Genomic DNA, 57671 nt, shown 5'->3' on the forward strand with positions numbered 1-57671 from the left:
AGTGGTAATTAGGGTTAGAACCCTAATTACCACTCACGACGGCGGGGAGACGGCGTCAGTGCACGGGGTTCCACCCGTCGCCGCCCGCGAGGTACTTCTGCGCGGTGTAGTTCCCGGCCTGCGCGGCCGGCAGCTGCGGCCGGTCGGCGCCGGTTCCCGCGCCTGGGCCGGTGTTGCGGTACTCGGTGAACCGCGCGTCCTTCCACGAGAAGCCGGACATGTCGGTCCACGGCGCCGGCTTGATCGCCGCCGGCAGGGCCGTCTCGCGGATCAGGACCTGGGCGATGGCGTCGACGTCCCCGCCCGGGTGCCACGGACGGCCCAGGTGAAAGCTCGCGGTGGCCGCCGAGCTGAGGACGCGGCTGCCGACGATGAGGAAGCCGTACGGGTTCGAGCGCCGGGTGCTGGCCGCGGTCAGGTAGCCGTTGTTGCTGCTGGAACCGCGGTCGAGCAGCGTGATCGTCACCCGGTCGAACACCGCGGTCGCGCGGCCGAAGAGGAAGTCGACGTCGCCGCTGATCGCACAGTTGCGGTAGTACTGCCGACCGACCGTGCCGACCGCCGCGGTGTCGGCGTAGAGGGTGTCCTGGTGGCCGAGGAAGGCGACGTTGTCGAAGACCATCCGGTCGCCGGTCGTCTTGACCGCCACCGCCTGGGTGTCCTTGATCTCCGGGTGGGCGTTGCGGTCGAAGGAGTTGCGGAAGGTCAGCGCGGACGCGGTGAAGCCGTTCGCGGCGATCGTCGCGGTCGCGCTGCCCGAGGTGCCGTACGTCGAGCCGTCGGGTTTCTTGGTGCCGCTGGCGTTGTCGTAGTCGACGACGACGTCGGCGGCCTTCCCGGTGGTGCCGCGCAGGGTGATCCCGGTCTTGCCCGACGGCACCGACACGACTTCGCGGTAGGTCCCGGGTTTGACCGAGATCGTGCCGCCCGCCGAAACCGCGTTGATCCCGGCCTGCACGGTGGTGTAGTTGCCGGAGCCGTCCTTGGCCACGACGACGTTCGCCGCCGCCGCACCGGCCGGCGGGGCGGCCAGCGACGCCCCGGCGAGCACCGACGCGACGAGCAGGGTCTTGAACATGCTGTGCCGATAGTTACCAATCCGACCACAGCCACGGCCGAATGACTTGGTAGCAACGGTTACGTGCCGAGGCAGGGGTCGGCCTACTTTTGGCCACATTGGTAACACCTCCACGGTGGAACGCGCCGGGGGAACCGGACGGCGGCCGCCACCCCCGGCGCGGGTCGGTTACTTGTAGGTGATGTTCGCCGCGGTGTAGAGGCAGTTCGTCGAGTCCGGGCCGCTGCCGGTCTTCGTCGGCTCGCCGCTGGTGACGCCCTTGTACTTCGTACAGGGCTCCAGCTTGCGGCTCGTGTCTCCGACGATGGTGATCCTCGTCAGCTTGGCGGTGTCACCGTAGTTGGTGTTGATCCCGACAAGTGCCTTGCCGGGCACGGTGGCGGTGACGTTGTCGATGACGACGTTGCGCTTGTACTGCGTCTTGCAGTTGCCGCAGGAGCGGTACAGCTTGCCGAAGTCGTTGACCTGGAAGTTGCGGATGTACATCGTGCCGGGGCCGTTGTGCTGGAACACTTTGTCCGACGCCTTGCGCGCGCCGCCGCCGTCGATGGTCATCGTCTGCGAGGCGGAGGTGCCCTTGAAGGTCGCGGCGTCTTCGCCGACGTCCTCCCACCAGACGTTGAGCAGCGTGCAGGTGCCGAGGCAGTGCACGCCGTCGGCGGCGGGGTTGCCCAGGACGACGTTCTTCAGGGTGGTGCCATTGGCCAGCTGGAAGATCGGGCTCTGGCCCTCGTCCTGGCCGCCGCTGCCGAGGTCGCCGGTGCCGTAGAACCGCTTGAGCCCGCCGTCGTAGGTGCCGCTGGTGACCTTGATCGTCGCGCCCACCGGCACACTGGTGCTCGGGCTCGGCCACGAGGCGGCCGACGCGGTGGCGCCGGTGCCGACCGCCGCCGAAACGGCGAGCGCGGCGACCGCCACCACCCGGATGATCCGGGACATTGCTGGAGGAATCATTCGTCACTCCCTGGTCTTGGGCTTCAATCGGCGCTGATGGAAAACGTCCGACCGGGTTGTGAAAGCGCTTTCTCGTCCCCGAGTTTCGGGTTGCGGCCAGGCCGTGTCAATGTCGTTCGCCGCAGCGGCACGCATGTCGCCCGGATGGTCGCCACCGGCCGCGGTTTTCAGAAAACGCCGAAACTGTCGAAGGCGGCAGGCCCCTCACAGGCGCCCCGGGCCGGCGCCGGTGAGCACCAGCGCGGGGACCGCCCACGCCGGGTCGAGGTGGTCGACCAGGGTCGGCGTCCAGCCGACGTCCGCACCGAGATCCGGGTCGTTGGCCGCGTTGTACTCGGCCAGCAGGTCGACCGCCCGCGGCCACTGGTTGCCTTGGGCCACCAGCGTGCCGGTCGCGTGCAGCACGGTGCCCTTCCAGTAGTGCACCAGCTGTCCCAGCGGCAGCCCGGCCGGGATCCGGAAGAAGTTGTTCTCCGCGTAGATGCGGGACTGCACGCCGACGCCCAGCGAATACGTGTAGGCGGCCGGATCCTCGACCAGGTAGAGGTTGTCGTAGACGTGCACCTGGCCGTACCGCACCCGCGGCGCGCGCTGCCCGATCTCCGAGAACAGGTTGTGGTGCAGCGTGACCCGCAGCTTGCCGACGTCGTAGGTGGGCTTGTCGGTGTTGCCGATCAGCATCGTCTTGTCGTGGTCGTGCAGCCGGTTGTAGGACACCGTGACCAGGTCCGAGCCGTTCACGATGTCGAGCAGCCCGTCGTGAACTTCGTACTTGCGGCCGAAGTACGTCGGCTGCCGGTCGTTGCCCCCGTCGCTGAACTCGTTGTGGTCCACCCAGACGTGCGTCGCGCCGACCAGGTCGAGGTTGTCGTACTCGGAGTTCCAGTTTCCGTCGGCGGTGTCGAGGGGATCCCACTGCGGGAAGCAGTCGTGGGCGTCGGAAAAGTGCAGGTTCCGCAGGATCACGTTGTCGCCGGTGACGCGCAGGGTCAGCCCGTGCAGCGTGGCGTGGGCGCCGAGCCCGACGATCGTCGTGTTCGGGCCGACGTCGAGGGACACCTGCTTGGCCTGGTTGGCCTGCGACCGCTCCCGGGCTTCTTCCAGCGGCCCCGACGGCGGCACTCTCCCCCAGGTCGCCGGGTCGTACGCCGCCAGGTACGCCGGGAGGCTGTAGGCGGGATCGGCGAAACTTTCACAGCCCACGGGCCGGTCGGCGGCGTCCACGTTGCCTTCGATGGTGCCGCGGACGTAGATGATCTTCGGGGCGCCCGGGTTCGCCGCCAGTGCGGCCGCGAGCTCGGATCGCTTGGTCACCGTGCGGATGTTGCCGGGGATGGCAGCCGAGCCGCCGGTGGTCCCGGTGGTCGCGGCGGCCCAGCCGTCGTGCGCGCCGAGCACGACGCGGCCGGGGTCGTGGCCATGCGCTTCGGCGGGTGCCGCGGCGAGCGTCAGTCCGAGCAGGGCGAAGGTCCCCGCGAAAGCCTTCCAGCGCATGTCGGCTCCTCTAGTCGGTGTCCGGTCTCCTGAGCACCCGGGCCGCGTGCCGGGCGAGCCCGGCGGCGTCCGGGGCGCCGTCGATGACGACGACGTGGTGGGTCAGGGTCAGCTCCTCGCCCGGTTCGAGCAGCCACGGCCGGTGGTAGGTGGCGGCGAAGCTGACCACGGGGAACGGCTCGGCGCGGACGTACCAGGCCGTCGGGTGGGCCGCGTTGTCCGGGCTGTCGGCGAACAGCAGCGTCGAGGTCCGCAGGCTTTCGTCGTGCTGCCCGGTGAAGGCGAGCCACGGCGCCCGGTGGCCCATCGCGTCGGCCGCGGCCTTCCCGTCCGACGTCCGGACCGTGCCGCCGACGAACGAGCGCGGCCCGCGCCAGAACAGCCCGCCGTAGCCGGCGGTGTCCCGCCCTTCGGTGACCGGGCTTCCCCAGCGCAGCTCGTGGCCGCTGGTGTTGCGCAGCCGGCTGGACCAGGTGAGCGTCCAGTGCCCGCCGCGCAGTGAGACGTCGCCGAAGCGCAGCGTGCGGTGTTCGGTGAGCCAGCGCCGGCCGGCCGCGGTGCGCCAGGCCAGCTCGTGGCGCAGTTCGCAGTGCCCGCCGGCGTGGTCGATGTTTTCCCAGCGGACGTGGCCGATGGTGCCGTTGTTGTCGAGCGGGGTGTAGCCGCGGCCGCGGACGTAGGTGCGGCCGCCCCAGAAGTTCTCGCCCGAGAGGTGGGCCATGGTGAACTGCAGGCCGTTGTGCCAGGTGTGATCGTGCGGCCGGACCGCGGTCACGGTCTCCCCCGCGGTGGTGCGCAGCGGGTGCAGGTACGGCTTCGGCGAGTCCCCGGCCGGGGTCGGCGGCTCGACGACGTACTCGGCCAGCACCACGTCGCCGAGGCGCACGCACACCCGGCCGTCGGCCTCCTCGATCACCTCCGGCGTGCCGTCCCCCACCGCGGCCCGGCTCACGCCGGTTCTCCGATCTCCCCCAGCAGTTCCTCGACGGACACGGACCGGCCGGTGACCAGTGACCGGTTCGCGGCCAGCCCGGTGAGCAGGGCCTGCAGGCCGGCGTCGTGGCCGGCCGCGCAGCCGAGCGCGTCCGGTTCGGCGTCGCCGAGCAGTTCGGCGAGCATCCGTTCGTCGCCGCCGCCGTGCCCGGCCCCGAGCTCCTGGTCGAGCACGACCTCGGGGGGCGCCCACAGGCGCTGGAGCGTCAGCCGGGCACGCCCCCGCTTCGGCACCGGCTCGGCGCCGGACGCGTACTCGTTCTCCCGGACGTCCAGCTCGAGGCGCCCTTCGCTGCCGGAGAACGCGACGCGGTAGCCCTCGCGCGGCGAATACGCGTGCAGGTGGTAGTTCAGCACCGCGCCGCTGCGGTGGCGCACCAGCACCGACAGGTCGTCCTCGATGGTGACGCCCGGGGCGAACACGTCCTGGTTCCGGACATAGCCGTCTTCCCGCGCGGCGTCGCGGTAAAGCGCACGCAGCTTGGGAGAGGCGTCGAGGTCCAGCGCGAACCGGTCGCCGGCCGTGCGGTGGCGGCGGGCGTTCCCGTCGCCGTAGAAGAAGAGCCGGCCCAGCGCGAACACCGTCTCGGGGCCGCTGCCGAGCCACCAGTTGACGAGGTCGAAGTGGTGGCCGGACTTGTGCACGAGCAACCCGCCCGAGTTGGCCTTGTCCCGGTGCCAGCGGCGGAAGTAGTCGGCGCCGTGCGCGGTGTCGAGCAGCCAGCTGAACTCGACCGAGCCGATCTCCCCGATCGCGCCGCCGGCGAGCAGTTCCCGCACCCGGCGGTGCACCGGGTTGTACCGGTAGTTGAAGGCGACCCGCACCGAGCGGCCGGTCTCACGCCGGGCTACGAGGATCGCCCGCGCGCCCTCGACGTCGGTCGTCATCGGTTTCTCCGTGACGACGTCGCAGCCGGCCTCCAGCGCGGCGACCACGTACTCGGCGTGCGTGTGGTCCGGGGTGCACACGACGACGACGTCGATGCGTTCCTTCGCCAGCATGGCGGCGAAGTCCGCCGGCCGGTAGCCGGGGACCTCCGTGCCCAGCCAGTCGTTGTGGACCCGCATGCGGGTCTCGTTGTGGTCGCAGAAGGCCGCGAGCTCGGCCCGCGGCGACGCGGCCAGTGCCCGGGCGAACAGCTGCGCGCGGGAGCCCAGGCCGACGATCGCGTGGCGACGCACCGCCATCACCTCTCTCGTTCCGGTAAAGCGGCGCCGGTCCACGGCAGGGCGAGTTCGGAGAAGAGCGCGAGCCGCTCGGCCGCGGTGTCGACGTCGCGGTCGACGCCAGGCACGACGAAGTGCCGTTCGGGCCCGGCGTCCACGACCTGGACCCATTCCGTGGGCAGCGGCAGTGGTTCCGGGGCGTCGCGCACCGCCTCCACCAGCGCGGTGAACGCGCGGGTGGCGGCCAGCGGGGCCAGCAGGGGCTCGCCGTCACGCAGGTGGGCGACGAGGTTGGCCAGCAGGTCCCGGGGCGGGCCGACCGAGACCACTCGGTCGTGGACGGTGACCAGGTCGGTCTTGTAGTGCCAGCGGATCCGGCCCGCCGTGCCGTGGACGAGCACGTACGGCTCGTGGTCGGTCTCGGCGTCGAGCGTGGCCGCGACGACGACGTCCGGCGCCCCGGCGAAGCTCAGCCGCGCGCAGGCGGTGTCGTCGGACTCGATGTCCCGCGCCCGGTACAGCTCGACGGCGGTCCGCTCCGGCAGGGCCTCGGCGGTGCCGTTGACCAGCAGGGCGGTCGCCACGGCGTGGGCGAACGGGTTGGTCAGCGCCCCGTCCACCACCGGCTGCCCGCCGACCCGGCGGCGGCCCGCCCACTCGGCGCGGGCGAAGTACCGGTCGCGCCGGATCCACGCCCCGGCGGCGGCGATCCCGGTGACCGTGCCGATCTCGCCGGCTTCGATCGCCGCCCGGACGACCGGGACGGCGGCCGAGCCGAAGCTCTGGAACCCGGTCTGGCAGGCCCGGCCGCGGGCCAGCTCCGCCAGTTCGTCGAAGGCCGCGAGGTCGAGCACCGGCGGTTTCTCGACGAGCAGGTGACAGCCGGCGGCGAGGGCGAGTTTCGCCAGGGGCAGGTGCGTGTGCGGCGGGGTCGCCACCACGGCGATGTCCGGGATCGTGCGGGCGAGCAGTTCGGCCGCGTCCCGGGTGATCACCGCACCTTCGGGCAGGAGCGCGCGGGCTTCTTCGGAGGGTTCGCGGATGTCGCAGGCACCGGCCAGAACCAGGTCGCCGCGGTCGTGCCGGGCGCGGGCCCGGCGCAGGTGCTGGCCCGCGTAGCCGGCCGTGCCGAAGACGACCACCTTCGGCGTCATCGGCGGCCGCCGGTCGCGACCGCGGCCAGGGCGAGGGGGCCGGCCACTACGAGCGCCAGGATCGGCAGCATCCAGACGAGCAGGCCGGCGAGGCCGATGGCGGCCGCGAGGAGCAGTGCGTTCTTCGGCGCAGCGGCGGTTTCCCGTGCCGCGGTCACGAACGCCCGGCGCCAGGGCTCCGAGCCGGTGGCCACCACCTCACACGTCCGCACGGCGACCACCACCGCCGCCACCGCCAGCAGCCACAACGCCGCCCGCAGCGCGCCGGCGCCCGGCATCGAAGCCACCACCGCCAGATCCACCGCGAACAGCACCACCGCGGCGACGCACGCCAGTCCGAAGGGCACCCCGCCCCGGGCCGCCTCGCGGAAGTCCGCCCAGAATGTCGTCCACAAGGGACGGCCGAGGTCGTGCCGGACCCGGTCGAGGACCCGGCAGCCCGCCGTGAACGCCGGGACCGCGGTCACCACCGGGACCGACGCGAGCGCGACGAGCAGCCCGGCCAGCAGGCAGTCCGAGAACTCGCCCAGCCCGGCGCGCCAGGTCGTCCGCACAGGTGCGGTGGGCATCAGTTCACCCCTTCAGGCCGCTGGTGCTGACGCCTTCCACCAGCAGGCGCTGGAAGGCGAGGAAGAACAGCACGATCGGGACCAGCGCGAGCGCGGACATCGCGAACATGGCGCCGAAGTTCGACTCGCTGCTGGTGTCGACGAACAACCGCAAGCCCAGCGGCACGGTGAACTTCTCCGTGTCGTTCAGGTACACCATCTGCGTGAAGAAGTCGTTCCACGTCCAGATGAACGTGAAGATCGACGTCGTGACCAGCGCCGGTTTCGACAGCGGCAGCACCACGTGCCAGAACGTGCGGTAGACCGAACAGCCGTCGATGATCGCCGCTTCGTCGAGCTCGCGCGGGATGCCGCGCATGAACTGGACGATGAGGAACACGAAGAACGCCTCGGTGGCCAGCAGCTTCGGCAGGATCAGCGGGACGAACGTGTTGACCAGGCCGGCCTGCTGGAAGATCACGTACTGCGGGATCAGCGTGACGTGGTAGGGCAGCATCAGGGTCGTGATCATGAACGCGAACAGCGCGCCCCGGAACCGGAACTTCAGCCGGGCGAAGGCGAACGCGGCCAGCGAGCACGACAGCACGTTCGCCGCCACCGACAGGCCGGCCACCAGGAACGAGTTGAGGAAGAAGCGGCCGAACCCGACGTCCGCCGCGCCTTCCCAGCCCTTCGTGTAGCCGTCGAAGACGAACCGGGTCGGCAGCAACGCCAGCCGCGACAGGATCTCGTCCGGTGGTTTTACCGACGCGAACGCCAGCCACACCAGCGGGTAGAGCACCACGGCGACGATGACCAGGCACAGGACGTGCCAGCCGAACGAGCGCGCACTGCGCGGCAGCACGGTCATTTCTTGTCCTCTGCATCGTCGTAGAACACCCACAGCTTCGCGGTCCGGAACACGATGGCCGTCACGATCGCGATGACCACCAGCAGCACCCACGCCATCGCCGACGCGTAGCCCATCCGGAAGTCCTGGAAGCCGACCTCGAACAGGTAGAGCGTGTAGAACAGGTCCGCGTCGGCCGGGCCGCCGCGGCCGCCGCCGATGACGAACGCCGGGGTGAACGCCTGGAAGGCGTGGATCGCCTCCATCACCAGGTTGAAGAAGATCACCGGCGACAGCATGGGCAGCGTGATGTGCCGGAACCGGCGGAACGCACCCGCGCCGTCGATCGCGGCCGCCTCGTGCAGCTCCGCCGGGATCTGCTTGAGCCCGGCCAGGAAGATCACCATCGGCGCGCCGAACTGCCAGACGCCCAGCAGCACGATCGAGGCGAGGCTGAACTGCGGGTCGTCGACCCAGCTCGGGGTGTGCCAGCCGAAGAACGCGAGGACCTCGTTCACCGGGCCGCCGCCCATGAACAGCGCCCGCCACACCAGCGCCGCCGCGACGCTCGCGCCGAGCAGCGACGGCGCGTAGAACGCGGCCCGGTAGAAGCCGTTGGCGCCGCGGCGGGTGTTGAGCAGCATCGCCACCAGCAGCGACACCGTCAGCTTCAACGGCACCGAGACCAGCACGTAGATCAGCGTGACCTTCACCGACTGCAGGTAGCGGTCGTCGCCGGCGAACATGTGCGCGAAGTTGCCGAACCCGACCCAGTTCGGCGCGGTGAACATGTCGTAGTCGGTGAACGACAGGTACAGCGAGACCACCATCGGGCCGACGGTGAGTGCCACCGCGCCGAGCAGCCACGGCGTGAGGAAGGCGAACGCCTCCGGCTGGCTCTTGCGGCGGCGCCCGGCCGGCCGGTCCCGGCGCCGGCCGCGCACGGCCGGCTCCGGGGGCGCGACCGGCGGGTCCGGCGTGCGCAGGGTCGTCATCGGCTAGGACAGTCCCTTCTGGGCTTCGGTCATGAACCGGTTGACCGCGTCGTCGATGCTCATCCGGCCGAACGCGACCTCCTCGTATGTGCGCTGGAGGAGCTTCTGGATCGCGCCGGCGCCCTTCGGCGGCACCGGCGGTGCGGCCCCGAGCTTCGGTTCGAGCGCGGCTTCGTAGTCGTAGAGGGTCTTGTCGTTGCCCTTCGCGCCGGCCGCGAGCTGCGCGCGGACCTTGAGGTTCGGCGCGAGGCCGCGGTCGGTGCCGACGATCTTGCCGACCTCGGGGTCGTTGACCAGGAAGTCGACGAGCTTCGCCGCGGCCTCCTGCTGCTGGCTGCGTGCGGAAACCGCCAGGAACATCGACGGCCGCCGGTACTGCCCGGTGTCGCCGTTCGCGCCGCTCGGGTACGGCGCCACGTTCAGCGGCTTGCCGTTCGCCTTCTGGTACGCCGGGAGCAGGTTGTCGTAGGCGAACTCCGAGCTGGTCAGCTTCTTGCCCAGCGGGGCCTGCTCGGGCGAGGTGTTGTAGGACGCCGTGACGTCGGCCGGCGAGGCGGCCTTGGTGTCGCGGAACTTGCTCGCCAGCTGCCAGTAGCCGCGCAGGTCGTCGGCGGTGAAGCCGAGCTTGCCCTCGGGGGTGTAGAACTGCTTGCCCTGCTGGCGCAGCCAGATCTCCAGCGTCGTGTCGAGGATGCCGAAGTCGGTCACCCCGCGCGCCGAGCCGGCCGTGCCGACCTTCTGGGCCACCTCGGCGAACCGGTCCCAGGTCATCCCCTTCGCCGGGTCGCCACCGGCCGCGGTGAACGCCGCCGCATCGTAGATCATCGCCGGGGTGTTCTGCGCCCACGGCACGGCGTAGCGCTTGCCCTGGTAGACGCCGGTGGCCGCCAGTTCCGGGTTGACGTCGGCGAGCGAGATCGCCTTGCCGGCGCCGGAGTTCAGGTCGGCCAGGACGTTGCGGCCGCCGTACTCGGCCAGGTAGCGGCTGTCGACGTTGAGCACGTCCGGCGGCTTGCCCCCGGCCGTCTGCGTCGCCAGCTTCTCCCAGTAGGCCGCGTACGCCGAGAACGACGTCTGCACCTTGATGTTCGGGTTCTTCTGCTGGAAGAGCTCGACGGCCTTCTTCGTCAGGTTCGCCCGCCCTTCGCTGCCCCACCACACGAAGTTGATGGTCACGTCGCCGCCGCCACCGGAGTCGGAGCCGCAGGCGGCCACCCCCGTCAGCAGCAACGGGACCACCACGGCCAGCGCGGCGACACCCCGGCCCTTGGTCCTACGCTCAGTTGTCCGCCCCATCGAACTCTCCGTCCTCAGCCGGTCAGCATTCTTTCTGAAAAACTGCCTGAAAACGCTGTCAGCGCGCTCACGGTAGGCAGTGCGCCACACCGGTGTCAACGGCAAATTCGGAACTATAGCCCTTGTGCAGCAACGGTTTTGGCGTTCAGCGGGCTGAACGAGGGCAGCCTGAGAAAGCGCTTACCGGAACCGGGTCGATGGCCGGGCCGTCAGCGCGATGAGCACCGGTGCGTCGCTAGCCGGTGCGTTCGGCGGCCGCGCCGCCGGTTCGGCGTCGCGCGGCACTCGCCCACGGGACACCGATTTCGGAGAACAACGCCAGCCGGTCCGCGGCGACGGCGACCTCTTCGCCGATCCCGCGCACGACCGGGTGCCGGCTCGCCCCCTCGCCGACGGTGCGGATCCAGCCCGCCGGGATCCGCGACGGCGACGGCGCGTCCCGCACCGCTTCGACCACCGAGGCGAACGCGCGGGTCCCGGACAGCGGCGCGAGCAGTGGCACGCCGTCCGGGTCGAGGCGGTGGGCGATCAGGTTGCGCAGCAGGTCGGCCGGTTCGCCGAGGTGGAACCGCTCGTCGTCGATCTCGAGCCGGTGGCTCTTGTACCAGAACTTCGCGCGCCCGCGTTCGCCGTGCACCACGACGTAGGGCTCGTGGTCCTGTTCGGCGCACAGCGATGCGGCGACGACGATCTCGGGCCCGTCGCCGAACCGGATCCGCAGGCACGCGGTGTCGTCGGCCTCGATGTCGCGGGTGCCGTAGAGCTCGAGGGCGATCTCCGCCGGGTCGCGCCCGGCGACCCCGCCGACCAGCAGCGCGGTGGCCACCGCGTGGGAGAACGGGTTGGTCAGGGCGCCGTCGACGACGGCCTCGCCGTCGAGCCAGCGGCGGCCGGCCCAGGGGTTGCGGCGGTAGTAGGCGTCGGTGCGGATCCACGCCCCGGCCGCGCCGACGCCGATCAGGTCACCGAGTTTCCCGGCGGCGATCGCCGCCCGCAGGACCGGCAGCACCGGGGAGCCGAAGCTCTGGAACCCGGTCTGGCAGGCCGCTCCGGTCTCCGCGGCCAGCCGCGACAGCGTGGTGAAGCCGTCGAGGTCGAGCACCGGCGGGGTTTCCAGCAGCAGGTCGCTGCCCGCGCGCAGGACCGCGGCGCCGGCCTGGACGTGCGCGTGCGGCGGCGTCGCGACCACGGTGATCTCGGGGCGGCAGCGGCGGAGCAGGTCGTCGACCCCGGCGTGCGCGGTGCCACCGGGCGGCAGCAGGGCGCCGGCGGCGGCGGACGGGGGGCGGATGTCGGCCATGCCGACGAACCGGACCAGTCCTTCGTCGTGCAGGATCCGCGCGCGGTGCAGGTAACTGAAGGCGTAGCCGGACGTGCCGACGACCGCCAGCCTCGGCGGGTCCGCCACGGTGCGGCTCCGGCTCCCCGACATGGATCTCCGATCGGCGGGACCCGGTAGGGGCGCCCGCGCGGAACTGACGAATGGGTCAGGCTTTGGGAGAAACTTCCGGTCGCCACCGTAGGGTGTGCGCGACAAACGTGTCAATCATCAGGACAGTGACGTCGAAATCGTCGAAGGACCGATACGCCGAATGGCCGACCCCGTTTCGAGATAGCGCTTACTGGAATAGACCAGCTCCGACTGCAAGTCGTGAACGCCGGTTTGCAGGATTTGTTGACAACGCACTCAGCCGTTTCCATGATGTTGCTCAGTGCCTGCCGAGGAGTTGCCGTGACCGTGACCATTCACGACGTCGCCCGCCGGGCCAACGTGTCGATCTCGACCGTCTCGCGCGCGTTCACGTCCCCGGACCTGGTCCGGCAGCAGACCCGCACCCGGGTGCTGGCCGCGGCGCACGAGCTGGGCTATCACGCGGCCGGCGCGCCGCAGCCGGGGCCCGCGGTCCGCACCGGGCACATCGGGATCGTGGTCTCCGACCTGGGCAACCCGTTCTTCACCGGCGTCCTCAACGGCGTCCAGGCCCGCGCGCGGCAGGACGACATCGCGGTGCTGTTCGCCAACAGCGACGAGGACCCGGCGACCGAGCAGAACCTCGTCCGCCGGATGGCCAAGCAGGTCGACGGTGTCGTGCTGTGCAGCCCGAGCATGACCGACGACCAGCTGCGCGCGCTCGCCGGGCAGACGACCCTGGTGCTGCTCAACCGGGAGGTGGCCGGGATCCCGTCGATCGTGATGGACGCCGCGGACGGGATGCGCCAGGCGATCGAGCACCTGGCCGCGCTGGGCCACCGCCGGTGCGCCTACCTGGGCGGGCCGCGGGCGTCGTGGGCGAACCGGGCCCGCAGGCAGGGCCTGGCGGAGACGGCGCAGAAGCACGGCACGGACGTCGTCGAGTTCGGCCCGTTCCCGCCGGTGTTCGAGGGTGGCCTGCAGGGCGCGGACCTGGCGCTGGCGGCGGACGTGACGGCGATCGTGGCCTACAACGACCTGGTCGCCTTCGGCGCGCTGGCGCGGCTGAACGCCCGCGGGGTGCCGGTGCCGGACGAGGTCAGCCTGGTGGGCTTCGACGACCTGGTCTTCGCGGCGATTTCCGCGCCCCCGCTGACGACCATCGCGATGCCGACGGAGGCGGCGGGCCGCGCGGCGGTGACGATCCTGCTCGGCCTGCTCGACGGCGAGGCCGACGAGCACACGACCCAGGTGCTGGACACCCACCTGATCGTCCGCGCCACCACGGCCCCGCCCGCGGGCTGAGCGGTCACTCCCGGCTCCGGCTGACCGTCATGAATGACTCATTCATGACGTTGGGTTGTCAGGTGCCGAAGACGTTCCGGTCCAGGAAGGGGTTGCGGAACTTGCCTTCCGGGTCGAGGGTGTCCGCCAGCGCCCGGAAGTCGGCCAGCCGCGGGTAGTTCCCCGGGACGCCGTGGAAGAGCTTGCCCCAGTGCGGGCGGGCACCGAAGGGCGCCAGGCGCTCCTCGAGCACCGGCAGCACCGCCTCGACGTCGGCCTGCCGCGGCTGCCAGGTGAAGTGCAGGGCCACCCGGTCGCCACCGTGGCAGGGGCTCAGCCACCGGTCGTCGCCCGCGATGGCGCGGATCTCCGAGACCAGCAGCAGCGGGGCGACGAGGTCGCCGATCTCGCGGACCGCCCGGATCGCGGCGGCGGCAGCGCTGTAGGGCACGAAGTACTCCGACTGCAGCTCGTCCCCCACGCTCGGGGTGAACGCGAGCGCGAAGTGCGGGAGCCGCTCGTGCCACGGGCCCGGAATCCCTTGCTGGGGCGTGCAGTTGCCCGCCGGGATGCCGGCGGCGTGCGCCGGGTGGCGGGGCCCGTCCGCGGGTGCCGCGCCGAAGAGTTCCGGGCGCTCGGTGAAATCGTCGACGCGGCTCTTGACCCACACCTGGTCGATCGCGTGGTTCGCCCAGTTCGTGAACATGCTGACGCTGTAGCCGGCGTCTTCGATTTCGTCGAAGTTTTCGTACGCGGCCTCCCACGGCAGCTCGTCGAAGACGTCTTGGCGGACGTCGAAGGCGGGAACCACGTCGAGGGTCAGCCGGGTGACGACGCCGAACGCGCCGAGCCCGACGACCAGGCCCGGGAACTCGGCGTCGGCGCGGGTGAAGGTCCGCAGCTCACCGTCGGCGGTGACCAGCTCGATCCCGGAGACGGCCGCGGCGAGGCCCGGCAGCCGCCGTCCGGAGCCGTGGGTGCCGGTCGCGACGCTGCCCGCCACCGTGATGTGCGGCAGCGACGCGAGGTTCGGCAGGGCGAAGCCTGCTTCGTGCAGTTGCCGCGCGAAGTCGCCGTAGCGGGCCGATCCGCCGACCGTCACGGTGCCGTCGCCGATTTCGACTCCGGCGTCGAGGGCGCGCAGGTCCAGCAGGAGCCCGCCCGGGGAGTCCGCGATGGCGTTGAAGCAGTGCCGGCTTCCGAGGGCCTTGACGTGCGTCGCGGCCGCGACGGCCGACCGCACTTCGTCGACGGTTCGCGGGGTCGTCACCGCGTCCGCGCCGTAAGTGAGGTTCCCGGCCCAGTTCGACTCGCCCACCCGCCATGTCCTTCCGCCGTAAGTAGATCCGCCTTCGACCCTACGTCAGCCGCGGCGGCGCTCGGCGGGCCGGGATGATCATCCGCCCGCGCGAGAGCGCCGGTGTAGCGGCGGCGCGCAGGGTTCTGCCCGTCGTAGGCCGGGCCCCCTGCCCCGGCCTACTGAGGGAGACACCCATGCGAATGATCTGCCAGGCGGCCGCGCTCTCGGCGGCCCCCAATCACACGTGTCGACCCTTCAATCACGCGTGTCGACCTTCCAATCACGCGTGATGCCCCTCTGATCACGCGTGATGCCCCGCCAAGCACGCGAAATGCCCCTCGGGGCACGATCCGGCCAACTCAGGTGCACGCCGCCGAGGGGGATCTGCGACGCTGGGCCTGCTCCAGCAACTCCAGCCCCGTCGTCTCGCCCTGGTGGTTGCCCCTCTCGCGGAGCACCCGCAACGCCCGGTCGCACACGCCGCGCGCCTGGACCGGCTCGCCCGCCTCCAGCTGCGTCTGCCCGATGCCCAGCAACGCGTACGCGCTGCACCTCTCGTCGTCGAGGTCCTCCAGGATGCTCAACGCCAACCTCAAGCACGTCAACGACTCCGGGAGCCGTCCCGTGTCCCGGTGCAGCTCCCGTCGCCGCAGCCGCCCCCAGGCGGAACCTCGCAGCCGGACTGTAACCGGACGGCAGCGCCACTCGTGGGGAATTCGCACACATCCGAGACACCGGGACGGCGAACGTCACTCGTTTGCCGGGAGGCGGCGGGTCACTCCCCAGGACGGCGCGCCGCGCTCGAAGCCGTCCGGAGGTCGCCGAGCAGCTCGACCTGGCCGCTGAGCACCTCGGTCAGGATCTTCCGGGCCACCGCGAGCAGCTCGGCGACGTCCGCGCTGGTCAGCGAGTAGTGGACGGCGGAGCCCTCCTTGCGGGTGCTCACCAGCCCGGCCCGGCGCAGCACGGCGAGGTGCTGCGACATGTTCGCCGGCTCGATGCCGATCTCCGGCAGCAGTTCCGACACGGCGTGCTCGCGCTCGCTGAGCAACTCGAGGATGCGGATCCGCGCCGGGTGCCCGAGCGTCTTGAAGAACTCGGCCTTGACCTGGTACAGCGGCCTGCTCACGAGCCGCCCTGCCGTCCGGTCGCGGTCCCGCCGATGGTGCGCATGGCGTCGATCCTGCCGTGCCGCCACCCCGGCCGCGCGGCGCACTCCCCCGGACCGGTCAGGACAGCTCCCGCCTCGGGTCCGGGATCTCGGGCTCCACCGGCGACGCGACGTCGATGCCGTGCCGGCGCGCAAGATCGAACAGCTCTTCCAGCCGGGCGGCGTGCAGCTCGGAGGTGTAGTCCTCGCCGCCCGCCCGCGCCGCCGCGAGCTCCCGGTAGACGACACCCACGCGGCGCCGGAGGTTCCGCTCGAACTCGTTCACGACCAGCCGCCTCCTGTCACACCTACGGAGTTGCTAACATTCGCAATTGCTCAACAGGTTACACCCGCGACACACCGGAAAAGGAAGCTGCGTGCGCGAGTCCGTCCTCACGGTGGCCGGCGACCAGGCCGCCCGGGTGACCGAGGCCGCCCGGACGCGTTCCGGCGCGCCCGACGACGAGGTGCAGCGGTTCATCGCCTACGGCCAGCTCTGCCACCTGGTCGCCACCCTCGACCCGGACACCGGCGACTGGGCCGCCGCGCTGTCCCCCACCCTGAGCCCCTTTGCACCACAAAGGGGCACTTTCACGTGAAAGTGCCCCTTTTCGACGCCCCCGGACTCCCCTGACCGAAGCCGCGAAAGCCTTGGCGCCGGCCGGATCCGGCACGGTGACCGGCAAGGTCGTGCTCGTTCCCTGAACGCACCGAAGGCCACCACGGCGAGCGTGGTGGCCTTCGGGTCTTGCGGATCAGTCCGTGCCGAACTCCATCGCGGCGTTGTCGAGCAGCTCGACGTCGTCGGTCTTGCCGCGCGAGGCGATCACCTCGGCGCCGCCCTCGGCCATCGCGCCGATCAGGCCGGTCGACGCGGCCTGGGCGGCGCCGATCAGCTTCGGGTTCGAGCCGCCGACCATGCCGAGGCTCGCGTACTGCTCCAGCTTCGCCCGCGAGTCGGCGATGTCGAGGTTGCGCATGGTCAGCTGGCCGATCCGGTCCACCGGGCCGAACGCCGAGTCCTCGGTGCGCTCCATCGACAGCTTGTCCGGGTGGTAGCTGAACGCCGGGCCGGTCGTGTCGAGGATCGAGTAGTCCTCGCCGCGCCGCAGCCGCAGCGTCACCTCGCCGGTGATCGCGGTGCCGACCCAGCGCTGCAGCGACTCGCGCAGCATCATCGCCTGCGGGTCCAGCCAGCGGCCCTCGTACATCAGGCGGCCCAGCTGCCGGCCGTGGTTGTGGTAGCTGGCGAGCGTGTCCTCGTTGTGGATGGCGTTGACGAGCCGCTCGTAGGCGGCGTGCAGCAGCGCCATGCCGGGCGCCTCGTAGATGCCGCGGCTCTTGGCCTCGATGATCCGGTTCTCGATCTGGTCGGACATGCCGAGGCCGTGCCGGCCACCGACGGTGTTGGCCTCGAGGACCAGGTCCACGGCGGTGGCGAACTCCTTGCCGTTGATCGTCACCGGCCGGCCCTGCTCGAAGCCGATCGTGACATCCTCGGGAGCGATCTCGACCTCGGGATCCCAGAACGCCACGCCCATGATCGGCTTGACGATCTCGAGCCCGGTGTCGAGGTGCTCGAGGGACTTGGCCTCGTGCGTGGCACCCCAGATGTTGGCGTCGGTCGAGTAGGCCTTCTCGGTGCTGTCGCGGTAGGGCAGGTCGTGCGCGAGCAGCCACTCGGACATCTCCTTGCGGCCGCCGAGCTCGGTGACGAAGTCCGCGTCGAGCCACGGCTTGTAGACCCGCAGGGAGGGGTTGGCCAGCAGGCCGTAGCGGTAGAACCGCTCGATGTCGTTGCCCTTGTAGGTGGAGCCGTCGCCCCAGATCTGGACGTCGTCCTCGAGCATGGCGCGCACCAGCAGCGTGCCGGTGACCGCGCGGCCGAGCGGGGTGGTGTTGAAGTAGCTGCGGCCGCCGGTGCGGATGTGGAACGCACCGCAGGTCAGTGCCGCGAGTCCCTCTTCGACGAGGGCTTCCTTGCAGTCGACGAGCCGGGCGATCTCGGCGCCGTACTGACCGGCCCGCCCGGGCACCGAATCGATGTCGGGCTCGTCGTACTGGCCGATGTCGGCGGTGTAGGTGCAGGGGACCGCGCCTTTGTCGCGCATCCACGCGACCGCTACGGAAGTGTCGAGGCCACCGGAGAAGGCGATACCGACACGCTCGCCGACGGGCAGGGAAGTGAGCACCTTGGACATGCGAATGATTATGCACGGCTATGCATCGTCGTGCAATCCGGGGTGCCCTGGCTCACGGAAACCCCGTTGACGTGCGTGGTTCGGTGATCACATGGGCCGGATGCATGCCGACGAGCACGCCATCGACACCACGCTGGTCCGGCGGCTGGTGCGCGGGCAGTTCCCCCGATGGGCGAACCTGCCGGTCACTCCCCTGGCTTCGGGCGGCACGGTGAACGCCGTGTACCGCCTCGGTGACGACCTGACCGTCCGGCTTCCGCTCACCGAAGGCGGCGCCGACGACATCGCGAAGGAACGCCGGGTCCTCGGCGCCCTCGGCGAACTGCCGGTGGCGGTCCCGGCCGTCGTCGCGGTCGGCGAGCCGGCCGAGGAGTACCCGTGGCCGTGGGCGGTGCACGGCTGGCTCGACGGCGCACCGGCGCTCCAAGGCGGCCCGGCCCGCGGCCTCGCGGAGTTCGTCCTCGCGCTCCGGGCGAACCAGGCGGCCGGTCCCCCGGCGCACCGCGGGAAGCCGCTGTCCACAGTAGACACGGCTGCCCGCTCGGCGATCGCCGAGCTGGCCCGCACCGACGAGCCGTTCGACCCGGACGCGGCCCTCACGGTCTGGGCGGAGGCCCTCGACGCTCCACAGTGGACCGGGTCGCCGCGCTGGGTGCACGGCGACCTGATGCCCAGCAACCTCCTGCTGCGCGACGGCCGGCTGACCGGGGTCCTCGACTGGGCGACCGCGGGCCTCGGTGACCCGGCGGCCGACCTGATTCCCGCGTGGAACCTGCTGACCGGGGACACCCGCCGTACCTTCCGTGACGCCGTGGCCCCCGACGACGCCACCTGGGCCCGCGGCCGTGGCCGGGCGCTGGCGATGGCCGTGATCCAGCTGCCGTACTACCGGCAGACGAACCCGGTCATCTCGGCCAACGCCCGGTACGTGCTCGCCGAACTGGACGTGCTCACCAGTTCCCGATGACCGGCAGGTCCCACCGCACGGCGTGCAAGTTGCGGCCCGGGACCGAGCAGGCGCCCGTGACCGCGCCACGGTCGTTGAGGTCCTGGGCGCTGCAGTAGCCGTCCGGCGCCTGCAGCGGCAGCGGGGTCATGCGGCCGCCGGGACCCCAGACAACGGACCGATCGGACCCGGTTTGCACGAGCGCGCTGCCCGTGTCGTTCGCGGTGACCAACCGGCTCCACCCGCCGTCCGGGACCGGGAACACGGTGAGCTGCCCGAGCGGGTCCCAGCGGGCCGGGCGGGCCTCGCCGTTCCCCGCGTCCACTTCCCCGTAGATCGTCCCGTCCGCGCCGATCTTCTTCGCAGAGCTGAACTTCCCCGTGGTGTCGAGCACCGTGAGGTGCCCTGACGCATCCCACTTCGCGGCGTGGGAGCCGCTCGAGCCGACAACCGTACCCGCGTTGTCGAGGTCGGCGGCGGTGCCGCCGCCTTCCAGCTCGACGAGGTTGCCCGCCGGGTCCCAGTACTTCGACACCCCCTGGTACGAGCCGATCACCGCGCCCGCGTCGTTGATCGCGAAGCCGCGGCCGTAACCGACGGCCGTGACCGTGCCCCGGGCCGTGTCCCACTTGGTGGCCGTCTCCGGGCCCGGACCGCCGTAGGAGTACCCGACGGCGATGCCGTGGGCGTTGACCGCGGTCACACTCGACATCGAGTTGCCCGGGAAGCTGGACACCGGCGGCAGGTCCACGGGTGTCCCGGACGCGTCCCAAAGGGTGGCCCGTCCGAGCCATCCGTTGGTATTCGTCGAGTCCCCGATCGCCACCCCGTCTTCTGTGATGGCAACGGGCTTGACCACCTGGTAGCCCGGCTGCGGCAGCAGCTCGGTGATCCGGCCGGCCGCGTCCCACCGGGCTCCGCGCTTGACGGATTCCTTGTCCCACGCCGTCCCGAACACCGATCCGGCATTCGACACCCGATCTCCCCAGCTGGTCAGGCCCCCGGGCAGCGTGCCCAGGTCGATCGGGCCGCCCGGCTCGTCCGCACTCGCCGGTACCGCGGTGAGCACCATCGCCACCGCCGCCGTCGCGAGAACACCTCTGAACATCCCTGTTCCTCCCCTTCAGGTCGGTTCCGGGGTGTCCACGCGCGGCGGCGGTGACCGGTTTAGCTCGGCAGCAGCGCCGGGGCCACGAGGCGGGTGGCGTTCGCCGCCGCGTCGTCCGGGGCTTCCTGGGCCGAGCGCTCCGCCTCCACCCGGGCCAGGTAGTTCGCCACCTCGCGGTCGGTCCGGTGCGCATCCCAGCCCAGCAGCGGAGCCATCAGACCGGCCACGACGGGCGCCGCCGCGACACCGCGGTCGCGTTCCTCGATCGAGATGCGCGTCCGCCGCGTGAGGACGTCCTCCAGGTGCAGCGCACCCTCGTGAGAGACCGCGTAGACCGCCTCCACGCGGAGGTACTCCGAGGTCTCCGTGATCGGCGAAGCCAGCGAAGGATCCTCCTCCATCAGCGAAACGAGGTTCCAGATCCGCGTGCCGTACCGCTGCAGCAGGTGCTCGACGCGGGTCAGCGACAGGCCGGTCCGCGAAGCCACGGAATACCGGTCCTCCCACAGCTCGTGGTAGCCCTCGGCGCCCACGATCGGGAGCCGGTCGGTCCACGACGGCGGGGCCGGGCGGCCGAGCTCCTCGACCGCGACGTCGACCGCGTCCGCGGCCATCACCCGGTACGTCGTGTACTTGCCGCCGGCCACGATGACCAGGCCCGGCACCGGGTGCGCCACCGCGTGCTCCCGCGACAGCTTCGTCGTCGCGGCCTTCTTCGCCGCCAGCAGCGGGCGCAGCCCGGCGTACACGCCCTCGATGTCGTCGTGCGTCACGGGGGTGCGCAGGACGGCGTTGAGGTGCTCGAGCACGTAGTCGACGTCCGCGCGGCTCGCCGCCGGGTGCTCGCGGTCGAGGTCCCACTCGGTGTCGGTGGTGCCGACGATCCAGTGGCGGCCCCACGGGATGACGAACAGCACGCTCTTCTCGGTGCGCAGGATCAGCCCGGTGTCCAGGTCGATCTTCTCCCGCGGCACCACCAGGTGGATGCCCTTCGACGCGCGGACGGTGAACGGCGCGGGAATCCCGGCCGCCTCCGCCATGTCGTCGCTCCAGACACCGGTGGCCGCCACGACCGTGCGGGCGCGGATCTCGAACTCGATCCCGCTCTCGCGGTCGACCACCTTCGCGCCGACCACCCGCTCACCCTCGCGCAGCAGCGAAGTGACGCGAGTCCGGGTGAGCACCGAAGCGCCCTGCTCGGCGGCCGTCCGCGCGATCGTCATCGTGTGGCGGGCGTCGTCGACCTGGGCGTCGTAGTACTGGATCGCCCCGATCAGCGCGTCGTCCGCGAGCGCCGGGGCCGCCTTGAAGGCGCCCCGCTTCGACAGGTGCCGGTGCCGCGGCAGCGCGCGGGCGCCGCCGAGGGTGTCGTACAGCGTGACACCGGCGCCGATGTAGCCGCGTTCCCACACCCGGTGCTGCAGCGGGACCAGGAACTTCACCGGCCGCACCAGGTGCGGGGCCAGCGTCTGCAGCAGCAGGCCACGCTCCTTGAGCGCCTCGCGCACCAGCTTGAAGTCCAGCTGTTCCAGGTAGCGCAGGCCGCCGTGGATCAGCTTGGACGACCGGCTGGACGTGCCGGCGGCGAAGTCGCGGGCCTCGACCAGCGCGGTCGACAGCCCCCGGGACGCGGCGTCGAGCGCGACGCCGGCCCCGGTCACGCCCCCGCCGACGACGAGCACGTCGACCTCTTCATCGACCAGTTTCCGCAGGCTTTCCGCCCGGTACTGCGGGGAAAGCGGGGTCATGGTGTTCCTCCTCCTGCTCACTGCACGTCGACCCAGTCGAGCGTGCGGCCGACGGCCTTCTGCCAGCCCGCGTAGCCCTCGGCGCGCTGCTCGTCGCTCCACGTCGGCGTCCAGCGCTTGTCCTCGTTCCAGTTCTGCTCGAGCTCGTCGGTCGAGGACCAGAAGCCGACCGCCAGCCCGGCCGCGTACGCGGCGCCGAGCGCGGTGGTCTCGGCGACGACCGGCTTCGACACCGGGACGCCGAGGATGTCCGCCTGCAGCTGCATGCACAGCTCGTTGGCGGTGACGCCACCGTCCACCCGCAACACGTCGAGCGTGACGCCGGAGTCGTTCTGCATCGCCTCGACGACGTCGCGGGTCTGGTAGCAGATCGCTTCCAGGGTGGCCCGCGCGATGTGGGCGTTCGTCGTGGCGCGGGTGAGCCCGACGATCGCGCCGCGGGCGTCGGAGCGCCAGTACGGGGCGAACAAGCCGGAGAAGGCCGGGACGAAGTAGACCCCGCCGTTGTCCTCGACCTGGCGGGCCAGGCTCTCGCTCTGGGCCGCGCCGCTGATGATGCCCAGCTGGTCGCGCAGCCACTGGACGGCCGAGCCGGTGACGGCGATCGAGCCTTCCAGCGCGTAGACCGGCTTCTCGTCGCCGAACTGGTAGCACAGCGTCGTCAGCAGGCCGTGCTGGGAGCGGACCAGTTCCTGCCCGGTGTTGAGCAGCAGGAAGTTGCCGGTGCCGTAGGTGTTCTTGGCCTCGCCGGGCCGGAAGCAGACCTGCCCGACGGTCGCCGCCTGCTGGTCGCCGAGGACGCCGGTGATGGCGACCTCGCCGCCGAGCGGGCCGTCCGCGCGGGTGGTGCCGAAGCCGGGGTTCGACGACGGCCGGATCGTCGGCAGCATCTGCCGCGGGACGTTGAAGAACGACAGCAGCTCGTCGTCCCAGTCCAGGGTCTCGAGGTCCATCAGCATCGTGCGGGAGGCGTTGGTCGGGTCGGTGACGTGCACGCCGCCGTCCGGGCCGCCGGTGAGGTTCCAGATGAGCCACGAGTCGGTGGTGCCGAAGAGGGCGTCACCCTTCTCGGCGTCCTCACGCACGCCCTCGATGTTCTCGAGGATCCACTGCAGCTTGCCGCCGGAGAAGTAGGTGGCGGGCGGCAGGCCGGCCTTGCGGCGGATGATGTCACCCTTGCCCTCGCGCTCGAGCGCGGAGGCGATCCGGTCGGTGCGGGTGTCCTGCCAGACGATCGCGTGGCCGTACGGGCGGCCGGTGCGGCGGTTCCAGACGACGGTGGTCTCGCGCTGGTTGGTGATGCCCAGCGCGGCCAGGTCGTTGACGGTCAGGTTGGCCTTGTTGAGCGCGGTCGCGATGACCGAGCGGGTGCGTTCCCAGATCTCGGTGGCGTCGTGCTCGACCCAGCCCGGCCTGGGCAGGATCTGCTCGTGCTCGAGCTGGTGGCGGGCGATCTCGTTGCCGCCGTGGTCGAAGATCATGAATCGGGTGCTGGTCGTGCCCTGGTCCACGGCACCGACGAAGTCCGGCATGGTCGTGCTCCTACTCAGTTGGCGGGCTCGAGGTCCTTGGCGGGCATGCTGTCCAGCGGGGCGTCGGCGGGCAGGTGCCGCTCGATCAGGTACTTGTAGATCGCGCCGCCGATGACCGCGCCGATGACCGGCGCCACGATCGGGATCCACCAGTAAGGGAAGCCGTATTGGTCGGTGAACGCCGTGTCGTAGCCGGTCAGCCAGGACGCCAGGCGCGGGCCGAAGTCGCGGGCGGGGTTGATCGCGTAGCCGGCGTTGGTGCCCCAGGCCATGCCGATGGCGACGACCAGGAAGCCGACGACGACCGGGGCGAGGTTCGCGGCCGGGGCGGTGTTGCGCAGGTCGGTGATCGCGAAGATGACCAGGACGAGGATCGCGGTGCCGATGATCTGGTCGCGGAAGGCGCCCCAGTCACCCACCGGAAGGGTGCCGTTACCGGGCAGCGTGGAGAACACGCCCTGCGTCTTGATGGTGAGGCCGGGGTCCTTGACGTTGAGGACCTCGGTGTAGTTCCAGCGCACCAGCATCGCGGCGAGGAACGCGCCGGCGGTCTGGGCCAGGGCGTACGGGGCGACCTTGCGCCACTCGAAGCCCTTGAACACCGCGAGCGCGATGGTCACGGCCGGGTTCAGGTGGGCGCCGCTGATCCGCGAAGCGACGTAAACACCCAGGGTGACGCCGAGGCCCCAGGCCCAGGCGATGCTGTCGTGGTCCCCGATGCCCGCGGCGACGACCTGCGCCACCACCCCGCACCCGAACAGGATGAGGATCATCGTCCCCACGAACTCGGCGGCCATCTCGCCGGCGAGTCCACGGGCCTTGAGGCTTCGCGTCATTGCTTTCCTCCACAAAGGACCTTGTCCCCCTACTGGTGGATGAAAGTTAAGTTCGCGTGTCAGACCGGTCAACGGACGCCGGTCGGCATTGTCGAACGGCCGGAGTCGATGTTCGACATTGTCGAATCAGGGCCGGTCGGGTTAGGGTCGCGGCGTGCCCGGTCCGATCCAGTCCATCGAGCGCGCCGCCGCGATCCTGCGGTTGCTGGCGCGCGGCTCGGGGCGCCTGGGCGTCGGCGAGATCGCCGACGCCCTCGAACTGGCGAAGGGCACCGCGCACGGGATCCTGCGCACGCTGCAGGGCGTCGGGTTCGTCGAGCAGGACCGCGACACGGGCAAGTACCAGCTCGGCGCGGCGCTGCTGCACCTGGGCACGAGCTACCTCGACGTCAACGAACTGCGCTCGCGGGCGATCAACTGGGCCGACGCACTGGCCTCCCGCAGCGGCGAGGCGGTCCGGATCGGCGCGCCCCTGGAGGGCCGGGTGCTGGTCGTGCACCACGTGTTCCGCCCGGACGACAGCCTGCAGACCCTCGACGTCGGCACGCTGCTGCCCCTGCACGCGACGGCGCTGGGCAAGGTCCTGCTGGCCTACGACACGACGCTCGTGGCATCGTTGCGCACCGGCGAGCCGGAGGCCTACACCCGCCGGACGCTGGTCACCCAGACCGCGATCAAGCGCGCGTGCGCGAAGGTCCGCGAGGCGGGCTGGGCGGCGGAGAACGGCGAAATGATCTCCGGCGAGGCCGGGATCGCGGCACCGATCCGCGGCCACGGCGGCATCGTGGTCGGTGCGCTCGGGGTGTCCGGCGCGGTGGAGCGGATCTGCGAGCCGGACGGCAGCCCGAGCGCCCGCCTGCTGGGCCACGTCCGGGACGCGGCGCGGGCGGTCTCGCGCGACCTGGGTGCGTCGCGATGGTGAAGGGAGGGGCATGGTCCAGCGGTACGTGATGTCCATCGACCAGGGCACCACCTCCACCCGGTGCATCCTGTTCGACGCCCGCGGCCGGCTCGTCTCCGTCGTGCAGCGGGAGCACCAGCAGCACTTCCCGCGGCCCGGCTGGGTCGAACACGACGCGACCGAGATCTGGCGGAACGTCTCCCGGATCGTGCCGCAGGCGCTGGCCGACGCCGGCGCGACCGCCGACCAGGTCGTCGGGCTCGGGATCGCCAACCAGCGCGAGACCACCGTCCTCTGGGACCGGCGCACCGGCAACCCGGTGGGGCGGGCCATCGTCTGGCAGGACACCCGGACCGACGCCATGCTCGAGCAGCTCGCCCGCGAACCCGGCGCCGACCGCGTCCGGCAGCTGTGCGGGCTGCCGCTGGCCACGTACTTCTCCGCGCCGCGCATCCGCTGGCTGCTCGAACGCACGCCCGGGCTGCGCGAGCGCGCCGAACGCGGGGACGTCCTCTTCGGCACCATCGAGAGCTGGCTGATCTGGAACCTCACCGGCGGCGCCGAGGGCGGCGTGCACGTCACCGACGTCACCAACGCCTCCCGCACCATGCTGATGAACCTGCGCACGCTGAACTGGGACGACGAGCTGCTGGAGTTCTTCGACGTCCCGCGCGCGATGCTGCCGGAAGTCCGCTCGTCGACGGAGGTCTACGGCACCACCTCGCGGGTGGTCCCCGGCATCCGGATCGCGGCCGCGCTCGGCGACCAGCAGGCCGCGCTGTTCGGCCAGACCTGCTTCGCGCCCGGCGAGGCGAAGTGCACCTACGGCACCGGCAGCTTCCTGCTGCTCAACACCGGCCCGACGCCGGTGCTGTCCACCCACGGCATGCTCACCACGGTCGGGTTCAAGATCGGCGACGAGCCCGCGGTGTACGCGCTCGAAGGATCGATCGCCGTCACCGGGTCGCTGGTGCAGTGGTTCCGGGACGGCCTGGAGCTGATCGGCAGCGCACCCGAGATCGAGACCCTTGCCCGGACGGTCGAGGACAACGGCGGCTGCTACATCGTGCCCGCGTTCTCGGGCCTGTTCGCGCCGCACTGGCACAGCGAGGCGCGCGGCGTGATCGCCGGGCTGACGTCGTACATCACGAAGGGCCACCTGGCGCGGGCGGTGCTGGAGGCGACCGGCTGGCAGACCCGCGAGGTCGTCGACGCGATGAACGCCGACTCCGGGCTGGCGCTCTCGACGTTGAAGGTCGACGGCGGGATGACCGCGGACAACCTGCTGATGCAGTTCGTCGCCGACGTCCTCGACGTGCCGGTGGTACGCCCGATGGTGGCCGAGACGGTGTCGCTCGGCGCGGCCTACGCGGCCGGGCTGTCCGTCGGGTACTGGCCGGACCTGGAGGGCCTGCGGCGCAACTGGCACCGGGCGGGCCAGTGGCTGCCGGCGATGGACCCGGCCCGCCGCGACTCCGAGTACGCGCACTGGCGCCAGGCGGTGGAGCTGACGTTCGGCTGGATGCGCCCGGCCCCGGCCGCCGCGGCGCCCGGTTCGGACCTGGTCGAGGTGCTGCTGGCCGACCACCGCCGGTTCGAGCAGCTGCTGCGCGACCTGCGCAACAGCGAAGCCGACCGGCCCGCGCTCGTGGCGGAACTGGCGGCCCTGCTGGTCGCCCACGCGACGGCGACCGAGCGCATCGTCCGCCCGGACGCGCCGGGTTCTCCCTTCGCCGAGGACCTGCTGGCGGTCCTGGAGGGCGACGACTTCGAGAAGGCGTTGCTGCGGCTGGAAAACGTCGTCGACGCTCATGTGCGCGGCGAGGAACGCGGGCTGCTGAACGAGCTGCGCCGGAGTATGTCCACTTCGGACCGGACGGGTCTGGGCCGGGCGTTCGTCGCGGAACGCCGCCGCCAGCTGGACCTCGACTGCGGCGGGGTGGGCCACATCCGCGGCCTCGGCGACCGCCTGACGCTCTGAACCGGTCGGCGTAAAACCCCTTGCCCGACCGGCGTTCCGTCTGTCAGGGTGTCGCCAGTCGTCCGGACCCGCCTTGGCCGGGCCGTGTCCCTCCGCCCTCTCCGGCGGCGACGAGGACTCCCCCATGTCATCCGGATACCGTTCGGTGCTGCGCGTTCCCGGCGCCGCCGCCTTCTTCTTCACCGCCGCCGCGGGACGTGCGGGCATCGCCATGACCGGCCTCGGCCTGCTCTGGCTGCTCCACGCCCGCACCGGCTCCTACGGCACGGCCGGTGTCGCCACGGCGGGGTTCGCTCTCGCCGAAGCCGCGTCCGGCCCGCGGCTCGCCCGCCTGGTCGACCGGTTCGGCCAGACCCGCGTCCTGCCGTTCTCGGTGGCCGCCCACGGCATCGCCATCGCCGGCGTCCTCACCGCCCCGGCCCCGGCGGCGATCGCTTTCGCGGCCTGCGCCGGGGCGGCCGTCCCTCAGCTCGGCGCGCTTTCCGCGGCCCGCTGGGCGCACCTCTTGCGAGCCGCGGACCTGACCACCGCCTTTTCGCTGGAGTCGGTGGCCAACGCCACCGCGTTCCTCCTCGGGCCGGTAGTGGTCACCGCGCTCGGAGCGGCCGGGTACGCACCCCTGGCCAGTGCCCTCGCCGCGGCCCTGATCGTCGGTGGCGGCGCAGCCCTGGCTGTCCAGCACCGGACCGCGCCGCCGCCCGCACGCCCCGCCCCGTTACGGCCGGGCTTCGTGCGCTTCGCGCTGCTGAACTCGGCCGTCGGGCTGTACTTCGGCACCATGGGTGTCTCGGTGAGCGCGTTCGCCACGGAACACGGCGTGCCCGGTGCGGCCGCGCCGATCGTCGCCGCCGGGAGCATCGCCGGGCTGGTTTCCGGCTGGTGCTACGGACTGCGGCGCTGTCATGCCCCGGCGCGTCTCCAGCTCATCGCCGCCGCCGCGTACCTGACGGCCACGGCACTGCTGCTTCCCCTGGCGCCGTCCGCGCTCTGGCTCGGCGCCGCGGTGGTCGTCACCGAGGCGGCGATCCCGCCCACGCTGGTCCTGCTGAACGTCCTCACCGAGCGGGCCGTCGACCCGGCGGTCCGCACCCGGGCGTTCACCTGGAACAACTCCACCAGTGCGGCCGGTTCCGCCCTGGCGGCGTTCCTCGCCGGGCACACCGCCGACGTGCTGGGCGCCTCCGCCGCCTTCGCCTTCGCCCCGGCGGCCGCGCTCGCGCTGTTCGCGTTGGCCGCCACTCTGCCATCGGGGTGACGCCGGGTCCGGACCCCTGCCGCGGCGCGGGCGCCGGGGAGAAGACTGCGAGCACCGTTTCACCACCGGAGGGAGCACTCGTGTCCGCAGCCGCCGACCAAGCCTTGCTGTCCCTGTCCACCCCGGCCGGGCTCGCCGACCCGTACCCCGTCTACGCCAAGCTCCGCGAAGAGACCCCGATCTTCCGCAGCGAAGTCTTCGGCGGCTGGGTCCTCAGCCGGTTCGCGGACTGCCAGCAGGTGCTCGCCGACGGCGAGACCTTCCGGGTGCTGGACGCCCCATGGCGTGACCGGCACATGCCGGGCTGGCGCGACAACGCCGCGATGGCGTTGTTCGCCGACCTGCTGCCGTGGAAGAACCCGCCGGACCACACGCGTGAACGCCGCCTGCTCGTCCGCGACTTCACCGTCCGGCGCGTCCAGGCGCTGGAGCCCGCCGTCCGCCGGGCCACCGACCGGGTGCTGGACCGCTTCGCCGACGCCACGGCGGACGGGACCGCGGCGGAGTTCGTCGGCACGGTCCTGTACCCGCTCGGGATGGCCGTGATCGGCGACCTGGTCGGCGTACCCGAAGCCGACCACGACCGGCTTCGCCGCGTCACCGACCTGATCGGCAAGCAGGTCAACCCCGCGATGTCGCCCGACCTGCGCGCCCAGGTCGACGCGGCCGCCCTCGAATACCGGGCCTACTTCACGGAGCTGATCGCGCTGCGGCGCGCGGAACCCGGTGCCGACCTGACCTCCGCGCTGCTGGCCAGGCCCGCCGCAGGCGCGGAGCTGATGTCCGAGGACGAGGTGCTCAACGCACTGCTGGTGTTGTTCGGCGGCGGCTACGAGACGACCGCGGGTGCGCTGGGCAACGGTGTCCACGCGCTGCTGACCCACCCGGACCAGTTCGCCCTGCTCGCCGGCGATCCGGGGCTGGCGGCGGGCGCGGCCGAGGAGATGTTGCGGTGGGACGGGGCCGCCCAGATGAGCCAGCGCGCGGCCGCCGGTCCGGCGGTGCTCGACGGGCGGGAGATCGCGGCGGACGACGTCGTGGTGATCCTGGCCGGAGCGGCGAACCGGGACCCCGCGCGCTTCGCGGACCCGGACCGCTTCGACATCACCCGCGACGGCGGCCGCGGGCTGTTCTTCGGGCACGGCCTGCACCTGTGCCTCGGCGCGGCCTTGGCGCGGCTCGAGATGACCGTGCTGCTGGAACAGCTGGGGAAGCGGTTTCCGGCACTGCGGATCGGCGGGGAGGTGGAGCGCCGGCCCAACCCGGCGCTGCGCGGGATGGCGGCCCTGCCGCTGATCCGGTGAGCCGCGAGCCGGCAACGCGCCACGGCCTGCCCGGGATCACCCGAGCGTGATCGGCCCGGACAGTTCCGGCGGCACGCCACCCGGGAACTGGTCGGCGGTGACGCGAGGCGCGTGCGCGAAGCGGGCGCCGCGGAATTCGGCGTTCTTGCGGAACTTCGCGTCGCGCAGACCGATGGCGCCGTCGAACGCCACGCCGAGGAAGGTCGCGTCGCGGGCGAAGACGGCTTCCCGGAAGCTGACGTCGCGCCGGAACGCGGCGCCGGGGAAGTTGGCGTTGCCGCCGAAGGTCGTGCCGACGAACCTCGCGTTGCCTTCGAAAGCCGCACCGCGGAATTCGGAGTCGCCGGCGAAGCGAGCCGAACCGAACTCGGCGCCGCGGGCGAAGACGGTTTTGGCGAACCAGGCGCGGCGGGCGAACTTCGCCCCGGCGAAACCGGCGTCGGCGGTGAAGGAAGTGCCTTCGAACCGGGCGCCTCGCAGGAACTTCGTCTCGGCGAAGTCGGCACTCCCGGCGAAGGTCATGCCGCGGAAGTGCGCACGGCCGGCGAAAGTGGCGTGGCCGAACTGCGCGTCGTCGGTGAAGGTGGCGTGTTCGAAGGCCACGTCCCCGGCGAAGGTCGTCCCGGTGAAGCCGGCAGTACCGAGGAAGGTGACGTCGTTCAGCCGGAGAGCGTGCAGGTGGCAGCCGCTGAAGTCGGCTTCGCACAGGACCGCGCCGGTCAGGTCGAGGTCCAGGCCGGGCCAGAACGTCGCCACCGGCTCCCCGGGTTCGGGCCCCGGGCGCAGGTGGCCGGCCAGGATGCGTTGCGCGGTGAGACGGACTTCGCGTTCCCGCTGCCGCTGCCGTCGTGCGTCCGGGTCGTGGTCCGGCTCCGGCGGCGGGTCGACCGGCATCCGCAGGTAGGCGCACACCACGTTCACGATGGTCTGGCGCTGCCCGGAGTTGTCCTGGGCCAGTCGTTCCAGCGCGTACAGCCCACCCAGGCGAACCGGGGCCTCGGCGGCCCCGAGGTGCTCGACGGCCTTGGTGAACAGCTCGGTGATCCGGCGGGCCGTCGCGTCGGTTTCGGTGGCGAGGGCGACCCGCTCCTGGTGCGCCCGGTTCTCCGCCGCAACGCGTTCTTGGAGGGCGTGCGCACGGGCGACGTCGGCCTGGTCGCGCTCCTTCTGGAGCAGGGCGAGGTCCGTGGACCGCTGCCGTCGCCAGGCCAGGTACAGGGCGAACAGCCCGCCGCCGCCCAGGCCGAGACTCAACCCGATCCGGAGCACTTCCAGCCGCGCGTTCACCCGGCTCGGGTCGGCGCCGTCGGTGGTGAGGCCGATCCACAAGGCGGTCACCGTCGCGGCCACGACGAGCGCGGTTCCCAAGGCCATGGCCAGCACCGCCCGGCCCGACAGCGGGGTCACGATCTGTTTCGGCTGGTCGACGGGGCGCGGAACGGGCGGAAGACCCGAGGCGGTATCGGTCACCGCGCCATCATGACGTGCGTCTCGGGGTCCCGGCGATCTTCGCGCCGAACGACGGCGTGTCCACCGCGGCGCCTTGCCGGACGTGCCTCAGACGCCCTTGAGGCAGCGGCTGCTCTCCCGCACCACCAGCTCGGCCTCGACCGTGCCCCACGCCGGGACCGCCACGCCGTCGATGCGCGCCGTCATCGTGGCCAGTGTGCGGTGGCCCGCCGCCAGGTAGTCCTGGCGGACCGTGGTCAACGGGGGTGCGAAGTACGCCGCCTCGGGGACGTCGTCGAAGCCGACCACGTGGGCGTCCCGGGGGACGCGCATGCCCGCCTCCGCGAACGCCGCCACGAGGCCCAGTGCCATGTGGTCGTTCGCCGAAAACACCGCGCCCACGCCGGATTCGACCGCCAGGGACTGGCCCGCGCGGAAGCCGGATCGGGCGGACCAGTCGCCGCGGACCACCGGGGGGACCTCCGCTCCGTGCCGCTCGAGCGTCTCGCGCCAGCCGCGCTCGCGGGCGCGGGCCACCGGGCCTTCCTCCGGGCCGCCGAGGTGCCAGACCGTCGGGTGGCCGAGTTGCAGGAGGTGCTCCGTCGCCTGGCGCGCGCCCGCGTACTGGTCGGTCGACGCCGCGGGGACCAGCGGGATGCCGGCGACCGGGGCCAGCTCGGCCAGGAGGTGCCCGTCGAGCACCACGATGCCGGCAACCCCCTGCAGCTGCAGGCCGGCCACCGCGGCCAGCACCGCCGCGCCGCTGGTGTTCGACACGCTGAAGACGCTCAGCACGTATTCCTGCTTGTGGGCGGCCTCGCGAAGGCCGTGCAACACCGGCCCGGACGCCGACGATCCGGTCGCGATCACCCCGAGCGTGCCCCGCCGCTGGAGGGGCCGCGCACGGAGCGGGCCATCGGGACCTGCGTCGTCCACGGGCATGCGTCGATGTTAGCGATCACTCCGAGAGACGTGAACTTTGTTCGCCTTCCATAAATAACGAAAAGGTAACGGGCTGAACCGGCCCCGGCCGGCAGCCGTTCCCCCCAATGCCGGAACCAGTGACACCGGGCGGGTTCCCCCGATACCGCGCCCGGGTGCCACCCCCGGGTTTCGCGCGTCTCCAGCCCGGGCACGCAGGCTCTCTTCGGCGTGCCCGGAAAATCGAACGAGGTGAACATGGCCCGGAATACCACCCGCACCCCCGCCACGGGCAGACATCGGATCAGCCGCCGCACGAAGATCGCGACCGGTGGCCTGGCGCTCGCAGTGGCCGTCGGCGGCATCGTCGTCGCGACCACCACCGGCCACACCGGTGAAGCCAGCGCCGACCCGGCCGACGCGTCGTTCTTCCTCGACATCGCGAAGGTCCCTTCAGGCAACAACGTGAACAAGGCGCTGCAGCAGAAGGGTGCCCGCGGCACGTTCACCGTGGACTGCGGCCGCAACGAGAACCAGCACTTCAACCCGGACAACTTCATCGCCCAGCCGGGGATCAAGAACGGTGCCCAGCACCTGCACGACTACGTCGGCAACCTCTCCACCAACTCCGACTCGAACAACAAGAGCCTCGTCAAGGCCGGCACCACCTGTAAGAACGGCGACAAGTCCGCCTACTTCTGGCCCGTCGTGCGCATCGACACCGGCGACGCCGAAAAGAACCCGCCCGCCACCCAGCCCGACCGGGCCGGCAGCGCCAAGGACAAGGCGAGCGCCCAGGTCGAGTGCCCCGACGTCGCGAGCAAGCTCCCCGACGTCCCGGACCAGGCGATGGACGAGGTCAACCGCAACCTCGACCTGCTCGACAAGCAGATCGACGAAGCCAACAAGCGGATCGCGAACGGCGACCTCAAGACGCCGCAGGACATCCAGAACGCCGTCGTCGGCCCGCTCAAGGACAAGCGCGCCTCGACCATCGACCGGATCGCCATCGCCATCGGCCGCCGCGCCGCGAAGCCGACCAACCTCGGCGGGCTCGCGCAGTGCGCGCTCAAGCAGAACGGCAAGGGCGGCATCGACAACGGCGGCCAGAACTCGGGCGGCCAGCCGGCGGAACTGCCCGGCGTCAACGACAAGAACGAGGTCGGCGACAACGACGGCGAGATCCAGCGCGTCCAGTCGGCGACGATCACGTTCACCAGCGGCGGCGCGAGCAAGGTCGTCGCGATGCCGCAGTTCCTCCGCATCCTCTACGGCGACGCCAAGCAGAGCACCAACGGCCCGGCCAACGCCCGGCCGAGCTGGACCTGCACCGGCTTCGAGGACCGGCTCACCGACCACTACCCGATCTGCCCGCAGAACAGCAAGGTGGAGCGCATCCACGCCTTCCCGAACTGCTGGGACGGCAAGAACATCGACAGTGCCAACCACCGCACGCACATCGTGTTCGCCGACCAGCAGGGCAAGTGCCCGAAGGGCTTCCAGAACGTGCCGCAGCTGGTGATCAAGCTGGTCTACAACATCCCGCACGACATCCAGGTCAAGGGCCAGTACAAAGTGGACGCCTTCGAGCAGGAGGCGCACAACCCGCGCTCGGACCACGACGACTTCGCCAACGTCATGGGCCAGCGCCTGATGAACCAGGTCGTCAACTGCATCAACACCGGCAAGCGCTGCAACCAGTAGGAAACTTCGTGAAGGCCACCTTGAGGAACTTGAAGTTCCTCAAGGTGGCCTTCACGAAGTCGGCGTCAGGAAGTCGGTGCCAGGGTCCAGGTGACCGTGTCCGTCCGGCCGTCCTGGCGGGACGTTGCCTGCACGACGTTGGGGCCGGGCTGCAGGGTCACGCCGGACCAGACGGCGATGTGGTCGGCCGGGACGCGGGTGCCGAGCGGGACGCCGTTGACCGACAGGCTCACCGGCCCGGTGCCGGCGTAGACCTTGACGTCGGTCGTGGCGGTGGTCCGGACGGTGTCGCGGGCCGAGGTGATGTGCAGGACCGGCCGCGACGACCAGTTCGCCTGGTACCAGTAGAAGGCGTCCTTCTTGGTCACCCGGTCGTCGGTGACCAGGCCCTTGTCGTTGATGCCCGGGCGGTCGCCCTCGTTGCGGCCGTCCGAGGCGAAGTCGAACATCACCCACACGAAGCTGCCCCAGAGGTACGGCCGGGCCTCGATCGCCCGCCACGACGCCTCGGCGACCTCCGCCTGGTACTCCTCGGGGTGCCAGTGCCCGCCGGGCACCGGCGGGACGGGGTGCTGCTCGTGCTGCCGGACGCTCGCGCCGGCACCGTACTCCGAGACGGAGATCCGGCGGCCGGGATCGGCCCGGTGCAGGTCGTCCGCCCACTTCCCCAGGTTCGCCGCACCGGGCAGGTACCAGCCGTAGTAGCGGTTGTAGCCGGTGAGGTCCGCGTGCCCGGCGAGGGCGTCGGTGTCGGACAGGCAGCAGTGCGCGTACGTCGTGAGCCGGTCCGGATCGTCCGCGCGGAAGACGGCCTGAACGGCGGCGAGCACGGCGTTGGCGGCCGGGCTGGAGACGTACTGCTCGTTGCCCAGGCCCCACAGCGCCACCGACGGGTGGTTGAAGTTCTGCCGGACCAGCTCGTGCGCCTGCGCCGAAGCGTTCGCCGTGAACGCCGGGGAATCGGTGACGAAGCCGACCAGCGGCACCTCCGTCCAGACCACCAGGCCCAGCCGGTCGGCGAGCTCGTATTCGTGCGGCGAATGCTGGTAGTGGGCCATCCGGACGGCGTTCGCGCCCAGCTCCGCGATCAGCCGGTAGTCGGTGTCGATATCGGCGTCGGAGACCGCCGCACCCCGGTCCGGGCGGCTGGGGAGCTGGGTGTTCACCCCGTGCAGCGGGTACGGGACGCCGTTGAGGAAGAAGCCACGCTCCGGATCGACGGCGAAGGTGCGCAGTCCCAGCGGTACAGTCACCTCGTCGCCGCCCACTTCGGCGGTGACCGAGTACAGGTAGGGATCGCGCACCCCGTTCCACCGGTGCGGCCGGAGCACCCGCACCGGGGAAACCACCGGGACCGTGCTGCCCGCCCCCACGGTGACCGCGCCGGCCGAGACCGCCACGACCCGGCGCGAAGCGTCCCGGACCACCGTCCGGACCGGAATCCGCCGCGTCACCGCGGTGTCGTTGGTGACGCGGGTGGTGACGTCGAGGTCGGCCGCCGCCGCGGTGAGCGCCTTCTGCCGCACGAAGACCCCGGGCCCGCCGTAGTCGAGCGCGTCCACGTGCATGGGATCGGTGACGACCAGCCGGACGTCGCGGTAGAGGCCGCCGAACAGGGTGAAGTCGCCGTCGAGCGGGGCCACGTCCGCGGTCTTCCGGTTGTCGACCGCCACCGCGACCGACACCGGCCGCCCGGCGGGCGCGAGGCCGGTGATGTCGAACCGGAAGCCCGAGTAGCCACCTTCGTGCCGCCCCGCGCGGCGGCCGCCGACGTAGACGTCGGTGACCAGGTTCGCGCCGTCGAACTGCAGGAACACCCGCCGGTTCCCCGCCGGGACGGTCAGCCGGGTCCGGTACCACCCGACGTCGCGCCGGTAGTTGCCGCCACCATCGGCGCCGTCGGCCGCGTTCCAGGTGTGGGGCAGGGTGACGGGCGTCCAGGCGAAGTCGTCGAAATCGGGGGCCGCGGCCCCCGCGACGTCGCCGAGGTGGAATTTCCAGCCGGTGGCCAGCACGGTTTCGGTGCGGGCGTGCCCCGGTGCCGCCACCGCGGCCGGGACGCAGAAACCACACAGCAGCAGGGTGATCAGGGCGATGACGACGCGGCGCATGCACGGACTATGACCATGCCGTCACCGGGCGGTCAAGAAACTCCGCGTAATTCGAGAACTTCGAAAGAGACAATTCGTCGAATGGGTAAGGGGCCTCCCCCGCGAACGGGAAAGGCCCCTTACCGAACCACCCGGCTCAGGAAGCCGCGCGGCGCTTCGTCCAGATGTCGTAGGCCACCGCGGCCAGCAGCACGACACCCTTGACCAGCATCACCCGCTCGCTCGGCGCGCCGATCAGGGACATGCCGTTGTTGATCACCGCCATGATCAGGCCACCGGTGATCGCGCCGACCACCTTGCCGACGCCGCCCTGCACCGCCGCGCCGCCGATGAACGCCGCCGCGATCGCGTCGAGCTCGAAGTTGACGCCCGCCGTCGGGCCCGCCTGGTTGAGCCGGCCGGCGAAGATGATGCCCGCCAGCGCGGCCAGCACGCCCATGTTGACGAAGATCCAGAACGTCACCTGCTTGACCTTGACGCCCGAGAGCGTCGCGGCCTGCAGGTTGCCGCCCACGGCGTAGATGTGCCGGCCGAACACCGACTTCCCGGCCACCAGCGAGTAGCCGAGCACCAACACCGCCAGCAGGATGAGCACCCACGGCAGGTTCTTGAACCGCGCCAGCTGCACGACCAGCGCGAGCACCAGCACCGCGATCCCGGCGATCTTGAGCACGAACACCGGGAAGGGGTCGACGTCCTGGCCGTAGCCCATCCGTCCCGCCCGCTTGCGCCACTGGGTGAACACGATCCCGGCCACCGCGGCGACGCCGGCGAGCAGCGACACCAGGTCGGCGCCGCCGAGCGGGCCGAGGCCGATGTTGCCCAGGTAGCCGTCGGTGAAGCCGTTGGACAGCGTGCGGATCGCGTCCGGGAACGGGCCGATGCCCTGGTTGCCCAGCACCGTCAGGGTCAACGCCCGGAACGCCAGCATGCCGGCCAGCGTCACGATGAACGCCGGGATGCCGAAGTAGGCGACCCAGTAGCCCTGCCACGCGCCGATCGCCGCGCCCACGACGAGGGTGATCAGCACCGCCAGGAACCACGGCACGTGCGAGTTCACCATCAGCACCGCCGACACCGCGCCGGTCATCGCGACGACCGACCCGGCGGACAGGTCGATGTGCCCGGAGATGATCACCAGGATCATCCCGATCGCGAGGATCAGCACGTAGCTGTTCTGCACGATGATGTTGGAGATGTTCTGCGGTTCCAGCAGCGCGCCACCGGTGAGCACCTCGAACAGCACCACGATCAGCGCGAACGCGACGTAGATGCCGCTCTGGCGCGGGTTGATCGAGATCCTCCGCTTGGAGCGCTCAACCGGGGGCACGGTGGGCCGCGCGTCGGTCGTGGTCATTCCCGTTCCTTAGTCATGTACTGCATCAGCAGTTCCTGAGTGGCTTCTTCGCGCTTGGCTTCGCCGGTGATCCGCCCCGCCGACAGCGCGTAGATCCGGTCGCAGAGCCCGAGCAGCTCCGGCAGCTCGGAGGAGATGACCAGGACGGCCTTCCCCTGGGCGGCCAGCTCGTTGATGATCGTGTAGATCTCGAACTTCGCGCCCACGTCGATGCCACGGGTCGGTTCGTCCAGGATCAGCACGTCCGGATCGGTGAAGATCCACTTGGCCAGCACGACCTTCTGCTGGTTGCCACCGGAGAGCTTCCCGGTCACGCTCTGCACGCTCGGCGCCTTGATCCGCAGATCCCGGCGGTAGGAGTTGGCGGTGTCGTGCTCGGCGTGCTCGTTGACCCAGCCACGCTTGGCCAGCTTGCCCAGCCCGGCCGCGGACACGTTGCGCTGGATGTCCTCGATCAGGTTGAGCCCGTAGCGCTTCCGGTCCTCGGTGGCGTAGGCGATGCCGTGGCGGACGGCCTCCTGCACCGACCGGACCTGGATCTCCTTGCCGTGCTTGAGGATCCGGCCGGAGATGTCCTTGCCCCACGACCGGCCGAACACGCTCATCGCGAGCTCGGTGCGGCCCGCGCCCATCAGCCCGGCGAGGCCGACGATCTCCCCGCGCCGGAGCGTTAGCGACGCGTTGTCGACGACGACCCGCCCGGCCTGGGTCGGGCTGTGCACGGTCCAGTCCTCGATCCGCAGCACCTCTTCGCCGATTTCCGGTTCCCGCGGCGGGAACCGGTGCTCGAGGTCGCGGCCGACCATGCCGGTGATGATGCGCTCTTCGGTCAGCCCCGCCGCGTCGAGCGTTTCGATCGTCTTGCCGTCACGCAGGATCGTGACGGTGTCGGCGATCGCCGTCACCTCGCCGAGCTTGTGCGAGATGATCACGCACGTGACACCCTGGTCCCGCAGCCCGCGCAGCAGCTCGAGCAGGTGGGCCGAGTCGTCGTCGTTGAGCGCCGCGGTGGGCTCGTCGAGGATCAGCAGCTTGACCTCTTTGGACAGTGCCTTGGCGATCTCGACGAGCTGCTGCTTGCCGACACCGAGTTCCTGCACCGCCCGCGTGGCGTTTTCGGCGAGGCCGACGCGCTTGAGCAGCGCGCCGGCCTCGTGATTGGTGCGGTTCCAGTCGACCCAGCCGCGCTTGGCCTGTTCGTTGCCGAGGAAGATGTTCTCCGCGACCGACAACTGTCCGCACAGCGCGAGTTCCTGGTGGATGATCACGATCCCGCGCCGTTCGCTGTCGCGCACCGACCCGAACTCGCACCGCTGCCCGTCGAAGGTGATCTCGCCGTCGTACGTCCCGTGGGGGTAGACGCCCGAGAGCACCTTCATCAGGGTGGACTTCCCGGCGCCGTTCTCCCCGCAGATCGCGTGGATCTCCCCTTGGCGCACGGAAAGCGTGACGTCGGACAGCGCCTTGACCCCGGGGAAGGTCTTGGTGATCCCGCGCATGCCGAGTAGTTCGGTCATTTCAGCTGACCTGCCGTGTAGTAGCCGGAGTCGACGAGCTCCTTCTGGTAGTTGGTCTTGTCCACGGTGACCGGCTGCAGCAGGTAGGACGGGACGACCTTCTTGCCGTTGTCGTAGTCCTTGGTGTTGTTGACCTCGGGCTTGCCGCCCTTCAGCACCGCGTCGGCCATCTTCACCGTCACGTCGGCGAGCAGGCGGGTGTCCTTGAAGATCGTCGAGTACTGCTCACCGTTGATGATGGACTTGACCGAGGCGACCTCGGCGTCCTGCCCGGTGACGATCGGGTACGGCTGACCGGCGGTGCCGTAGCCGTTGCTCTTCAGCGCCGAGATGATGCCGATCGACAGGCCGTCGTACGGCGAGAGCACGCCGGAAACCTTGGCGCCACCGGTGTAGGTCTTGGTGAGCAGGTCTTCCATGCGCCGCTGCGCGGTGGCCGGGTCCCAGCGCAGGATGGCCGCGCGGGCGAAGTCGGTCTGGCCGCTCTTGACGACCAGCTTGCCGCTGTCGATCAGGGGCTTGAGGACCGACATCGCGCCGTTGAAGAAGAAGGTCGCGTTGTTGTCGTCCGGCGAACCGGCGAACAGCTCGATGTTGAACGGACCGGCACCGTCACCCAGGCCCTTGACCAGCGAGTTCGCCTGCTCGACGCCGACCTTGAAGTTGTCGAAGGTGGCGTAGTAGTCGACGTTCGGAGAGTTGCGGATCAGCCGGTCGTAGGCGATGACCGGGATCTTCTTGTCGGCCGCTTCCTGCAGCTGGGTGGTGATCGCGGTGCCGTCGATCGAGGCGATGACCAGGACCTTGGCGCCCTTGGTGATCTGGTTCTCGATCTGGTTCACCTGGGTGGGGATGTCGTTCTCGGCGTACTGGAGGTCGACCTTGTAGCCGAGCTTCTCCAGGGCGGCCTTGATGTTGTCGCCGTCGTGGATCCAGCGCTCCGACGACTTGGTCGGCATGGTGACGCCGACCAGGCTGCCCGCGGCACTGGCACCCGAAGACGGCGCCGCCTGGTCCGCGGTCTTCTGGCTCGAGCCGCACGCCGACAGCGTGAGCACGAGCCCCGCGGCGGCGACCGCCGCGATTCCTCTGGTGAACTTCATCGTTCTTTCTTCCTTTCTCAGAAGCCTGCTCAGAAACCCTGGGCGAGCCGGTGGTACGCCTGGTTCCAGCGGATGCGGTCGGCGAAGTCGTACGGGGTCGTGTCCTTGTCGATGACCAGCAGTTCTACACCGAGCAGGTTCGCGAAGTCGCGCAGGGTTTCGGTACCCACCGCCTGGGTCAGCACGGTGTGGTGCGGGCCGCCCGCGGTGATCCACGACTCCGCGGACGTCGACAGCGACGGCGCCGGCTCCCAGACCGCCCGGGCGACCGGCAGGTTCGGCAGCGGCTCGTCCGGCGCGACGACGTCGATCTCGTTGGCCACCAGCCGGAACCGGTCGCCGAGGTCGACCAGGCCGAGGACGACGCCGGGGCCGGGCGCGGCGTCGAACACCAGCCGGACCGGGTCCTCGCGGCCGCCGATGCCCAGCGCGTGGATCTCGCAGGACGGCTTGGCGGCGGCGATGCTCGGGCAGACCTCCAGCATGTGCGCGCCGAGGATCTTCGGCTTGCCCGGCCCGAAGTGGTAGGTGTAGTCCTCCATGAACGACGTGCCGGCGGCCTTGCCGACGCCCATCGCCTTGACCGCGGCGAGCAGCGCCGAGGTCTTCCAGTCACCCTCGCCGCCGAAGCCGTAGCCGTCGGCCATCAGGCGCTGCACGGCGAGGCCGGGCAGCTGGCGGAGCCCGCCGAGGTCCTCGAAGTTCGTGGTGAACGCGCCGAAGCCGCCGTCGGTGAGGAACTTCCGCATCCCGGCTTCGATCCGGGCCGCGTAGCGCAGCGACTCGTGCCGCGCTCCCCCGGCCGCCAGATCCGGCACCACGTCGTAGTCCGCGGCGTAGGCCGCCACCAGATCGTCCACATCCGACACCTGGTCGACCAGCTCGACCAAGTCGTTGACGCCGTAGGTGTTGACCGAGACGCCGAACCGCAGTTCGGCTTCGACCTTGTCGCCTTCGGTCACGGCGACGTCGCGCATGTTGTCGCCGAACCGGGCCAGCCGCAGGTTGCGCAGGTGGTCGGCGCCGATCGCCGCGCGCGCCCACGCGTCGATCCGGGCGACGACGGCCGGGTCGGACACGTGACCGGCCACGGTCTTGCGCGGCACGCCGAGGCGGGTCTGGATGAACCCGAACTCGCGGTCGCCGTGCGCGGCCTGGTTGAGGTTCATGAAGTCCATGTCGATGGTCGACCACGGCAGGGCTTCGTTGAGCTGGGTGTGCAGGTGCAGCAGCGGCTTGCGCAGGGCGTCCAGGCCGGTGATCCACATCTTGGCCGGTGAGAAGGTGTGCATCCACGCGATCACGCCGACGCAGTCGGCGTCGGCGTTCGCTTCCTGCAGCACCCGGCGGATGGCGGTGCCCTCGGTCAGCACCGGCTTGCCGACGATCTCGGCGGGCAGCCCGCCGGAGGCGGCCAGCAGCTGCTGGATGTGCAGGGACTGGCCGGCCACCTGCTCCAGCGTCTCCTCGCCGTAGAGGCCCTGACTGCCGGTGAGGAACCAGACCTGGGGTTTCGACGCGCGCGTCATCGTTCTCCTTGGGAAGATCAGTGCTGGCCGTAGACGTTCTGGTACCGGGCGTAGAGCCGGTCGACGTCCTCGGGCCGCAGGGGTTCGGGCGTACCGAGCTCGAAAGCCTTGTGCACGGTGCGGGCCACCTCTTCGACCAGCACCGCGGCCTTGACCGCGGCGCGGGCGGTGCGGCCGACGGTGAACGGGCCGTGGTTGCGCATCAGCACCGCCGGCGACCGGCTCGAGCGAAGCGTTTCGACGATGCCGCGGCCGATGGAGTCGTCGCCGATCAGGGCGAACGGCCCGACCGGGATCTCCCCGCCGAACTCGTCGGCGATCATCGTCAGCACGCACGGGATGGGTTCGCCGCGAGCCGCCCACGCCGTGGCGTAGGTCGAGTGGGTGTGCACGACGCCGCCGATCTCCGGCATGTGCCGGTAGACGTAGGCGTGCGCGGCGGTGTCCGACGAGGGCGCGAGCTCGCCTTCGACGAGCTCGCCGTGCAGGTCGGTGACGACCATCGTCTCTGCCGACAGGTCGTCGTAGGACACCCCCGAGGGCTTGATGACCAGCAGGTCCCGGCCCGGGACCCGCGCCGAGACGTTGCCCGCGGTCCAGACGACCAGCGCGTTGCGGGTCAGTTCGCCGTGCAGCTTCGCGACCGTCTCCCGCAGTTCGGCGACGGTGTCGAGCACTTCACCGGTCAGCGACATCAGGACCGTCCTTTCGCGACATCCCTCGAAACAGCACGGCGGCGGGCCGCCAGGCGGTGCATGACATCGTTGCCGCCACGGCCGAAGTAGTCGTGCAGCTCGGTGTATTCGGCGTACAGCTCGTCGTAGGCGACGACGTGCGCGGGCACCGGCCGGTACACCGCGCGCTCGACCGAGCCCATCGCCGCGGCGGCCACGCGGACGTCCGGGTAGGCCCCGGCGGCGACGGCCGCGTGGATGGCCGAGCCCAGCGCGGGTCCCTGCGCCGAGCCGATCACCGACAGCGGGAGGTTGGTGACGTCGGCGTAGATCTGCATGAGCAGCGCGTTCTTCATCAGGCCGCCCGCGATGATCAGCTCGGTCACCGGGACGCCGGCCTGGTTGAACGTCTCGATGATCTTCCGGGTGCCGAACGCGGTGGCTTCCAGCAGCGCGCGGTAGGTGTCCTGGGGCCGGGTGGCGAGGGTCTGCCCGACGATGACGCCGGACAGCTCGTGGTCGACCAGGACCGACCGGTTGCCGCTGTGCCAGTCGAGGGCGATCAGGCCGTGTTCGCCGATCTCCTGCTGGGCGGCCAGCCGGGTGAGGTGCTCGTGCCCCTCGTAGGACGCCGGGACGCCGTGCTCGACGAACCAGCCGAAGATGTCGCCGACGCCGCTCTGGCCGGCTTCGTACCCCCACAGGCCGGGCACGATCCCGCCTTCGACGACGCCGCACATCCCGGGGACCTCGCGCAGCTCGGCGCCGTTCATCACGTGGCAGGTCGAGGTGCCCATGATCGCCACCATCTGCCCCGGCTCGACGGCCTGGGCGGCGGGCGCGGTGACGTGCGCGTCGACGTTGCCGACCGCGACCGCGATGCCCTCGGGCAGCCCCGTCCAGGCGGCGGCCTCGGCGGACAGCGAACCGGCGCGGGAACCCAGCTGGCCCAGCGGGTGCTCCAGCTTGTCGGTCACGAAGGACTCGAAGCCGGGGGCGAGCTCGCGGAGGAAGTCGCGGCTCGGGTACTGGCCGTCCTGCAGGATGCCCTTGTAGCCGGCGGTGCACGCGTTGCGGACGTAGCCGCCGGTGAGCTGCCAGACGATCCAGTCGGCCGCCTCGACCCAGTGCCGCATCGCGGTGTAGACCTCGGGCGCCTCTTCGAAGACCTCGAGGGCCTTGGCGAACTCCCACTCCGACGAGATCAGCCCGCCGTAGCGCGGGAGCCACTTCTCGCCGCGGGTGCGGGCCAGCTCGTTGATCCGCACGGCCTGCGGCTGCGCCGAGTGGTGCTTCCAGAGCTTCACGTACGCGTGCGGGTGGCCTTCGAACTCGGGCAGTTCGCACAGCGGCGTCCCGTCCGCGGTCGTCGGCACCATCGTGCACGCGGTGAAGTCGGTGGCGATGCCGACGACGTCGGCCGCGTCGACGCCGGCGTCCCGCAGCGCCGCCGGGACGGCGTTGCGCAGCACCCCGACGTAGTCCGCCGGCACCTGCAGCGCCCATTCCGGCGGCAGCGCGCGGCCCGTGGCGGGCAGCGTCTCGTCGAGCACCCCGTGCGGGTACGCGAAAACGCCGGAGCCGAGTTCGGCCCCGTCAGCCACGCGCACGACCACCGCGCGGCCCGACAGCGTGCCGAAGTCGACGCCGACGGTGAGTGGTTCTCCCACGGTGTCTTCCCTCCTGATTGGTGACCGGGGCGCGGCGCGGGCGGCGGTGAACGCGCCGCGCCCCGGGGTCTTAGCGGCCGGTGAGCACCAGCGTCGTCACCGAGTTGGCCGGCAACGTCAGCTTCGACGTCGCGGCCAGACCGGTGATCTCCCTGGTCTGCGGCACGATGGCGGTCGGCGCGGCGAGGCTGTTGCGTCCCGCCGGGTCGCCGGTGAGCGTGGTGAGCGTGCCGGTGCCGTCGACGGCGGTGACGCCGGTGAGCGACAGCCGGGTGGTCTGCACCTGCGAAGTCGGGTTGACGAGTTTGACCGTGAAGGTCTTCCTTCCGCTCTTCGTGGTCACGTTGACCACCTGCCGCAGGGGGCTGCCCTGGTTGAGGCGGCTGGTGACGATCTGCTTGCCGAGGGTGCTGGAGAACATCTGCTGCACCCAGTACGACGGCGAACCGTAGCTGCTCCCCGCATCGAGCCCGATCAGGTTGACGCCCCAGTTGGACTGGTTCTCGTTCACCAGCACCGGCGCGTACATCGAGCCGATGACGATGTCGCTGTTGCGTTCGAGCCCGGTGAGGAACGCGGCCTCGCCGATGGCGGCGGCCAGGGTGCCGGTGGGCCGGCCGTCCTGGGCGCCGTACTCGCCGACGAGGATGTCCGGGCCGCTGCGGTCGGCGGTGTCGTAGCGGGTCGAGTTGTCGGTGAACCACTGCGGCGACTGGTAGTAGTGGTCGTCCGCGGCGTCCGGGCGCACCCCGGTCGAGGTGCTCGACGCGGTGCCACCCTGCAGGCCGCCGGTGGTGGCGATGACGGTCAGCTGCGGGTACTTCGCTTTGATGGCGTTGTACATGTCGGTGAAGCGCCAGGCGTAGCTGCCCGAGCCGTCGAACCAGTCCTCGTTGCCGACCTCGACGTAGTGCAGGTCGAACGGCGCCGGGTGCCCGTCGGCGATGCGCTTGGCGCCCCACGTCGTCGAGCTGTCGCCGATGGCGTACTCGATCTCGTCGAGGGCCTCCTGGACGTACTGCGGGTAGTCGGCCTGGTCGACGTGCCGGCCGTTGAGGGTGTAGCCGGCGAACAGGGCCAGCAGCGGCTGGGCACCGATGTCCTCGGACAGCTTCAGGTAGTCGAGGATGCCGAAGCCGTCGGTGGACCAGTAGCCCCACGCGGTGTTCTGGTGGCCCGGCCGGTCTTCCTGCTTGCCGATGGTCTTCTTCCACGCGAACCGGGTGTCGAGGGTGTTGCCTTCGAGGTAGTTGCCGCCCGGGACGCGGAAGAGGCCGAGCTTCATCGCCGCGAGCTTCTGCCCGAGGTCGGCGCGGACGCCGTTGGGCCGGTTCTTGAAGGTCGGCGGGAACAGCGAGACCTGCTGGAACCAGGCGTCGCCGGTCAGCGCCGTCTTGCCCTTGTTGACCAGGGAGACGACGATCCGGTTGTCGGTGGACGCGGCGATCGTCGACGGCGTGGTGAAGCCGAACGTCTGCTGCGTCCACGCAGGCCCGACCGGCTGGACGTCCTTGCTCGCCAGCACCGTGCCGTCCGGCTTCTCCAGGCTGACCCGCACCGCGCCCTTCCAGCTGCCCTTCGCGAAGAAGCTGCCCGTGTACTTCGTGGACGGCTTCGCGGCCACACCGTAGAAGCCGACGTTCGCGGCGGCAACCCGGCCGGCCGCCGGGACCGCGTCGGCGTGCAGCTTCAGCGAGCGGTCGAGCGCGGTGTTCAGCGGGGTGGCGGTGTCGACCGAGTAGGCACCGGTCGCGCCCGCCGAGGTGACGAGCGACCAGTACGGCACCGGCGTGTTGCCCGCGCCGCTGCCGGGCTGGTAGCCCTCCTTGAAGGTGCGGTTGCGGACGAGCTCGGCGTAGAGGCCGCCTTCGACCGAGTGGCTGATGTCTTCGAGGATCGAGCCGTACGTCGTCGGCCGGGTGTTGGCGCGGACGACGTTGGCGTCGACGGCGAGCTGGTTGGCCCCGGCCAGGGTGCCGATCTGGGCGGCGGAGAGCGGGAAGCGGCGCAGTTCGAGCTCGTCGACGGCGCCGGTGAAGCCGGAGCCGACGGTGAACGGCGCCGCCGCGGTGCCCGAAGCCGGGCAGGCGGAGACGTCGAGGGTGGTGCCGGTGGGCGTGCCGCAGGTGCTGGTGACCGCGGACGCGTCGCCGTCGGCGTAGACGGTGAGCCGCTGCGAAGCGCGGTCGAGGACGAGGGCGGCGTGGTGCCAGTTGCCGTCGGCGAGCCCGCCGCCGTTGGTGGTCACCTGGATCGTGCCGACGCGGGCGGTGAGCTTGCCGCCGGTCACGCCGAGCGCGTAGCCGGCACCGTGGTCCACCAGGGTGCCGGACCCGGTCGTGCGGAACCAGCCGGCCAGGGCCAGCGAGCCGGTGCCGGTGTCGAACGCGGGCGAGCTGCCCATGTCCACAGTGGACTTGCCGTCGAGCTGGACGGCCTTGCCGGCCGCTCCCGCGGTCCAGGTCGCGCCCTTGAGCGTGCCGTCGGCGGCGTTGGCCGAGGAGTCCCGCGCCACCGTGCCGGTGCCTTCGTCGAAGTGCCACGACCCGCTCGCGGCCAGCGCGGCGACCGCGGACCCGGTCAGCGGGGTCGGGTACGCGCGGACGTCGTCGACGCCGCCGGCGAACCAGTCGGCGGGGCCGCCGGCCCACTTGCCGCGGCCGATCACCAGGTGCCCGGCGGCGGTCCACGGCGTGGTGAACGGGACGCTCTGCTGCAGCGTTCCGTTGACGTACAGGGAAAGCGTGCCGGCCGCCCGGTTGTAGACGCCGGTCACGTGCTGCCACTGGCCGGCCTGCGCGGGCAACGGTGACACCGCTGAGGATGAAGCGGTGTCACCGTCGCCCGCGCGGCGGGTGAAGGCGAAGCGGCCGTCGGCGGCGCGCTGGAGGTAGAAGCCGCTGATCGCGGAGCCGTCGACGCTCACGGCCGTCCGGAAGCCGGCGTCCGCGGTGGGCTTGATCCACGCCGAGACCGAGAAGCTCTGCGCGGTGTCCACGACCGGGCCCGGGACGTCGACCGCGGCGTCGGTGCCGTTCAGCGCGACGCCGTGGGGGCCGACGACGCCGTCACCCCAGGCGGCGCCACCGGTCAGGGTGGCGGTGCGCGCGTCGAGGGAGTCGTCCGCCGTGGTGGGGCCGGTGCCCTCGTCGAGGCCCCAGTGCCCGGCGATGGCCAGGCGGGCGGCGTCGGCCGCGGTCAGCGGGCCCGAGTAGGCGCGGACGTCGTCGATCGTGCCGTCGACGAAGTCGACCGGGTTGCCGGCGTACTTGCCGCGGCCGATCACCAGGTGACCGGTGCCCGCCCAGGCCGTGGGCGCGGCGACGGTGGTCTGGCGGGTGCCGTCGACGTACAGCGACAGCGTCGACGCGGCCGAGTCGTACACGCCGGTCACCTGGTACCACTGGCCCGCGACCGGGTCGAAGTTCGCGCCCGCCACGACCCCGTCGGTCGGCGCGTCGCCGGCCAGGCGGGTGAAGGCGAACCGGCGGGAGTCGTCGCGGAACTGCAGGAAGAAGTTGCTCACCTGGGTGCCGTCGATGCTGACGAACGTCTGGTAGCCCGACGTCTTGTCCAGCTTCACCCAGCTGCTCACCGAGAAGCTCTTGGTCGTGTCCAGCACGGGTGCGCCGGCGTCGGCGAAGCCGTTCGCCCCGTCGGTCGTCAAGGCCCCGCCGCGGATGCCCTGGCCCCAGCCCGCGCCGCCGGTCAGCGTGGCCGGGTGGCTGCCCGCGGTGTCGGCGGCGGCCGTCCCGCTGCCGTCGTCGAACGTCCAGTGCCCCGCCGGCCCCGGCTCGGTGCCGGCCGAGGCGGCCGGCGCCACGGCGACCGGGACGCCGGAGCACAGCGCCAGCGCGGCGAGCACGGCCATGGGCCGCCGCAGTCTGCGGTGCATGACTCTCCCTTGAGTGTGTGCGGAGGCGTCGCTTTCACGTGAAAGCGACGCCTCGGGCGCTAGCGGGTCCGGCGGGTGACGAGGCGTTGCAGGACGATGAAGACGAACAGGAGGGCCCCGGTGATGATCGAGGTCCACCAGGAGTTGAGGGTGCCGTCGAAGGTGATCAGCGTCTGGATGATGCCCAGCACCATGATCCCGAGCACGGTGCCGAGGACGTAGCCGGAGCCGCCGGTGAGGATGGTGCCGCCGATGACGACCGCGGCGATCGCCGTCAGCTCCAGGCCGACGCCGTTGAGCGGGTCGCCCGAAGACTTGTAGAGGACCAGCAGGATCCCACCGAGTGCCGAGCAGACGCCGCTGATCGTGTAGACCGCGATCTTGGTTCGGCCGGTCTTGAGGCCCATCAGCATCGCCGACTGCGCGTTGCCGCCGACCGAGTAGACCGTGCGCCCGAACCGGGTGAAGGCCAGGACGTAGGCCGCGGCGGCGACGACCAGCAGGGCGACCACCACGCTGATCGAGATGTGCAGCTCGCCGCCGAGCGGGATCTGCGTCTGGGCCAGGGTGGCGATCGTCGCGTTGTCGATCGAGTAGGCCTCGGTGGTGATCGTGTAGCAGAGGCCGCGGGCGAAGAACATCCCGATCAGCGTCGCGATGAACGGCTGGATCTCGAAGAAGTGGATGAGCGCGCCCATCCCGGCGCCGAGCACGGCGCCGACCACCAGCACCACGGCGATCGCCGCGTACGCCGGCCAGCCGTGCTTCTGCATCAGGTCACCGGAGATCACGGTGGACAGGGCGACCACCGAGCCGACGGACAGGTCGATGCCGCCGGTGAGGATCACGAACGTCATGCCGACGGCGACCACGAGCAGGAAGGCGTTGTTGATGAACAGGTCGAGGATGACCTGCCCGGACCCGAAGGCCTCGTACTGGATCGCACCGAACACGTACGCGGCGATCAGCAGCGCCAGCGTCGCGAGGATCGGCACGTGCCGCTGCTGCGGCCGGTAGCCCTTCACGCGGGCGAGCGTGGTCATGCCGTGACCTCCACCTTCTCGGGAGCGGGTGTGGTGGCCGGCTGCCCCGGCCGGTGTGCCCGGCGGCGCCGGAGCTTCCGGCGGAAGGCCGGCGACTGCAGGAGGCACACCGCCAGCACGACCAGGGCCTTGACCAGCATGATCGCCTCGGGCGGGATACCGAGGGCGTAGACGGTGGTGGTGAGCGTCTGGATGAGCAGCGCGCCGATCACCGAGCCGCCGAGGGAGAACCGGCCGCCGGTCAGCTGGGTGCCGCCGACGACGACGGCGAGGATCGCGTCGAGCTCGATGAAGAGCCCGGCGTGGTTCGCGTCGGCGCTGTGCACGTTCGCGCTGATCATCAGCCCGGCGATGCCCGCGCACAGGGCGCAGAAGACGTAGACGAGCCAGGTGAGCCGGGCCGAGCGGAGGCCGGCCAGGCGGCTGGCTTCGGGGTTGCCGCCGACCGCCTCGACCAGCAGGCCGAGCGCCGAGCGGCGGACGAGCACCGACGCGAGCGCGAACACCGCCAGCGCGATGAAGATCGCGCCCGGCAGGGTGAACAGGAACCCGCTACCGATCCACTCGAACGAGTGGGAGTTGACGGTGATGATCTGCCCGTCGGTGATCAGCTGCGCGATGCCCCGGCCGGCGACCATGAGGATCAGCGTGGCGATGATCGGCTGGATGCCCAGTGCCGCGACGAGCCAACCGTTCCACACGCCGAGCACCAGGGACAGCCCCAGCGCCAGCCCGAACGCGATCAGCGTGGTGCCGACGCCGTCGGGGTTGTCGCTGACCCACAGGCAGGCGAGTGCACCGCTGATCGCCACGACCGAGCCGACCGAGAGGTCGATGCCGCGGGTGGCGATCACGAGCGTCATGCCGATCGCGATGAGGATCAGCGGGGCGCCGTTCTTGAGGATGTCGATGACGTTCCCGTAGAGGTGCCCGTCACGCAGTTCGATCTTGAAGAACGACGGGCTGGCGATCAGGTCGCCCAGCAGCAGCACCAGCAGGGCCACCACCGGCCAGAAGAGCCGTTGTTTGGTCAAGCCTTTCACGCCTGCACCCCCTCGGCCATCGTGGCCATGATGTCGTCCGCGGTGAGCGCCTGGTTGTCCCGGACCGCCACGACCTTCCGGTCGCGCAGCACCACGACGCGGTGGCTCAGCCGCAGGACTTCTTCCAGCTCGGCGGAGATGTACACGACGGCCATCCCGTCGGCCGAGAGCTGGGTGACCAGCCGCTGGATCTCCGTCTTGGCGCCGATGTCGATGCCGCGGGTGGGCTCGTCGAGGATCAGCAGCCGCGGCTCGGTGATGAGCCAGCGGGCCAGCAGCACCTTCTGCTGGTTGCCGCCGGAGAGGTTGCCCACCAGCGCTTCGGGGTTGGCGGGCCGGATGTCGAGTGCCTTGATGTACTTCTCGGCGATTTCGTCCTGGCGGCGGCGGGACAGCGGCCGCGCCCAGCCGCGGGAGGCCTGCAGCGCCAGGACGATGTTCTCGCGCACCGTCAGTTCCTCGACCAGGCCTTCGGCCTTGCGGTTCTCCGAGAGGAACGCGATCTTGTGGTCGAGCCCGGCCCGCGGGGTGCGCAGCGAGGTGCTGTCGCCGTCGACCTGCACCGAGCCGCTGTCGGCGTGGTCGGCGCCGAAGAGCAGCCGGGCGAGTTCGGTGCGGCCGGAGCCGAGCAGGCCGGCCAGCCCGACGACCTCGCCGGCGTGGATGGCGAGGTCGAAGGGGGCGACGCCGCCCTTGCGGCCGAGGCCTTCGGCGGCCAGCAGCACCGGCGCGCCGGCGACCTCGGCCCGCGTCGGACCGGAGTCGCCCAGGTCTTCGAGGACCTGGAGTTCCTTGCCGATCATCCTGGTGACGAGTTCGACCGGGGTGATGTCCGCGGTGCGGTACTCGCCGATCAGCTTTCCGTTGCGCAGCACGGTCATCCGGTCGGCGATGGCGAAGACCTGGTCGATGAAGTGCGAGACGAACAGGATCGCCATGCCGCTTTCGCGCAGGGACCGGACGACCTTCAGCAGCTGTTCGACCTCGCCGGTGTCCAAACTGGACGTCGGTTCGTCGAGGACGAGCACCCGCGCGTCGACGTCGAGCGCGCGGGCGATCGCGACCAGCTGCTGGACGGCGATGGAGCAGGTGGACAGGTCGGCGGAGACGTCCACGTGGACGTCCAGCCGGGCCAGCAGCTCCTCGGCCCGCTTCCGCATCGGGCCCCATTGGATGCGGCCGAAGCGGCGGGGTTCGCGGCCGAGGCAGACGTTCTCCGCCACGGACAGGTTCGGGCAGAGGTTGACTTCCTGGTAGACCGTGCTGATGCCGGCCTGCTGGGCCTCGCCGGGCCCGCTGAAGGCGACGTCGTCGCCATTGAGTTCGATCGCTCCCGCGTCCACCCCGTACACCCCGGTCAGCACCTTGATGAGGGTGGACTTGCCGGCGCCGTTCTCGCCCATCAGGGCGTGGACTTCGCCGGGGTACATCCGGAAGTCGACCCCGTCCAGGGCGAGGACGCCGGGGAACTCCTTGCGGATACCGCTCATCCGCACCATGGGCTGCGGTTCAGGCATGTGGTGTGCTCCGGGGTGGAGGCCGGGGGTCGTGAGTGGTAATTCGGGTTCTAACCCGAATTACCACTCACGACAGCCGCGGCAGGGATCAGTACTGGCGCTGCGGCAGGGCGGCCTTGGCCGCGGCCTGGTCGAACTCGGTCTCCTGGGTCTCGATGCGGGCGGGCACCTGCTCGCCGGCGGCGACCTTCTTGACCAGGTCCATCAGTTGCGGGCCGAGCAGCGGGTTGCACTCGACGATGTGGTTGATCTTGCCATCGGCCAGTGCCTGCATCCCGTCCTTGACGGCGTCCACCGAGACGATCTTGATGTCCTTGCCCGGGACCTTGCCCGCGGCTTCGATGGCCTCGATGGCGCCGAGGGCCATGTCGTCGTTGTGGGCGTAGAGCACGTCGATCTTGGTCTGGGACTTCAGGAAGGCCTCCATGACCTCCTTGCCCTTGGCGCGGGTGAACTCACCGGTCTGCGAGGCGACGATCTTGTACTTCGGGTCCGCGGCGATGACGTCGCCGAAGCCCTTCTTGCGGTCGTTCGCCGGGGCCGAGCCGGTGGTGCCCTGCAGCTCGACGATGTTGACCTGGCCGGTGGCGCTGCCGTACTCCTTGGTCAGCCACTCCCCCGCCTTCTTGCCCTCGGCGACGAAGTCGGAGCCGAGGAAGGTCTTGTAGAGGGACTTGTCCGGCGAGTCGATCGCGCGGTCGGTGAGGATGACCGGGATGTTGGCCGTCTTGGCTTCCTTGAGGACGGTGTCCCAGCCGGACTCGACGACCGGCGAGAAGGCGATGACCTTGACCTTCTGCTGGATGTACGAGCGGATCGCGGAGATCTGGTTCTCCTGCTTCTGCTGCGCGTCGGAGAACTTGAGCTCGATCCCGGCGGTCTTCGCCGAATCCTGGATCGACTTCGTGTTCGCCGTCCGCCAGCCGCTCTCGGCGCCCACCTGGGCGAACCCGAGCGTGGTCGCCCCGCCCGAGTTGCCACCGGACGAACCGCCGGTTCCGCAGGCGGTGAGCAGCACGAGTCCGGCCGCCGCGGCCGCCGCGGCGGCCCATCGCTTATTCAGCACGTTCACTCCTCGATCGACAGTGATCTGTGGGAAAACCTGTGTGGGGACTATTCGGGGTGAAACCGGTGGTGCTTGTTAGCGCTAACAATCCCTCGGGAACCACTGGTCCCGCCGGCCGCGGCGCTAGCGCGGTCCGGTGCTCTCGCGCACGATCAACTCGGGGACGACCAGGGCGCGCGCGTGCCGGTCGCCTCCGTCCATCCGCCCGGCCAGCAGGCCGAACGTACGCCGTCCGACTTCGATGAAGTCCTGGCGCACCGTCGTCAGCGGCGGCGTGAAGTACGCCGCCTCGGGGACGTCGTCGAAGCCCGCCACGCGCACGTCCCGCGGCACCGAGATGCCCGCTTCGGCGAACGCGCGCAGCAGGCCCAGTGCCATCTGGTCGTTGCCGGCGAAGACGGCGTCCAGATCCTTTTCCTTGGCGAGGGATCGCCCCGCCTCGTAGCCCGACCGCGAGCTCCAGTCGCCGCGGATCACCTGCGGGGCCCCGACGCCGTGGCGTTCCAGGGTTTCCCGCCAGCCGAGCTCGCGGTCGCGGGCTTCCAGCCAGTCTTCCGGTCCGGCGATGTGCCACACCGTGCGGTGACCCAGCGCCAGGAGGTGTTCGGTGGCCCGGCGGGCGCCGTCGCGCTGGTCGACGGAGATGACCGGCACCGGCGCCGCCTCTCCGCCGCCGACCGCGACGACGGGGAAGTCCGCGGGCGCGGCTTCCAGGGCCCGCCCCGCGCTGACGTGCGGGGCGATCACGATGACGCCCTCGACCGCCTGGCGGCGCAGGTTCTCCACCGCGTCGGCGATCGACGACCGGCCCGGCCGGCTGACGCTCGAGATGGTGATCGCGTACCCGGCTTCCCGGGCGGCGTTCTCGATGCCGTACAGCGTGCTGGCCGGACCGTACAGATTGGACTCGAGCGCGACGACGCCGAGCGTGCCGGTCCGCCCGGTGACCAGCGCGCGAGCCGCGGAATTGGGCCGGTAGCCCAGTTCCTCGATCGCCGCCAGCACCCGGGCCCGGGTTTCCGGGCGCACCGGGCCGGTCCCGTTGATCACCCGGGACACGGTCATGTGGGACACGCCCGCCACACCCGCGACGTCGGTCAGGCTCGGCTGCCGCGTCCCGGTGGCGGTCGCCTTCACGGGGCCGCCGGAGCGGGGTCGTTCGGCCACTGGCGTCCCCTTCCGTCCGCTCCGACATGGTCTGCGTCACCTGTTCCGGTGGCGACGAGGAGTTAGTGTTAGCGATAACACCCACGGGGTCAAGACCGGGTCGCGTAACGGTCTAGTCACGTGCCCTTTACACCGCCCTGACGACGAATTCGACGGCGCGACCTGCGCGGAGCGTCGTTTGAAATTCACCGCCCGTCAGCACGGCCCGGTGTTCAACGGCATGTTCGAACTCGCGCGGGCCGTCTACCACACGCTTTCGGTGATCCCGGCTTCCGGGTCAGAACGCCACCGTGGCCGCGACGGGCAGGTGATCGCTGCCGGTCGCGGGCAACGTCCACGCCGCCACCGGCCGCACCCCCGAGACGAAGACCTGATCGATCCGCGCCAACGGCAACCCCGCCGGCCAGGTGAAACCGAAACCGTCACCCGCCTCGTCCTGCGCGGCCTGCATCCGGGCGGTGATCGGCCCGAGCGCCCGATCGTCCGCAGTCCCGTTGAAATCACCGACGAGCACCGTCCGCGGCGCGGATTCCGCGGCGATGGCGTCGGCCAGCAGACCCATCGCCTCGTCGCGGCCGTTTGCGGTGAATCCGGCGTCGAGGCGCACGCGCACCGAAGGCAGGTGGGCGACGAAGACCGCGACCGGTCCCTTCGGAGTGTCCACTGTGGTCTGCAGCGCGCGGGTCCACGGCATGATCTCCACCGGCCGCGTGTCCCGCAGCGGGTAGGTGCTCCAGACCCCGACGGTGCCCTGGACGGAGTGGTACGGGTAGCCCGCGGCGAGAGCGTCCTCGTACTTGGGGACCTCGGACTTCTTCAGCTCCTCGAGCGCGATCACCTGCGCGCCCGCGGCGGCCAGGGCGCGCGCGGTGCCCGCCGGGTCCGGGTTCTCGTCGTTCACGTTGTGCGAGACGACAGTGAGGTCCCCGCCCGCCGCGCGCTTGTCGAAGAGCCGGCCGCCGAAGAACCCGCCCCAGACCAGGGCCGGCAGCAGGAGGGCGACGAGGGCGAGCGCCGAGCGCCGGAGCAGGGCCGCGACCAGCAGCGGCACGACGAGCAGGCCGGTCCAGGGCAGGAACGTCTCCAGCAGGCTGCCGGCGTTGCCCGCCCAGTTGGGCACCAGCGGGTGCGCGAGCGGCAGCAGGGCGGTCAGGACGGCGAAGGCGGTGGTGACGCGACCGCGGCGCCACGTCCAGGCGCGGCAGCGCGGGACGGCCATCGGCTCGGTGATCGCGGTCATCGGGTGGCCGCCGGCAGCTCCCGCTGGATCGCGGCGATGAGCTTCTGGCTGTTCTCGAGCGCGGCCCGCAGCCCGGCGGCCGGCGTCCCGCCGGGGTTCTGGTGGAGGACGACGCCGAGGATGAGGGCACCGTCGCCGGTTCGGGCCGCCCACATCAGGGCGCCCCCGGCGGCGGTCGACGAGCCGGTCTTCAGCCCGATCACGCCGTCCCGGCGGAGCAGGGTGTTCGTGTTCACAACCGCGCCCGGGACGCCGTCGATCCGCAGGCTCGGGGTGGCGGCGATCGCGCGGATCACCGGGTTCTTCATCACCTCGCGGGCGAGCCGCAGCTGGTCGGTGGCGGTGCTCGTGGTCGAGTCCTCGACGCCGCTGGCGCCGGTGTAGGTGGTGCTGGTCATGCCCAGCGCGGCGGCCTCGCGGTTCATCTTCGCGACGAAGGCGTCCTGGCTGCCGGCGTCCCACCGGGCGAGCAGCCGGGCGACGTTGTTCCCGGAGGGGACGAGCATCAGGGCGAGCAGGTCCCGTTCGCTGAACCGCCGTCCCGCCCGGACCGGCGCGCTCGATTCTTCGGCCGAGGTGGCCTCGGCTTCGGCCTGGTCGTCGACGGTGATCTCCGGGCCGGCCTCGTCGGGGCCGAGCGGGTGGTCCTTGAGGACGACGTAGGCGGTCATCACCTTCGTGACGCTGGCGATCGGCACCGGCCGCTGCTCACCGCGGCTGCCGAGCGAGCCGAGGTTCTGTACCTCGGCACTGGACTGCCCTTCGGCGGGCCACGGCAGCGGAAGCTCGACGTCGGGCCGGGCAGCCAGCGCCCGCCCGGCGGTCTCGGGCGGGAAGACGACCCAGCAGGCGACGGCGAGCCCGACGCCCACGGCGGCGGCGATCCCCGCGGCGACGGGCGGGATGCGGGTGCGGGCCATGGGTCTCCTCCGGGTGCCGGGTGCACTCGGTGAAGCGCACACCGGTCACCTTGTCCGGAGAAGATCGCCGGTCTGTCGGGGTTGTTCGACAGGTGTGAACCAGAAATGTCCCGATCCGGTATCAACCGGCGCGCTGGATGCAGTCGAGGCCCAGGCCGAGCGGTGTCGCGAGGTACTGGCAGATGTGCGACGAATGCGCCTGGTCCGTCTGCGCGCAGGCGACCGGTACCCCGAGCAGGTCTACCGAGCAGTACGCGTAGAACTGGGTCGAGCTGCCCGGCACCATGTCCGCCGAGGCCGGGGCGGCCGTGGCGACCACCGTGGAAACCGTGAGTGCGGCGGCCGTTGCCCAAGAAGCGATCCGGGTGTTCATCGTGCTCTCCTTCCGCCAAGCTTTCCCCTGCGTGTCAAGGGGTTCACCAGGCAGAATTCCCCGTCCGGCGCGTCTTCAGCTACGCGTCACCGTAAAGTGTCACGCGGGACCTCACGGCACGATCGCGTCGACGTACCCGCCGTCCACCCGCACCGCCGCGCCGGTGGTCGCCGACGCGAACGGGGAACTCAGGTACACCACCAGGTGGGCGATCTCCTCGGGCTCGATCAGCCGCTGCAGCAGAGACTGCGGGCGATGCTTCTTCATGAACTCTCGCTGGGCCTGCTCCCACGGCAGGTCCTTGTCGACGAGCTCGTACACGAAGTCCTCGACGCCGCCGGTGTGCGTCGGGCCGGCGATCACCGCGTTGACCGTGACGCCGGTGCCCGCCGCGTGCTTGGCGAACCCGCGGGACACGCCGAGCAGCGCCGTCTTCGACACTCCATAGTGGATCATCTCGGCCGGGATGACGATCGCGGAATCGCTGGCGATGTACTGGATCCGGCCCCAGCCGCGGTCGGTCATGCCCGGGAGGTACGCGCGGGTGAGCCGGACCGCGGCCAGGACGTTGACCTCGAAGTAGTGCCGCCAGTCGGCGTCGGTGATCTCCAGGGGATCCTGGGCGCCGAAGATGCCGAGGTTGTTGATCAGGATGTCGGCGTCCGGCACCTCTTCGACCACCTGGGCCGCGCCGGCCTCCTCGGAGACGTCGCCCGGTGCCGGCAGGAACTCCGCGTCCGGGACCTGCTCGCGCAACCGCGCGATGGCCTTGAGGACGCCGGTTTCGCTGCGGCCGTTGATCGCGACCCGCGCGCCCGCCGCCGCGAGGCCCGTCGCGATCGCCGCGCCGATGCCCTGGGTGGAGCCGGTGACCAGTGCCGTCTTCCCGCTCAGGTCGACCCGCATCGTGAAAGCCCTCTCGCTCGGGTGCCTCCTCCGGGGGCGATTCAAGCACAGCTCGCCGGCGCCCACCGCCTGGAAATCCGGTTGCCTCCCCCGCCCGGCGGCGGCCACGATCTGCGCATGACCACGCATCGCGTCCCGCTCCTGCCGACCGCCGCCGCCACGCCGGTGCGGCAGCAGCCGTGCCGCCGGTGGAGGTCGATCGCCCCGGCGCCGTGAGCGCCGCGCTGCTCGCCGGCCTGGTCGCCGGCTACGGCATCGCGATCCCGGTCGGCGCCGTGGGGACGTACCTGGTGGCTCTCAGTGCCCGCACGTCGCTCCGGACCGGCCTGTCCGCGGCCCTCGGCGTCGCGACGGCCGACGGGGTGTACGCGCTGGTCGCCGTGCTCGGCGGCGCCGCGATCGCGGGCGTCATCGCCCCGGTCGCCACGCCGCTGCGGTGGATCTCGGCGGCCGTCCTGATCGTGCTCGCCGCCCACGGCGCCCTGCGTGCGGTGCGCTCCCACCGGGCCCCCGCAACGCGGGCGGTGACGCCGCTCGCGCCCGGCCGCGCCTACGTCAGCCTGCTCGGCATCACGCTCGTCAACCCGGCCACGGTCGTCTACTTCACCGCACTGGTGGTCGGCGACCGCGCCGGCGTGGAAGTCCCGGTGCTCGACCAGGCGGTGTTCGTGCTCGCCGCGTTCGCCGCGTCGGCGAGCTGGCAAGCCGCGCTCGCCGGCGGCGGGGCCCTGCTCGGGCGGGTCCTCACCGGACGGCGGGGCCGGCTGGTGACGGCCCTCGTGTCGAGTGCGGTGATCACCGCACTCGCCGTCCGGCTTGTCCTCAACTGAGACGCAAACCGTTGCCCTGCAACAGTTTGTCCGGTTTCCGGGCGCACGGCGGAAGACGTCCGGCGGCGCCGTGGCCGGTTGGCGTCGGAGGGACGAGGACGGGAGGCGGCCATGGCGATGCCGATGTCGGGGTGGGGCACCGCGGGTGCG

General features: G+C 71.0%; 48 protein-coding genes. 9 read left to right on the top strand and 39 right to left on the bottom strand.

Translation table 11 applies throughout. The features are described 5' to 3' along the window. Positions 1-55: 55 nt before the first annotated feature. The 11 genes from ACLJQF_RS39380 to ACLJQF_RS39430 all read right to left on the bottom strand — a co-directional run bounded on the left by ACLJQF_RS39380 (position 56) and on the right by ACLJQF_RS39430 (position 11961). A complete protein-coding gene (locus tag ACLJQF_RS39380; RefSeq protein ID WP_410615384.1) occupies positions 56-1078 on the bottom strand; it encodes a pectinesterase family protein in 1023 nt (340 codons plus the stop codon). A gap of 168 nt (positions 1079-1246) precedes the next feature. After that, positions 1247-2017 (bottom strand): pectate lyase, encoded by a 771-nt coding sequence (locus ACLJQF_RS39385; RefSeq protein ID WP_410615479.1) that lies wholly within the window; start codon positions 2015-2017, stop codon positions 1247-1249. 219 nt (positions 2018-2236) lie between these two features. Then, a complete protein-coding gene (locus ACLJQF_RS39390; protein ID WP_410615385.1) occupies positions 2237-3526 on the bottom strand; it encodes a pectate lyase in 1290 nt (429 codons plus the stop codon). 10 nt (positions 3527-3536) lie between these two features. Continuing rightward, positions 3537-4478: a PmoA family protein gene (locus tag ACLJQF_RS39395; protein WP_410615386.1), complete on the bottom strand. Its 942-nt coding sequence runs from the start codon at positions 4476-4478 to the stop codon at positions 3537-3539. Continuing rightward, positions 4475-5707 (bottom strand): Gfo/Idh/MocA family protein, encoded by a 1233-nt coding sequence (locus tag ACLJQF_RS39400; protein WP_410615387.1) that lies wholly within the window; start codon positions 5705-5707, stop codon positions 4475-4477. Before ACLJQF_RS39400 ends, ACLJQF_RS39395 begins: the two co-directional genes overlap by 4 nt. Further along, entirely contained in the window at positions 5707-6840 is a 1134-nt protein-coding gene (locus ACLJQF_RS39405; RefSeq protein ID WP_410615388.1) for a Gfo/Idh/MocA family protein, read from the bottom strand. Before ACLJQF_RS39405 ends, ACLJQF_RS39400 begins: the two co-directional genes overlap by 1 nt. Then, complete coding sequence (locus ACLJQF_RS39410) at positions 6837-7409, bottom strand: DUF624 domain-containing protein (RefSeq protein WP_410615389.1); 573 nt, start codon at positions 7407-7409, stop codon at positions 6837-6839. The genes ACLJQF_RS39405 and ACLJQF_RS39410 overlap by 4 nt, the downstream gene beginning before the upstream one ends. 4 nt (positions 7410-7413) lie before the next feature. After that, the gene (locus ACLJQF_RS39415; protein ID WP_410615390.1) at positions 7414-8259 is read right to left on the bottom strand and encodes a carbohydrate ABC transporter permease; all 846 of its coding nucleotides are present in this window, start codon (positions 8257-8259) and stop codon (positions 7414-7416) included. Next, entirely contained in the window at positions 8256-9233 is a 978-nt protein-coding gene (locus ACLJQF_RS39420; protein ID WP_410615391.1) for a carbohydrate ABC transporter permease, read from the bottom strand. Before ACLJQF_RS39420 ends, ACLJQF_RS39415 begins: the two co-directional genes overlap by 4 nt. A gap of 3 nt (positions 9234-9236) precedes the next feature. Next, positions 9237-10529: an ABC transporter substrate-binding protein gene (locus ACLJQF_RS39425; RefSeq protein ID WP_410615392.1), complete on the bottom strand. Its 1293-nt coding sequence runs from the start codon at positions 10527-10529 to the stop codon at positions 9237-9239. Positions 10530-10764: 235 nt separating this feature from the next. After that, complete coding sequence (locus ACLJQF_RS39430) at positions 10765-11961, bottom strand: Gfo/Idh/MocA family protein (protein ID WP_410615393.1); 1197 nt, start codon at positions 11959-11961, stop codon at positions 10765-10767. A gap of 300 nt (positions 11962-12261) precedes the next feature. On the opposite strand from ACLJQF_RS39430, the gene ACLJQF_RS39435 reads away from it, so the two are divergent. Next, the gene (locus tag ACLJQF_RS39435) at positions 12262-13245 is read left to right on the top strand and encodes a LacI family DNA-binding transcriptional regulator (RefSeq protein ID WP_410615394.1); all 984 of its coding nucleotides are present in this window, start codon (positions 12262-12264) and stop codon (positions 13243-13245) included. Between the two features lie 58 nt (positions 13246-13303). Here the strand turns inward: ACLJQF_RS39435 and ACLJQF_RS39440 are convergent, their stop codons facing one another. The 4 genes from ACLJQF_RS39440 to ACLJQF_RS39455 all read right to left on the bottom strand — a co-directional run bounded on the left by ACLJQF_RS39440 (position 13304) and on the right by ACLJQF_RS39455 (position 15960). Next, positions 13304-14542 (bottom strand): FAD-binding protein, encoded by a 1239-nt coding sequence (locus tag ACLJQF_RS39440; RefSeq protein ID WP_410615395.1) that lies wholly within the window; start codon positions 14540-14542, stop codon positions 13304-13306. 341 nt (positions 14543-14883) lie between these two features. Then, positions 14884-15108, bottom strand: a complete 225-nt coding sequence (locus ACLJQF_RS39445) for a hypothetical protein (protein ID WP_410615396.1) — start codon at positions 15106-15108, stop codon at positions 14884-14886. Between the two features lie 191 nt (positions 15109-15299). Beyond that, positions 15300-15653, bottom strand: a complete 354-nt coding sequence (locus ACLJQF_RS39450) for an ArsR/SmtB family transcription factor (protein ID WP_410615397.1) — start codon at positions 15651-15653, stop codon at positions 15300-15302. Positions 15654-15753: 100 nt separating this feature from the next. Beyond that, on the bottom strand, positions 15754-15960 hold the full coding sequence (locus ACLJQF_RS39455; RefSeq protein WP_410615398.1) for a hypothetical protein: 207 nt from the start codon (positions 15958-15960) through the stop codon (positions 15754-15756). Positions 15961-16051: 91 nt separating this feature from the next. Here ACLJQF_RS39455 and ACLJQF_RS39460 point away from each other — a divergent pair, with 91 nt between their 5' ends. Continuing rightward, entirely contained in the window at positions 16052-16273 is a 222-nt protein-coding gene (locus tag ACLJQF_RS39460; RefSeq protein WP_410615399.1) for a hypothetical protein, read from the top strand. 156 nt (positions 16274-16429) lie between these two features. Here the strand turns inward: ACLJQF_RS39460 and argG are convergent, their stop codons facing one another. Next, a complete protein-coding gene (gene argG / locus ACLJQF_RS39465) occupies positions 16430-17875 on the bottom strand; it encodes an argininosuccinate synthase (RefSeq protein ID WP_410615400.1) in 1446 nt (481 codons plus the stop codon). Between the two features lie 91 nt (positions 17876-17966). Between argG and ACLJQF_RS39470 the strand changes: the two genes are divergently transcribed. After that, on the top strand, positions 17967-18842 hold the full coding sequence (locus ACLJQF_RS39470; RefSeq protein WP_410615401.1) for an aminoglycoside phosphotransferase family protein: 876 nt from the start codon (positions 17967-17969) through the stop codon (positions 18840-18842). On the opposite strand, the gene ACLJQF_RS39475 is transcribed toward ACLJQF_RS39470, so the two are convergent. Genes ACLJQF_RS39475 through ACLJQF_RS39490 form a run of 4 tightly spaced genes read right to left on the bottom strand, consistent with a single transcriptional unit; the run spans position 18826 to position 24045 of the window. Next, a complete protein-coding gene (locus ACLJQF_RS39475) occupies positions 18826-19929 on the bottom strand; it encodes a hypothetical protein (RefSeq protein WP_410615402.1) in 1104 nt (367 codons plus the stop codon). The two genes, ACLJQF_RS39470 and ACLJQF_RS39475, sit on opposite strands and share 17 nt — an antisense overlap. Before the next feature lie 59 nt (positions 19930-19988). After that, the gene (locus ACLJQF_RS39480) at positions 19989-21677 is read right to left on the bottom strand and encodes a glycerol-3-phosphate dehydrogenase/oxidase (RefSeq protein ID WP_410615403.1); all 1689 of its coding nucleotides are present in this window, start codon (positions 21675-21677) and stop codon (positions 19989-19991) included. Positions 21678-21694: 17 nt separating this feature from the next. Beyond that, on the bottom strand, positions 21695-23209 hold the full coding sequence (gene glpK, locus ACLJQF_RS39485; RefSeq protein ID WP_410615404.1) for a glycerol kinase GlpK: 1515 nt from the start codon (positions 23207-23209) through the stop codon (positions 21695-21697). Between the two features lie 14 nt (positions 23210-23223). Continuing rightward, on the bottom strand, positions 23224-24045 hold the full coding sequence (locus ACLJQF_RS39490) for an MIP/aquaporin family protein (protein ID WP_410615405.1): 822 nt from the start codon (positions 24043-24045) through the stop codon (positions 23224-23226). A 154-nt stretch (positions 24046-24199) separates the two neighbouring features. Here ACLJQF_RS39490 and ACLJQF_RS39495 point away from each other — a divergent pair, with 154 nt between their 5' ends. From ACLJQF_RS39495 to ACLJQF_RS39510, 4 genes are all read left to right on the top strand, one after another. Further along, positions 24200-24967, top strand: a complete 768-nt coding sequence (locus tag ACLJQF_RS39495) for an IclR family transcriptional regulator (RefSeq protein ID WP_410615406.1) — start codon at positions 24200-24202, stop codon at positions 24965-24967. Positions 24968-24977: 10 nt separating this feature from the next. Next, positions 24978-26927 carry a glycerol kinase GlpK gene (glpK, locus tag ACLJQF_RS39500; RefSeq protein WP_410615407.1) on the top strand — a complete coding sequence of 650 codons (1950 nt, stop codon included), beginning with the start codon at positions 24978-24980 and terminating at the stop codon, positions 26925-26927. Between the two features lie 124 nt (positions 26928-27051). Beyond that, on the top strand, positions 27052-28182 hold the full coding sequence (locus ACLJQF_RS39505) for an MFS transporter (RefSeq protein ID WP_410615408.1): 1131 nt from the start codon (positions 27052-27054) through the stop codon (positions 28180-28182). Between the two features lie 80 nt (positions 28183-28262). Continuing rightward, positions 28263-29486: a cytochrome P450 gene (locus ACLJQF_RS39510; RefSeq protein WP_410615409.1), complete on the top strand. Its 1224-nt coding sequence runs from the start codon at positions 28263-28265 to the stop codon at positions 29484-29486. 36 nt (positions 29487-29522) lie between these two features. Here the strand turns inward: ACLJQF_RS39510 and ACLJQF_RS39515 are convergent, their stop codons facing one another. After that, entirely contained in the window at positions 29523-30956 is a 1434-nt protein-coding gene (locus tag ACLJQF_RS39515) for a pentapeptide repeat-containing protein (protein WP_410615410.1), read from the bottom strand. Positions 30957-31043: 87 nt separating this feature from the next. After that, entirely contained in the window at positions 31044-31877 is an 834-nt protein-coding gene (locus ACLJQF_RS39520; protein ID WP_410615411.1) for a substrate-binding domain-containing protein, read from the bottom strand. Between the two features lie 237 nt (positions 31878-32114). On the opposite strand from ACLJQF_RS39520, the gene ACLJQF_RS39525 reads away from it, so the two are divergent. After that, positions 32115-33560, top strand: a complete 1446-nt coding sequence (locus ACLJQF_RS39525) for a DUF1996 domain-containing protein (RefSeq protein ID WP_410615412.1) — start codon at positions 32115-32117, stop codon at positions 33558-33560. A gap of 65 nt (positions 33561-33625) precedes the next feature. On the opposite strand, the gene ACLJQF_RS39530 is transcribed toward ACLJQF_RS39525, so the two are convergent. The 17 genes from ACLJQF_RS39530 to ACLJQF_RS39610 form a co-directional block, all read right to left on the bottom strand. After that, positions 33626-35671, bottom strand: a complete 2046-nt coding sequence (locus ACLJQF_RS39530; protein WP_410615413.1) for a glycoside hydrolase family 2 protein — start codon at positions 35669-35671, stop codon at positions 33626-33628. Positions 35672-35807: 136 nt separating this feature from the next. Next, the gene (gene mmsB, locus ACLJQF_RS39535; protein WP_410615414.1) at positions 35808-37028 is read right to left on the bottom strand and encodes a multiple monosaccharide ABC transporter permease; all 1221 of its coding nucleotides are present in this window, start codon (positions 37026-37028) and stop codon (positions 35808-35810) included. Beyond that, positions 37025-38545, bottom strand: coding sequence for a multiple monosaccharide ABC transporter ATP-binding protein (mmsA, locus tag ACLJQF_RS39540; RefSeq protein ID WP_410615415.1), 1521 nt, complete (start codon positions 38543-38545; stop codon positions 37025-37027). Before mmsA ends, mmsB begins: the two co-directional genes overlap by 4 nt. Beyond that, positions 38542-39648: a multiple monosaccharide ABC transporter substrate-binding protein gene (chvE, locus tag ACLJQF_RS39545; protein WP_410615416.1), complete on the bottom strand. Its 1107-nt coding sequence runs from the start codon at positions 39646-39648 to the stop codon at positions 38542-38544. The genes mmsA and chvE overlap by 4 nt, the downstream gene beginning before the upstream one ends. A gap of 29 nt (positions 39649-39677) precedes the next feature. After that, complete coding sequence (gene araA, locus ACLJQF_RS39550) at positions 39678-41177, bottom strand: L-arabinose isomerase (protein WP_410615417.1); 1500 nt, start codon at positions 41175-41177, stop codon at positions 39678-39680. 17 nt (positions 41178-41194) lie between these two features. Beyond that, the gene (locus ACLJQF_RS39555) at positions 41195-41872 is read right to left on the bottom strand and encodes an L-ribulose-5-phosphate 4-epimerase (protein WP_410615418.1); all 678 of its coding nucleotides are present in this window, start codon (positions 41870-41872) and stop codon (positions 41195-41197) included. Next, the gene (araB, locus tag ACLJQF_RS39560) at positions 41872-43521 is read right to left on the bottom strand and encodes a ribulokinase (protein WP_410615419.1); all 1650 of its coding nucleotides are present in this window, start codon (positions 43519-43521) and stop codon (positions 41872-41874) included. Before araB ends, ACLJQF_RS39555 begins: the two co-directional genes overlap by 1 nt. A 70-nt stretch (positions 43522-43591) precedes the next feature. Next, positions 43592-47416, bottom strand: a complete 3825-nt coding sequence (locus ACLJQF_RS39565; RefSeq protein WP_410615420.1) for a LamG-like jellyroll fold domain-containing protein — start codon at positions 47414-47416, stop codon at positions 43592-43594. 59 nt (positions 47417-47475) lie between these two features. Continuing rightward, positions 47476-48459 carry a galactofuranose ABC transporter, permease protein YjfF gene (gene yjfF / locus ACLJQF_RS39570; protein ID WP_410615421.1) on the bottom strand — a complete coding sequence of 328 codons (984 nt, stop codon included), beginning with the start codon at positions 48457-48459 and terminating at the stop codon, positions 47476-47478. Continuing rightward, on the bottom strand, positions 48456-49493 hold the full coding sequence (locus ACLJQF_RS39575; RefSeq protein WP_410615480.1) for an ABC transporter permease: 1038 nt from the start codon (positions 49491-49493) through the stop codon (positions 48456-48458). The genes yjfF and ACLJQF_RS39575 overlap by 4 nt, the downstream gene beginning before the upstream one ends. Before the next feature lie 5 nt (positions 49494-49498). Beyond that, entirely contained in the window at positions 49499-51001 is a 1503-nt protein-coding gene (locus tag ACLJQF_RS39580) for a sugar ABC transporter ATP-binding protein (RefSeq protein ID WP_410615481.1), read from the bottom strand. A gap of 106 nt (positions 51002-51107) precedes the next feature. After that, positions 51108-52091 carry an ABC transporter substrate-binding protein gene (locus ACLJQF_RS39585; RefSeq protein ID WP_410615422.1) on the bottom strand — a complete coding sequence of 328 codons (984 nt, stop codon included), beginning with the start codon at positions 52089-52091 and terminating at the stop codon, positions 51108-51110. A gap of 117 nt (positions 52092-52208) precedes the next feature. Further along, a complete protein-coding gene (locus ACLJQF_RS39590; RefSeq protein ID WP_410615423.1) occupies positions 52209-53252 on the bottom strand; it encodes a LacI family DNA-binding transcriptional regulator in 1044 nt (347 codons plus the stop codon). A gap of 277 nt (positions 53253-53529) precedes the next feature. Further along, on the bottom strand, positions 53530-54471 hold the full coding sequence (locus ACLJQF_RS39595) for an endonuclease/exonuclease/phosphatase family protein (RefSeq protein ID WP_410615482.1): 942 nt from the start codon (positions 54469-54471) through the stop codon (positions 53530-53532). 17 nt (positions 54472-54488) lie between these two features. Continuing rightward, positions 54489-55412: a D-alanyl-D-alanine carboxypeptidase family protein gene (locus ACLJQF_RS39600; protein ID WP_410615424.1), complete on the bottom strand. Its 924-nt coding sequence runs from the start codon at positions 55410-55412 to the stop codon at positions 54489-54491. Between the two features lie 121 nt (positions 55413-55533). Further along, positions 55534-55785: a hypothetical protein gene (locus ACLJQF_RS39605; protein WP_410615425.1), complete on the bottom strand. Its 252-nt coding sequence runs from the start codon at positions 55783-55785 to the stop codon at positions 55534-55536. Between the two features lie 111 nt (positions 55786-55896). After that, positions 55897-56691, bottom strand: a complete 795-nt coding sequence (locus ACLJQF_RS39610) for an SDR family NAD(P)-dependent oxidoreductase (protein ID WP_410615426.1) — start codon at positions 56689-56691, stop codon at positions 55897-55899. A gap of 212 nt (positions 56692-56903) precedes the next feature. Here ACLJQF_RS39610 and ACLJQF_RS39615 point away from each other — a divergent pair, with 212 nt between their 5' ends. After that, a complete protein-coding gene (locus ACLJQF_RS39615; RefSeq protein WP_410615483.1) occupies positions 56904-57521 on the top strand; it encodes a LysE/ArgO family amino acid transporter in 618 nt (205 codons plus the stop codon). The last annotated feature ends 150 nt before the right edge of the window (positions 57522-57671 follow it).

This window comes from Amycolatopsis sp. lyj-109 (assembly GCF_046548995.1).
GTDB lineage: Bacteria > Actinomycetota > Actinomycetes > Mycobacteriales > Pseudonocardiaceae > Amycolatopsis.

What these genes read in the sequence shown, in the direction of transcription:
- mmsA (WP_410615415.1), bottom strand. Translation starts at nt 38,545, where the DNA reads ATGACCGAACTACTCGGCATGCGCGGGATCACCAAGACCTTCCCCGGG.
- chvE (WP_410615416.1), bottom strand. Translation starts at nt 39,648, where the DNA reads ATGAAGTTCACCAGAGGAATCGCGGCGGTCGCCGCCGCGGGGCTCGTG.
- ACLJQF_RS39530 (WP_410615413.1), bottom strand. Translation starts at nt 35,671, where the DNA reads ATGCGCCGCGTCGTCATCGCCCTGATCACCCTGCTGCTGTGTGGTTTC.
- ACLJQF_RS39505 (WP_410615408.1), top strand. Translation starts at nt 27,052, where the DNA reads ATGTCATCCGGATACCGTTCGGTGCTGCGCGTTCCCGGCGCCGCCGCC.
- ACLJQF_RS39420 (WP_410615391.1), bottom strand. Translation starts at nt 9,233, where the DNA reads ATGACGACCCTGCGCACGCCGGACCCGCCGGTCGCGCCCCCGGAGCCG.
- glpK (WP_410615404.1), bottom strand. Translation starts at nt 23,209, where the DNA reads ATGCCGGACTTCGTCGGTGCCGTGGACCAGGGCACGACCAGCACCCGA.
- ACLJQF_RS39410 (WP_410615389.1), bottom strand. Translation starts at nt 7,409, where the DNA reads ATGCCCACCGCACCTGTGCGGACGACCTGGCGCGCCGGGCTGGGCGAG.
- argG (WP_410615400.1), bottom strand. Translation starts at nt 17,875, where the DNA reads ATGTCCAAGGTGCTCACTTCCCTGCCCGTCGGCGAGCGTGTCGGTATC.
- ACLJQF_RS39390 (WP_410615385.1), bottom strand. Translation starts at nt 3,526, where the DNA reads ATGCGCTGGAAGGCTTTCGCGGGGACCTTCGCCCTGCTCGGACTGACG.
- ACLJQF_RS39610 (WP_410615426.1), bottom strand. Translation starts at nt 56,691, where the DNA reads ATGCGGGTCGACCTGAGCGGGAAGACGGCACTGGTCACCGGCTCCACC.
- ACLJQF_RS39405 (WP_410615388.1), bottom strand. Translation starts at nt 6,840, where the DNA reads ATGACGCCGAAGGTGGTCGTCTTCGGCACGGCCGGCTACGCGGGCCAG.
- ACLJQF_RS39480 (WP_410615403.1), bottom strand. Translation starts at nt 21,677, where the DNA reads ATGACCCCGCTTTCCCCGCAGTACCGGGCGGAAAGCCTGCGGAAACTG.
- ACLJQF_RS39580 (WP_410615481.1), bottom strand. Translation starts at nt 51,001, where the DNA reads ATGGTGCGGATGAGCGGTATCCGCAAGGAGTTCCCCGGCGTCCTCGCC.
- glpK (WP_410615407.1), top strand. Translation starts at nt 24,978, where the DNA reads ATGGTCCAGCGGTACGTGATGTCCATCGACCAGGGCACCACCTCCACC.
- ACLJQF_RS39475 (WP_410615402.1), bottom strand. Translation starts at nt 19,929, where the DNA reads ATGTTCAGAGGTGTTCTCGCGACGGCGGCGGTGGCGATGGTGCTCACC.
- ACLJQF_RS39470 (WP_410615401.1), top strand. Translation starts at nt 17,967, where the DNA reads ATGGGCCGGATGCATGCCGACGAGCACGCCATCGACACCACGCTGGTC.
- ACLJQF_RS39380 (WP_410615384.1), bottom strand. Translation starts at nt 1,078, where the DNA reads ATGTTCAAGACCCTGCTCGTCGCGTCGGTGCTCGCCGGGGCGTCGCTG.
- ACLJQF_RS39555 (WP_410615418.1), bottom strand. Translation starts at nt 41,872, where the DNA reads ATGTCGCTGACCGGTGAAGTGCTCGACACCGTCGCCGAACTGCGGGAG.
- ACLJQF_RS39430 (WP_410615393.1), bottom strand. Translation starts at nt 11,961, where the DNA reads ATGTCGGGGAGCCGGAGCCGCACCGTGGCGGACCCGCCGAGGCTGGCG.
- ACLJQF_RS39425 (WP_410615392.1), bottom strand. Translation starts at nt 10,529, where the DNA reads ATGGGGCGGACAACTGAGCGTAGGACCAAGGGCCGGGGTGTCGCCGCG.
- ACLJQF_RS39600 (WP_410615424.1), bottom strand. Translation starts at nt 55,412, where the DNA reads ATGGCCCGCACCCGCATCCCGCCCGTCGCCGCGGGGATCGCCGCCGCC.
- ACLJQF_RS39520 (WP_410615411.1), bottom strand. Translation starts at nt 31,877, where the DNA reads ATGCCCGTGGACGACGCAGGTCCCGATGGCCCGCTCCGTGCGCGGCCC.
- ACLJQF_RS39415 (WP_410615390.1), bottom strand. Translation starts at nt 8,259, where the DNA reads ATGACCGTGCTGCCGCGCAGTGCGCGCTCGTTCGGCTGGCACGTCCTG.
- araA (WP_410615417.1), bottom strand. Translation starts at nt 41,177, where the DNA reads ATGACGCGCGCGTCGAAACCCCAGGTCTGGTTCCTCACCGGCAGTCAG.
- ACLJQF_RS39385 (WP_410615479.1), bottom strand. Translation starts at nt 2,017, where the DNA reads ATGTCCCGGATCATCCGGGTGGTGGCGGTCGCCGCGCTCGCCGTTTCG.
- ACLJQF_RS39525 (WP_410615412.1), top strand. Translation starts at nt 32,115, where the DNA reads ATGGCCCGGAATACCACCCGCACCCCCGCCACGGGCAGACATCGGATC.
- ACLJQF_RS39400 (WP_410615387.1), bottom strand. Translation starts at nt 5,707, where the DNA reads ATGGCGGTGCGTCGCCACGCGATCGTCGGCCTGGGCTCCCGCGCGCAG.
- ACLJQF_RS39595 (WP_410615482.1), bottom strand. Translation starts at nt 54,471, where the DNA reads ATGGCCGTCCCGCGCTGCCGCGCCTGGACGTGGCGCCGCGGTCGCGTC.
- ACLJQF_RS39490 (WP_410615405.1), bottom strand. Translation starts at nt 24,045, where the DNA reads ATGACGCGAAGCCTCAAGGCCCGTGGACTCGCCGGCGAGATGGCCGCC.
- ACLJQF_RS39605 (WP_410615425.1), bottom strand. Translation starts at nt 55,785, where the DNA reads ATGAACACCCGGATCGCTTCTTGGGCAACGGCCGCCGCACTCACGGTT.
- yjfF (WP_410615421.1), bottom strand. Translation starts at nt 48,459, where the DNA reads ATGACCACGCTCGCCCGCGTGAAGGGCTACCGGCCGCAGCAGCGGCAC.
- ACLJQF_RS39565 (WP_410615420.1), bottom strand. Translation starts at nt 47,416, where the DNA reads ATGCACCGCAGACTGCGGCGGCCCATGGCCGTGCTCGCCGCGCTGGCG.
- mmsB (WP_410615414.1), bottom strand. Translation starts at nt 37,028, where the DNA reads ATGACCACGACCGACGCGCGGCCCACCGTGCCCCCGGTTGAGCGCTCC.